At 63.6% G+C, this 57,313-nt stretch carries 55 protein-coding genes and 1 tRNA gene (2 of these 56 running past the window's edge); 29 read left to right on the top strand and 27 right to left on the bottom strand.

What is annotated here, in order from left to right; translation table 11 throughout:
* Positions 1-355, bottom strand: partial view of a 30S ribosomal protein S15 gene (locus GO488_RS17700; protein WP_162319175.1) — the 5' portion only. The gene continues 116 nt to the left of window position 1, outside the view; only the first 355 of its 471 coding nucleotides appear in the window; it begins with the start codon at positions 353-355; the stop codon falls past the left edge of the window.
* 224 nt (positions 356-579) lie between these two features.
* Between GO488_RS17700 and GO488_RS17695 the strand changes: the two genes are divergently transcribed.
* From GO488_RS17695 to GO488_RS17680, 4 genes are all read left to right on the top strand, one after another.
* On the top strand, positions 580-1,119 hold the full coding sequence (locus GO488_RS17695; RefSeq protein WP_162319174.1) for a DUF4382 domain-containing protein: 540 nt from the start codon (positions 580-582) through the stop codon (positions 1,117-1,119).
* Between the two features lie 88 nt (positions 1,120-1,207).
* Complete coding sequence (locus GO488_RS17690) at positions 1,208-1,948, top strand: DUF7289 family protein (protein WP_162319173.1); 741 nt, start codon at positions 1,208-1,210, stop codon at positions 1,946-1,948.
* A 35-nt stretch (positions 1,949-1,983) separates the two neighbouring features.
* Positions 1,984-2,955: a DUF7305 domain-containing protein gene (locus GO488_RS17685; RefSeq protein ID WP_162319172.1), complete on the top strand. Its 972-nt coding sequence runs from the start codon at positions 1,984-1,986 to the stop codon at positions 2,953-2,955.
* Between the two features lie 111 nt (positions 2,956-3,066).
* Positions 3,067-4,899 carry a DUF7289 family protein gene (locus tag GO488_RS17680; protein WP_162319171.1) on the top strand — a complete coding sequence of 611 codons (1,833 nt, stop codon included), beginning with the start codon at positions 3,067-3,069 and terminating at the stop codon, positions 4,897-4,899.
* Between the two features lie 29 nt (positions 4,900-4,928).
* Here the strand turns inward: GO488_RS17680 and GO488_RS17675 are convergent, their stop codons facing one another.
* From GO488_RS17675 to GO488_RS17655, 5 genes are read right to left on the bottom strand one after another with little or no spacing between them, the layout of a single operon-like run.
* Positions 4,929-5,681, bottom strand: coding sequence for a DUF7289 family protein (locus GO488_RS17675; RefSeq protein WP_162319170.1), 753 nt, complete (start codon positions 5,679-5,681; stop codon positions 4,929-4,931).
* Positions 5,674-6,117: a DUF7266 family protein gene (locus tag GO488_RS17670; protein ID WP_162319169.1), complete on the bottom strand. Its 444-nt coding sequence runs from the start codon at positions 6,115-6,117 to the stop codon at positions 5,674-5,676. Before GO488_RS17670 ends, GO488_RS17675 begins: the two co-directional genes overlap by 8 nt.
* On the bottom strand, positions 6,110-7,129 hold the full coding sequence (locus GO488_RS17665; protein ID WP_241692969.1) for a DUF7261 family protein: 1,020 nt from the start codon (positions 7,127-7,129) through the stop codon (positions 6,110-6,112). Before GO488_RS17665 ends, GO488_RS17670 begins: the two co-directional genes overlap by 8 nt.
* Positions 7,117-7,704, bottom strand: coding sequence for a DUF7288 family protein (locus tag GO488_RS17660; protein WP_162319168.1), 588 nt, complete (start codon positions 7,702-7,704; stop codon positions 7,117-7,119). The genes GO488_RS17665 and GO488_RS17660 overlap by 13 nt, the downstream gene beginning before the upstream one ends.
* A gap of 1 nt (position 7,705) precedes the next feature.
* Positions 7,706-8,251 (bottom strand): DUF7287 family protein, encoded by a 546-nt coding sequence (locus tag GO488_RS17655; RefSeq protein ID WP_162319167.1) that lies wholly within the window; start codon positions 8,249-8,251, stop codon positions 7,706-7,708.
* A gap of 243 nt (positions 8,252-8,494) precedes the next feature.
* On the opposite strand from GO488_RS17655, the gene GO488_RS17650 reads away from it, so the two are divergent.
* Positions 8,495-8,566: transfer RNA gene (locus GO488_RS17650), tRNA-Ala, on the top strand.
* Between the two features lie 363 nt (positions 8,567-8,929).
* Here the strand turns inward: GO488_RS17650 and GO488_RS17645 are convergent.
* On the bottom strand, positions 8,930-9,253 hold the full coding sequence (locus GO488_RS17645; RefSeq protein ID WP_206674436.1) for a transcriptional regulator: 324 nt from the start codon (positions 9,251-9,253) through the stop codon (positions 8,930-8,932).
* Positions 9,254-9,393: 140 nt separating this feature from the next.
* Positions 9,394-9,918 (bottom strand): hypothetical protein, encoded by a 525-nt coding sequence (locus GO488_RS17640; protein ID WP_194242925.1) that lies wholly within the window; start codon positions 9,916-9,918, stop codon positions 9,394-9,396.
* A 411-nt stretch (positions 9,919-10,329) separates the two neighbouring features.
* Here GO488_RS17640 and GO488_RS17635 point away from each other — a divergent pair, with 411 nt between their 5' ends.
* Together GO488_RS17635 and GO488_RS17630 are read left to right on the top strand one after the other, a co-directional pair.
* On the top strand, positions 10,330-11,178 hold the full coding sequence (locus GO488_RS17635; RefSeq protein ID WP_162319166.1) for a hypothetical protein: 849 nt from the start codon (positions 10,330-10,332) through the stop codon (positions 11,176-11,178).
* Positions 11,175-12,149, top strand: a complete 975-nt coding sequence (locus GO488_RS17630; protein WP_162319165.1) for a hypothetical protein — start codon at positions 11,175-11,177, stop codon at positions 12,147-12,149. The genes GO488_RS17635 and GO488_RS17630 overlap by 4 nt, the downstream gene beginning before the upstream one ends.
* A gap of 508 nt (positions 12,150-12,657) precedes the next feature.
* Here GO488_RS17630 and GO488_RS17625 read toward each other — a convergent pair.
* Together GO488_RS17625 and GO488_RS17620 are read right to left on the bottom strand one after the other, a co-directional pair.
* Positions 12,658-14,508 carry a hypothetical protein gene (locus tag GO488_RS17625; protein WP_206674435.1) on the bottom strand — a complete coding sequence of 617 codons (1,851 nt, stop codon included), beginning with the start codon at positions 14,506-14,508 and terminating at the stop codon, positions 12,658-12,660.
* A 187-nt stretch (positions 14,509-14,695) separates the two neighbouring features.
* Complete coding sequence (locus GO488_RS17620; RefSeq protein WP_162319164.1) at positions 14,696-15,703, bottom strand: tyrosine-type recombinase/integrase; 1,008 nt, start codon at positions 15,701-15,703, stop codon at positions 14,696-14,698.
* Positions 15,704-16,318: 615 nt separating this feature from the next.
* Here GO488_RS17620 and GO488_RS17615 point away from each other — a divergent pair.
* Positions 16,319-20,143: a DUF7289 family protein gene (locus GO488_RS17615; RefSeq protein ID WP_162319163.1), complete on the top strand. Its 3,825-nt coding sequence runs from the start codon at positions 16,319-16,321 to the stop codon at positions 20,141-20,143.
* 1 nt (position 20,144) lies between these two features.
* On the opposite strand, the gene GO488_RS17610 is transcribed toward GO488_RS17615, so the two are convergent.
* The 9 genes from GO488_RS17610 to GO488_RS17570 all read right to left on the bottom strand — a co-directional run bounded on the left by GO488_RS17610 (position 20,145) and on the right by GO488_RS17570 (position 29,893).
* Complete coding sequence (locus GO488_RS17610; protein ID WP_162319162.1) at positions 20,145-20,885, bottom strand: DUF7289 family protein; 741 nt, start codon at positions 20,883-20,885, stop codon at positions 20,145-20,147.
* Positions 20,882-21,337, bottom strand: a complete 456-nt coding sequence (locus GO488_RS17605) for a DUF7266 family protein (protein WP_162319161.1) — start codon at positions 21,335-21,337, stop codon at positions 20,882-20,884. The genes GO488_RS17610 and GO488_RS17605 overlap by 4 nt, the downstream gene beginning before the upstream one ends.
* Entirely contained in the window at positions 21,334-22,233 is a 900-nt protein-coding gene (locus GO488_RS17600) for a DUF7261 family protein (RefSeq protein ID WP_162319160.1), read from the bottom strand. The genes GO488_RS17605 and GO488_RS17600 overlap by 4 nt, the downstream gene beginning before the upstream one ends.
* A complete protein-coding gene (locus GO488_RS17595; RefSeq protein WP_162319159.1) occupies positions 22,227-22,826 on the bottom strand; it encodes a DUF7288 family protein in 600 nt (199 codons plus the stop codon). Before GO488_RS17595 ends, GO488_RS17600 begins: the two co-directional genes overlap by 7 nt.
* Entirely contained in the window at positions 22,823-23,350 is a 528-nt protein-coding gene (locus GO488_RS17590) for a DUF7287 family protein (protein ID WP_162319158.1), read from the bottom strand. Before GO488_RS17590 ends, GO488_RS17595 begins: the two co-directional genes overlap by 4 nt.
* A 145-nt stretch (positions 23,351-23,495) precedes the next feature.
* The gene (locus GO488_RS17585) at positions 23,496-25,535 is read right to left on the bottom strand and encodes a type II secretion system F family protein (protein ID WP_162319157.1); all 2,040 of its coding nucleotides are present in this window, start codon (positions 25,533-25,535) and stop codon (positions 23,496-23,498) included.
* On the bottom strand, positions 25,532-28,066 hold the full coding sequence (locus GO488_RS17580; RefSeq protein WP_162319156.1) for a type II/IV secretion system ATPase subunit: 2,535 nt from the start codon (positions 28,064-28,066) through the stop codon (positions 25,532-25,534). Before GO488_RS17580 ends, GO488_RS17585 begins: the two co-directional genes overlap by 4 nt.
* Before the next feature lie 190 nt (positions 28,067-28,256).
* Positions 28,257-29,402, bottom strand: a complete 1,146-nt coding sequence (locus GO488_RS17575) for a pyridoxal phosphate-dependent aminotransferase (protein WP_162319155.1) — start codon at positions 29,400-29,402, stop codon at positions 28,257-28,259.
* Positions 29,399-29,893, bottom strand: a complete 495-nt coding sequence (locus tag GO488_RS17570; RefSeq protein ID WP_162319154.1) for an Lrp/AsnC family transcriptional regulator — start codon at positions 29,891-29,893, stop codon at positions 29,399-29,401. Before GO488_RS17570 ends, GO488_RS17575 begins: the two co-directional genes overlap by 4 nt.
* Positions 29,894-30,011: 118 nt before the next feature.
* Here GO488_RS17570 and GO488_RS17565 point away from each other — a divergent pair, with 118 nt between their 5' ends.
* From GO488_RS17565 to dhaM, 6 genes are all read left to right on the top strand, one after another.
* Positions 30,012-30,347 carry a hypothetical protein gene (locus tag GO488_RS17565; protein ID WP_162319153.1) on the top strand — a complete coding sequence of 112 codons (336 nt, stop codon included), beginning with the start codon at positions 30,012-30,014 and terminating at the stop codon, positions 30,345-30,347.
* 53 nt (positions 30,348-30,400) lie between these two features.
* The gene (locus tag GO488_RS17560; RefSeq protein ID WP_162319152.1) at positions 30,401-31,705 is read left to right on the top strand and encodes an MFS transporter; all 1,305 of its coding nucleotides are present in this window, start codon (positions 30,401-30,403) and stop codon (positions 31,703-31,705) included.
* 45 nt (positions 31,706-31,750) lie between these two features.
* Positions 31,751-32,341, top strand: coding sequence for a thioredoxin family protein (locus tag GO488_RS17555; RefSeq protein ID WP_162319151.1), 591 nt, complete (start codon positions 31,751-31,753; stop codon positions 32,339-32,341).
* Positions 32,342-32,418: 77 nt separating this feature from the next.
* Positions 32,419-33,417: a dihydroxyacetone kinase subunit DhaK gene (gene dhaK, locus GO488_RS17550; RefSeq protein ID WP_162319150.1), complete on the top strand. Its 999-nt coding sequence runs from the start codon at positions 32,419-32,421 to the stop codon at positions 33,415-33,417.
* A complete protein-coding gene (gene dhaL / locus GO488_RS17545; RefSeq protein ID WP_162319149.1) occupies positions 33,414-34,121 on the top strand; it encodes a dihydroxyacetone kinase subunit DhaL in 708 nt (235 codons plus the stop codon). Before dhaK ends, dhaL begins: the two co-directional genes overlap by 4 nt.
* Entirely contained in the window at positions 34,121-34,501 is a 381-nt protein-coding gene (gene dhaM / locus GO488_RS17540) for a dihydroxyacetone kinase phosphoryl donor subunit DhaM (RefSeq protein ID WP_162319148.1), read from the top strand. The genes dhaL and dhaM overlap by 1 nt, the downstream gene beginning before the upstream one ends.
* A gap of 5 nt (positions 34,502-34,506) precedes the next feature.
* Here dhaM and GO488_RS17535 read toward each other — a convergent pair whose 3' ends face one another.
* From GO488_RS17535 to GO488_RS17525, 3 genes are read right to left on the bottom strand one after another with little or no spacing between them, the layout of a single operon-like run.
* Positions 34,507-34,947 (bottom strand): pyridoxamine 5'-phosphate oxidase family protein, encoded by a 441-nt coding sequence (locus GO488_RS17535; RefSeq protein ID WP_162319147.1) that lies wholly within the window; start codon positions 34,945-34,947, stop codon positions 34,507-34,509.
* Between the two features lie 44 nt (positions 34,948-34,991).
* The gene (gene ptsP / locus GO488_RS17530) at positions 34,992-36,680 is read right to left on the bottom strand and encodes a phosphoenolpyruvate--protein phosphotransferase (protein WP_162319146.1); all 1,689 of its coding nucleotides are present in this window, start codon (positions 36,678-36,680) and stop codon (positions 34,992-34,994) included.
* Positions 36,677-37,015: an HPr family phosphocarrier protein gene (locus tag GO488_RS17525; RefSeq protein WP_162319145.1), complete on the bottom strand. Its 339-nt coding sequence runs from the start codon at positions 37,013-37,015 to the stop codon at positions 36,677-36,679. The genes ptsP and GO488_RS17525 overlap by 4 nt, the downstream gene beginning before the upstream one ends.
* Before the next feature lie 79 nt (positions 37,016-37,094).
* Between GO488_RS17525 and GO488_RS17520 the strand changes: the two genes are divergently transcribed.
* The 5 genes from GO488_RS17520 (at position 37,095) to GO488_RS17500 (ending at position 41,619) form a co-directional block, all read left to right on the top strand.
* On the top strand, positions 37,095-38,045 hold the full coding sequence (locus tag GO488_RS17520; protein ID WP_162319144.1) for a mechanosensitive ion channel family protein: 951 nt from the start codon (positions 37,095-37,097) through the stop codon (positions 38,043-38,045).
* 45 nt (positions 38,046-38,090) lie between these two features.
* The gene (locus tag GO488_RS17515) at positions 38,091-38,759 is read left to right on the top strand and encodes an O-methyltransferase (RefSeq protein ID WP_162319143.1); all 669 of its coding nucleotides are present in this window, start codon (positions 38,091-38,093) and stop codon (positions 38,757-38,759) included.
* 67 nt (positions 38,760-38,826) lie between these two features.
* The gene (locus GO488_RS17510) at positions 38,827-39,210 is read left to right on the top strand and encodes a DUF8048 family protein (RefSeq protein ID WP_162319142.1); all 384 of its coding nucleotides are present in this window, start codon (positions 38,827-38,829) and stop codon (positions 39,208-39,210) included.
* 77 nt (positions 39,211-39,287) lie between these two features.
* A complete protein-coding gene (locus GO488_RS17505; protein ID WP_135304544.1) occupies positions 39,288-39,890 on the top strand; it encodes a chemotaxis protein CheC in 603 nt (200 codons plus the stop codon).
* Positions 39,891-39,966: 76 nt separating this feature from the next.
* Positions 39,967-41,619 (top strand): long-chain fatty acid--CoA ligase, encoded by a 1,653-nt coding sequence (locus GO488_RS17500; protein WP_162319141.1) that lies wholly within the window; start codon positions 39,967-39,969, stop codon positions 41,617-41,619.
* Between the two features lie 54 nt (positions 41,620-41,673).
* Here GO488_RS17500 and GO488_RS17495 read toward each other — a convergent pair whose 3' ends face one another.
* The gene (locus GO488_RS17495) at positions 41,674-42,450 is read right to left on the bottom strand and encodes a DUF6517 family protein (RefSeq protein WP_162319140.1); all 777 of its coding nucleotides are present in this window, start codon (positions 42,448-42,450) and stop codon (positions 41,674-41,676) included.
* A gap of 127 nt (positions 42,451-42,577) precedes the next feature.
* Between GO488_RS17495 and GO488_RS17490 the strand changes: the two genes are divergently transcribed.
* From GO488_RS17490 to GO488_RS17450, 9 genes are all read left to right on the top strand, one after another.
* Positions 42,578-43,732 (top strand): acyl-CoA dehydrogenase family protein, encoded by a 1,155-nt coding sequence (locus GO488_RS17490; protein ID WP_162319139.1) that lies wholly within the window; start codon positions 42,578-42,580, stop codon positions 43,730-43,732.
* Positions 43,733-43,824: 92 nt separating this feature from the next.
* Positions 43,825-44,613 (top strand): N-acyl homoserine lactonase family protein, encoded by a 789-nt coding sequence (locus tag GO488_RS17485; protein ID WP_162319138.1) that lies wholly within the window; start codon positions 43,825-43,827, stop codon positions 44,611-44,613.
* 207 nt (positions 44,614-44,820) lie between these two features.
* Positions 44,821-46,719 (top strand): 2-oxoacid:acceptor oxidoreductase subunit alpha, encoded by a 1,899-nt coding sequence (locus tag GO488_RS17480; protein ID WP_162319137.1) that lies wholly within the window; start codon positions 44,821-44,823, stop codon positions 46,717-46,719.
* Positions 46,720-46,721: 2 nt separating this feature from the next.
* Positions 46,722-47,660: a thiamine pyrophosphate-dependent enzyme gene (locus GO488_RS17475; RefSeq protein WP_162319136.1), complete on the top strand. Its 939-nt coding sequence runs from the start codon at positions 46,722-46,724 to the stop codon at positions 47,658-47,660.
* A gap of 94 nt (positions 47,661-47,754) precedes the next feature.
* Positions 47,755-48,183 carry an HTH-type transcriptional regulator LrpA1 gene (gene lrpA1 / locus GO488_RS17470; protein WP_162319135.1) on the top strand — a complete coding sequence of 143 codons (429 nt, stop codon included), beginning with the start codon at positions 47,755-47,757 and terminating at the stop codon, positions 48,181-48,183.
* 35 nt (positions 48,184-48,218) lie between these two features.
* Entirely contained in the window at positions 48,219-49,754 is a 1,536-nt protein-coding gene (locus GO488_RS17465) for a DHH family phosphoesterase (protein ID WP_162319134.1), read from the top strand.
* Between the two features lie 37 nt (positions 49,755-49,791).
* Complete coding sequence (locus GO488_RS17460) at positions 49,792-50,589, top strand: CBS pair associated ParBc domain-containing protein (protein ID WP_162319133.1); 798 nt, start codon at positions 49,792-49,794, stop codon at positions 50,587-50,589.
* 69 nt (positions 50,590-50,658) lie between these two features.
* Positions 50,659-52,362: a methylmalonyl-CoA mutase family protein gene (locus GO488_RS17455; RefSeq protein ID WP_162319132.1), complete on the top strand. Its 1,704-nt coding sequence runs from the start codon at positions 50,659-50,661 to the stop codon at positions 52,360-52,362.
* A 174-nt stretch (positions 52,363-52,536) separates the two neighbouring features.
* On the top strand, positions 52,537-53,319 hold the full coding sequence (locus GO488_RS17450; RefSeq protein WP_162319131.1) for a hypothetical protein: 783 nt from the start codon (positions 52,537-52,539) through the stop codon (positions 53,317-53,319).
* Between the two features lie 32 nt (positions 53,320-53,351).
* Here GO488_RS17450 and GO488_RS17445 read toward each other — a convergent pair whose 3' ends face one another.
* The 4 genes from GO488_RS17445 to GO488_RS17430 form a co-directional block, all read right to left on the bottom strand.
* Entirely contained in the window at positions 53,352-53,633 is a 282-nt protein-coding gene (locus GO488_RS17445) for a DUF7520 family protein (protein ID WP_162319130.1), read from the bottom strand.
* Positions 53,634-53,833: 200 nt separating this feature from the next.
* A complete protein-coding gene (locus GO488_RS17440) occupies positions 53,834-55,636 on the bottom strand; it encodes a cytochrome c oxidase subunit I (RefSeq protein ID WP_162319129.1) in 1,803 nt (600 codons plus the stop codon).
* 68 nt (positions 55,637-55,704) lie between these two features.
* On the bottom strand, positions 55,705-56,049 hold the full coding sequence (locus tag GO488_RS17435) for a DUF6684 family protein (protein WP_162319128.1): 345 nt from the start codon (positions 56,047-56,049) through the stop codon (positions 55,705-55,707).
* 48 nt (positions 56,050-56,097) lie between these two features.
* Positions 56,098-56,493 (bottom strand): DUF7541 family protein, encoded by a 396-nt coding sequence (locus GO488_RS17430; protein WP_162319127.1) that lies wholly within the window; start codon positions 56,491-56,493, stop codon positions 56,098-56,100.
* 146 nt (positions 56,494-56,639) lie between these two features.
* Between GO488_RS17430 and GO488_RS17425 the strand changes: the two genes are divergently transcribed.
* Positions 56,640-57,313 carry the 5' end (the start) of a DUF7527 domain-containing protein gene (locus GO488_RS17425; RefSeq protein WP_162319126.1) on the top strand. Its footprint extends 1,693 nt past the window's final position, so only the first 674 of its 2,367 coding nucleotides appear in the window; it begins with the start codon at positions 56,640-56,642; its stop codon lies off the right edge, out of view.

Below are 57,313 nucleotides of genomic sequence, written 5' to 3'. Positions count from 1 at the left end.
GCGCGCGCTTGTTCTGGTGGTCGCCGGGGTTCTCGTCCATGTGGTCGCGCAGGCGGACCGCGCGTTCCATCAGGTTACGGAGGTCCTCGGGGAAGTCGGACTTCGCGTCGTTGTCCTCCAGAATCTCGGTGACCTTCCTGCCGGTGGCGAGTTTGACGTCCGGGACGGGTGTGCCCTGGACGCCTTCGTCGCGCAGTTTCAGGCCGATCTCGCTGGGCGAGTGGCCCTGCTCGGCGAGTTCGACGACGCGCTCTTCGACGGCGTCGGCGTCGACGTCGCTCCACTCCGGGGGTTCGTCTGTCGCGGGCTTGTCCGAACCGGACGAGCCGCGACGGCGGGTATGCATTCGTGCCATAGTTGTGAGATTGGAACCGCACGAACCGCTCGTCGCTGCCGGTAGCGAGGCGTATTGGCACCGTTAGATGCCGAACACGGCCGCAATCCCGAGCCGTGGAATCCCACGGCGTGTCAGATTTGCGGTCGCGCTGTTCCCGTCTCTCCGTCGTCGGCGGCGCGACTAAACCGTTTCCATCTCGCCGAGGCGGTAGAACTTTGGGCCGGGATAGCACAGGACGGGTCATGGATCGACGCGCGTTCCTCCGTAGTGCCGCCGCGGCCGGTGTCGCTGTCGCCGGGTGTGGCAGCGACGCGCCGACGGGAACGCTCGCTACCTACGTCAGCGACCGGCCGGGGGCGATCAGCGACTTTACCTCCTGTGTCGTCTCGCTGAGCGAACTCCGGGTCCTCCCGGCCGACGAGACGAACGGGACGGAGGAACACGTGGGTTCGGAACTGGTGTTCAAACTCGACGACGCCGTCGTGAATCTCGTCGAACTGGTCGGCTCGACGTCGACGCTCGCACCGGAACAGGAGCTCGCGACCGGCGAGTACGCCTATCTGAAACTCGGCGTCTCGTCGGTCGAAGCGACTCTCAGCGGCGGCGAGACGGCGATGGTTTCGACCCCTGGTGACGCCGCACTGAAGTTCGATCGCCCCTTCGAAATACGGGCCGGCGAACGGACGCGATTCACTGCGAATTTCGCTCCGGTTCCGGGAAGCGGTCGCGGTCGGTATCTCCTTCGACCGGTGGCGTCGGAGACCACTGTGAGCTACGAGTAGCGTCGCTCGCGGTTCGAGCGCGAGCGGGTTTCGGCGCTCGATACAGTGCGGCGTCTCTTATACCCGAGCGAACCAAGCGATACCCGCCATGTCGATCGGGCGAGCGGCGACGGGAAGCCGGGGACAGAGTCCGGTCGTCGGTTTCGCACTGCTGTTGGCGGTCGTCGCCGTCACGGTGATCGTGGTGGCCGCCATCGGCGGGAGTGCGCTCTCTACGACGCAGTCGCAGTTGGAGACCGAGCGGTCCGCGAGGGCGATGACGCAGTTGGATTCGCAGGCCGAACTCGTCGCACTCGGCGGGTCCAACGTTCAATCCGTCACCCTCCAGCGGGCGGGGCGGGGAACGTACGAGGTCGATGAGACAGCGGGGTGGATGCGCGTCTCCTACGAGAATACGACGGCGGGGACGCAGACGACGGTGTTCAACGAGACGATGGGGGCGTTCGTCTACGACGGAGCGGAGAGTCGGGTCGCTTATCAGGGGGGCGGCGTCTGGCGGCTCAGCGGTGACGGGCGCGCGGAGATGGTCTCGCCGCCCGAGATCAGCTATCGGAACGCGACGCTGACGGTTCCGCTGGTGACCGTGAGCGGAGCCGATTCGATCGACGGCCGAGCGGTCGTCAGGCACGACGGGACGACCCGACACTATCCGACCGCGACGGCGACGAACCCGCTGGACGACGGAGCGGTGACCGTGACCGTCCAGAGCGAGTACTACCGCGCGTGGGGCGAGTACTTCGAGACGCGCACGAGCGGCGACGTCACGTACGACCACGCGAACGGCCGAGTAACGCTCCTCCTGACCGTTCCGACGGACCGCCCGCGATAACTGCCGGCGTCGTCTCCGGATCGCCGGAATCGACGATGACCGTCGAGAACAACGTCCTCATGGACGGATACGACTCTTCGACCGGCGGGTATGGCGGCCCGCCGCCGTCCGGGGGCGCGGCGAAGTTGCTGGTTGCGGGCGACCTCGATATCGAGAAGGGCGACATCTACGGCGACGTCGAGATCGGCGGAACCGTTCGATTCACCCACCCGAACGGTCGTCTCCACGGCGGGAACATCTCCTACGGTGAGGGGCTCTCACCGGACCCGCCGGGGACCAACTGGGACGCCGGTCCCGACAACTGGCGGGCGGCTAACGCCAGCATCGAGGGACCGGATTCGGTCGGGGGTCTCATCGACGCACGGGGGGAGACGCTCCGAGCAACGGACGCGAACGACAACGCGGCGACGGCCACCGTGAGCGCCGGGCGGATTCAGTACGGCGCGGCAGGTCCGGCGGAGACGGCGGTGCTCTCGGCGGGCGCGTACCGCCTCGACGACCTCGTCGTCGGCGGGGATCAGACGCTGGTGTTGGATACGAGCGAGGGTGACATCGACGTCTACGTCGACGGCGAGCTGGCGATAGACCGCGGTGAGATCGCGGTCGTCGGCGACGGCCGAGTGAACGTCTACCTGCAGGGGGACCTCTCGATCGAGGGACGGAACGGTAACCGGGAGGTCCGTACTGGCGGCGAGAACGCGACGCAGTTCTGGGTGTACGCGAACCCCCACGCGACGGCAGAATTTGGCAGCAAGGTCAGCTACACGGGGGTCATCTACGGGCCGGGACGGGGACCCGATCCGGGAGTCGAACTGGACCTGTCGTCGGCTTCCTCGGGCAGCGGAATCTACGGCGCGTTCGTGGGCGACGTGACGACGATAAACAACTTCGACGTCCACTACGACGAGGCGCTCTCGAACACCGAGACCGTCCAGCGGTCCTCGCGGGCGCCCGCGGTCACGTACGTCCACGCTTCGACGAACGGCGTCACCATCACCGCCGAGTAACGGTGCGTGTGGGTATCGTCCCCGATTCCGAACGGTCTGGCTTCGCTCTGCGTACCAGATTCGATAGTTTCGCCGACGAGTTTATCACGAGTGATAAGCAAATAGTGTGTCATGCACAGAGGGTCGGGGACGACTGGAGCGCGGCGAGGGCAGACGGGACCGCTCGGACTCGTTCTCGTTTTCGCGCTGGTGATCGCCTCGACGACGGCGCTGGTGGCGTTCGGAGCGACGGCCATCACGGACACGCAGGACCGCCTCGACAGCGAACGCATGGAGAAGACGATGACGCAGCTGGACTCGCAGGCGGCGCTCGTCGCGCTGGGGGACTCGGAGGTCCAGCAAGTCGATATCAGCGTGCCCGGCAGGCAGGGGTATCTCGTCGATAGCGACGCCGGCCAATTGACGCTCTCCTACGAGAATACGACGACGGGGGCACAGCGGACAGTGTTCTCGACGGAGATGGGCGCGGTCGTCTACGAGCTCTCGGACGGGTCGACGGTCGCGTATCAGGGCGGCGGCGTCTGGCGCTCTGACGACGGCCGCAACTCGGTGATGATCTCGCCGCCGGAGTTCCACTACCGCGAGGCCACGCTGACGCTCCCGCTCGTGACCGTCGACGGCGACGAGCGCGTCGACGGGCGAGCGGTTATCACGCACAATAACTCGACGCGGTACTACCCGAACGAGCGCATCGACAGCGCGTTCACCAACCCGATGGAGAACGGCAAGGTGCAGGTCACGGTGACGAGTACGTACTACCGCGCGTGGGGACAGTACTTCGAGACGCGGACCGACGGGACCGTCCAGTACGACCACGCGAACGACCGGGTCACGCTGACACTCGTAACGCCGCTCCAGAACACCCGGATCACCTCCGCGACGGCGAGCCTGTCCGCCAGCGGCTCGTTCCAGATCAACGGCGGGACGAACACGCAGTGTAGCCCGAGCGTCTACACGAACAGCTACAACTCCAGCGGGACTACCGACGGCTACTGCGCGCAGACGCCGGGCCACGCCGGCGACATCGTCTACGGCGGCGACGTGGACATCAGCAACGGGGCCGGCGGCGACGACATCCGCGGCGACGTCGTCTCGGGCGGCACCGTCTACGTCGGCAACGGCGGCGGGAAGCCGTACGTCTACGGCAACATCAGCTACACCGACAACTGCGAGCGGAGCCTCGCGCACTGCCGGGACCGCATCACGTACGGCGGTGGCAGCCTGAAACAGATCAGCGGTATCGAAGAGGCACCGGCGGTCAACGGCGTCATCCGGACGCGCGTCGAGGAAGTCGCGGCCGACAACGACAACGGAACGACGGGCAACGTCACCGCGGGCGAAGTCGACTTCGGTAACGCGGGGGCGACCGACACGGCCGAACTCGACGCGGGCGTCTACTATCTCGACGAGCTCACCGTCCCCAGCGACAACGAAGTCGTCCTCGACACCACTGGCGGCGATGTCGTCCTCGTCGTCGAGGAGAATGTCTACCTCCACGACCAGGCGAAAATCACCGTCGTCGGCGACGGCAAGGCCAGCGTCTACGTGGGCGGGGCCGGCACAGACGGCAGCGGTCGGCACTTCTACATGGGGTCGAACAGCGCCGTCACGAACGCGGGCGACGACGCGCCGCAGTTCCGCATGTACGGGAAGGACAACTTCACTGCACAGCTCGGAAGCGGGTCCGGCGGGAACCTCGCGAAGTACGTCGGCGTCATCTACGCCCCGCCGGGGAACGCCGGCACCGGGAGCGTCACGCTCGACGGCGGCGAGATCTTCGGCGGCGTCCTCACGGGGACGACCACCATCGACGGCGGGAACGGCGGGAGCATCCACTACGACGAGGCGCTGCGAACCGAACGCGTCCTAGAGCGGAGCGACTCCGTCGTGAAGGTCACGTACATCCACGCGTCGGTCAACGAGGTCAACGTCACGAGCGCCTGACCGAAGGGTTTCTCTCTCCTGCGGTCCGTTCACTGGTCGATCTCGACCGAGATGTCGTGATAGACGACGTAGACGCGGTCTATCGATCCGGGGGCGTACTCGCACTGGATACCACTTCCCACGGAGCTACACGTGAATCCTCGGTCCACGAGGTACTCCTCCCAGAGCGACTGTCGCGGCGAGTTCGCTATCGTCATCCGCACGCCGTCGACCGCGTTGCTCGTGTCCGCGTAGACGACGTCCGTCCGTTCCTCCTTCGTGCGGACGAGGACCGTCGAGCCGCCGAGGCTCTGCGTGCTCGGTCGGTTGAGACCGACAACTGGGAGCAGGACCCGCTCGTTCGAGACGACGAACGGGGGTTTCCGCACGCGAACGCCGCCGCCGCGGGTCGTCCTGAACACCCCGCCGGCTTCGTAGGCGAGCGTCTGGTCGTCGACGCCGCCGTACTCGATCGGGCGGACCGTCCAGCTACCGACGGGAGTGAATCCACCGCCTTCGTCGACGCTGACGGTGACGGTCACGTTGTCGGCGACCACCAACTGCCCCTCGCCGAGGCTGACCTCGGTCGCTCGGCTCGGCGCGCCGTGGCGGTGGATGTCGGCGACGTTGTCCGCGAGGACGTCGAAGGCGCGCTCCGCGTTGTCCATCTGCTCGGCGTCGCGCGTGTCCTGCAAGGCACCGACGCCGGTCACCGAGACCAGCGCGATGGAGGCGACGACGATGCCGAAGATGAGCGTGTAGCTGAGCACCTCGCTCACGGCTCGGTCACTCCGCTCAGTCATCCCGCACCTCCAGTTCGCCGGACCCGTCGTCGTACCGAATCTCGACGACGCCGCCGTCCGAGGTGGACGCCGAGAGGGGCGTCTCCGTCTCTACGTCGACGGTCACCTCGATCTCCGGATTCGTCGACTGCAAGACCACGGCCGGACCGCCGGGATCCAGTTCGATCCGGTAGGTGCTCCCCGCCACTCGCTCCGGGAACGGCTGCTCGACGCTCGCGGTCACCGAGCCGCTGCCGGCCACGACCAAGCGGTCGGTTCGGTGGAGGTCCGAGACCACCTGCTGGCCGATGACCGTGAGTTCGTTTCGGATGACCTGCTCGCGCCGGTCGTCGACGTAATCCCCGCCCGCGATGAGGAGCCCCGAGACGAGGATGGCCGCGATCGCCATCGTGAGCGTGTAGCTGAGCGCCGTCGAGACGGCGCGCGTATCAGACATCCGGCTCACCCGGTGCGACCCTTATATCCGTCTCGTAGCGCATGTCCGCCGTGCTGTACTCGTATCGCACCGTCACGTCGTAGAGCGCGTCGGTCTCGTAGGGCTGACCGCCGCCGAGAACGCCGTCGACGAGCGGGAGGTCCAGTCCCCCGTCGTCGTGGACGACCATCGAGAAGTTCCCCTCTATCTGGCTCGCGTTCCGGAAGTAGACGTCGTACTCGTCGCTCGTGCCGACGCCGGTGCCCGACCCGAAGTGAAAGTTCTCGCCGCTCGGCGCGGTCCCGAGCGCGTCGCAGGGCTCGCCGTCGATAGTCCCCCGAGTGACGTCGATGCGGTAGGTCGGACTGTCGCTGTCGACGGTGACCTCACAGGCCTCCTGTGTCGTCGTGCCGCTCTCGTTACGCAGCGTCCGGACGTGGACGGTGTCGCCGCCCGCCGCGGTCGTCCAGATCTGCATCCGCCAGCTGTTCTCGTTGCCGGTCGCTCCGGACTCGTTGACCTTCACCTCGAAGGGCGTCCCGCTCCCGTCGTCGATACTCGTCGCGTCGATGCGGAACGCGCGGGTGCCGTTGCCGCCGGCGACTCGCTTTACGCCGCCGACGACTTTGTAGTTCGTCGCATTGCTGTCGTCTGTGAACGAACTGGAGTCGTTCTGAGCGATGCGCACTCCTTCCGTCGAGCCCTGTACGGCGACGTTCACCAACCGCCCGCGCCGCACTTCCTGGTGCTCCGTCTGCCCGCTCGTATTCTTCACGGCGTCCTCGACGGCCCCATCGAGGTCACCGCTGTAGTTCTGCCGGTTGGCGATTCTGACGGCGTCGCCGACGTTCGTCTCGACCATCCCGCGCATCTCCAGGGCGTCGTCGCTCCCGGCCGTCTCGCCGCGACTCGCCAGGTTCTCGGAGAAGATGGCGGAGTTGACGATGAGCGCCAGCGCGACGAAGACGACCGCGAGAGCCAGCGCCGTGACGAGGAGCAGCTGTCCGCGCTCCCGCCCTCTCAGATCCGCCACGCGACCACCTCCACTCTGACCGTGTTGTGCAGGTTGTCACCGGTGTCCGGGATCGGATACGTGACGTTCTCCGTTCGCAGCCTCGTCGCGGTGGGTACCCCGTCCTCGTCGTAGAGCGGGTCCGAGTCCACGAGCGTTATCGTCCGCGTCGCGGTCACGGCGTTGTCGCTCGGCACGCCGTTGTAGACGTACCTGCGCGTGATCGACTCGCCGTCGAGGTTCTGAAACCGCAGGTAGACGTTGTAGGCGATGCCCTCGTCGTTGAACGACCGCTCCAGCATCCCCCCGAACGTGTTGTTCGGCGGCGCGCTCGTGTAGTACCCCAGGTCCTCGTTCGCCCCGTGGAACTCTCTCGTGCTGTTGTTCCAGTAGAGCACCGCCGGCTTCAGCGAGTCGGTCCGTGCCGCCGTGGCGAGCACGCCCTGCCCGACCGCCTGCTGTTGGTTCTCGATGTGCTGACTGGACGTGCTGGCCGACAGCGGCGTCACGGCGGTCATCTGCAACGCGAAGATGAGGCTCGTCAGCAACAGCAGCGCCGCGACGGTCGCCTCCAGCGTGTGTGCCTGTCCCCGCATCTCACCACACCCCCACGGAGACGGTCACGTCTCGCCCGTCAAGGGCGACGACGCGCGACGCCGTCACCGACGCGTCGTTGGCTTTCGGCGGCGCGTCGCCTCGCGTGAGAACGACGTCGCCGCCGTCACACGCGGACGTTCCCGCTTCGACGAGCCCCGTATCCGGCTCGTCGCGGTCCCAGCAGAGCACGTCGTCCCCCGACCCCGCCGCCGAGACGTTCCCGCGGACCGTGACGTTCAGACTCTGCCGGTTCTCGTCTAATCCCAGCTGTGATTCGACCGATCCCGAGCCGTAGCTGCACTGTCCCGGACTCGCTCCGTCGAAGAACGCCACGGTGCAGTACTCCTCCAGTACGAACGGCTCGTCGGGGTCGGCCAGAACGCTCTTCGCGAGCTGGTCGGCCACCCTGTTCGAGACGACGGTCTCCTCCTGTGTCCCCTCGGTAAACGGCGCTAAGATGCCGGGGATAAACAGAAAGACGAACAACAACACGGCGAGAAAGAGGCTCATCCCGATGGCGAAATCGAGCGTGGTCTGCCCCCGCATCAGTCTCGCCGCTCCGGTCTGCAGTTACGCTGCCGTCGGCCGCGTGGCCCCTCTCTCGCACTACGCTTGCCGTACATGGATCCCTTGCCGCCACCAAGTCGGTGGTACCTGACAACTTGTCGTACTGGATGCTCTTATCCGTTGCGGCGCTCTCGGTCGAGAGTGCGCTACGCCACCGGTCCGCACGTCTCCGCCGCTTCGATGGGTTTAAGAAACGGCATCGGATACTGAAGCATGCAAGGCGGGCTCGTAGATCAGCGGTAGATCACTCCCTTGGCATGGGAGAGGCCCCGGGTTCAAATCCCGGCGAGTCCATCTGAGTTCTCTCCGTCAACATTCGACGGAGGGCACGGCTCCTTTATAAAGTCCATACACCGTTCAGCGTGTATTTTACCGCTTCTACCCGTTAGAAACGTCCCTTGTTAGGTCCCACCGTCACCTCACCATCCCCTTGCCGTATCCGGATTTCGTACACTCGACTTTTCGAAGTGGTGTATTTGTGTATATGTGCGCCGTGCTGAAAGGGAGAGTAACAACGCATCGAGGTGGAGAGTACTAACCGGCTCGATGCATCTTTACCCCGGTTAGAACATTCATCGGTGCGCGCGAGCGAGTATTAGGTAACTCCGTATGCGAATTTTTCAGCTAAGAGTCAGATATTGCGTTTCGTCTGATAGGCTATATCCAGTCATCTGGAAGCCCGTCTTGGTTCTGATGTATTAGCTCGACTAATGGCGCTATTTCGTCAAAATTCGGTCCTTTTTCAACAATATGGTTCTCTTTGTTCCACTGAATATATTCTCTATCTACTAACATCGGGAGATGACTGTGGTAAAGTTGAATCTGTAACCTGCTTAGTTCTCTCTCTCCCGTATGAATATCCTCAGGAACTGTAATATGTTCCTCAGAATCACAGCCAAGTAGAGCTACCAGTAGGCGACGGCGATCTCGATTTTGAAGACACTTCAGCATTGTATCCCAACTGGTTTGGAACTCTGTCACACACCGCATAAGAAAGAACAGTCAGATAGAGATATGGCTTGCATTTTAACGGCGGTAAATAACTCATTGAGGTGTGCGGGTGCGTGTTGAGTGACCAGATGTGCAATTTCTCTGGGCATTATACAAATCACCTATCTGTATTATAAAGTAATCACTTCTCCTTGTGGTGTAGGTGTTGATAGGTCTGTCTGTGAGTCAACAGCCCACATCGTTGATTTTCCTTTCCAGTTGATTTTTAGTTGTGGCGTTTGATCTGATTTTATCATACCAACAACCCAGCCAGAGACAGTATCATTAGCGGCGATATTGGGTCGGTAATTACCTGACGGATATGTTTCTAACTTATGTCCAACTATGCCGAGTTCGTATCCATTGTATTCCGACAATCTGTTAAGCTCGGGTAGGTGTCCACCCTCTCCGCTCCCGAAGACTCGAATATCATTAATCCCGCCTCTATAGATAACACCATCTTCCTTTTCTAATGTCTCATAGTTTACCGGATTCACATACGGACCATCATGCTCTGCAACGTCTGTATTATGAGCTGAAATCTTGAATAAGGCAAAAATACCGTTTGATGGTGACTTCTTTGTATTGTCGTCAATCGTGACCGTGTTTGAAGTCATGGCATCTGTTACTGTAACTTCAATATCTCCGTAGGTCACGGTCTCTCCAAGTGACTGAGTCCCTGCTTCTGATAGTAATTGCGTAGAGCAACCCGCGAGTAGTATCGGAGCCGAAAGGGAAAGGAATGCTCGTCTATGCATAATGTATACTATTATATGTGTTATAAAATAAGTACCGGATAAGAACAGATTGTAGTATTATAGTGATTAAGTTGATAAACGGCTTCGATCAGACTCCTTCTAATCCAACGCATTGAACGGGGGGAGAACTTAGTGGCCCCTAATATACCCATCAGGATACAACATTGTTGGTACGGGCGGGCGCACTAACGACAGCGATACGCGGAAATCCAGTTTGAGGGATAAATTAACCTACCACCAGAAATGTAAATATTGATGTCCTGTTTTATTTCCCACATCTATTTATCCACTCATTTACTTACAAATCGCATGGCAATTAACAAGCCACCATATGACGCTACAGTAGAAAATATTAGAATGCTATGCGAAGAATGTCGGGACGTATCTAAATCCGGTGATGAGGAGCTTGAAGAGATAGTAGATGATTTAGAGGGTTCCACATTCAATCGTAATCTCGAAGCAGCAGTTTTGCTTGGGTTCTTTGAAGAAGATGAGAATGGGAAATACACTCCTACGAAACGCGGAAAGATGATTGGGTATGGTCCTGATGAGGGACAAGAGACAGACATCTTCCGAGAGATAATCCGAGAGAATGAATTCTATAATGAACTTCTGGAGATCGTAGGTAATGAATTAGATGAGAGTGGTGAGAAGCGCTATCTAACACGTGATAAGGTAATGAGACAAATTGGAATTAATTTTGACTTTGGTGTGGGTGACCGAACAATAGAATCTGCTTCTGGAGTTTTCTTGAAAGTCTTAGATGCTGCTGGACTCGGGACATACAAACGAGGGCAAGGAAGTTATCCAACGAGACTGGAAATTAATGATGAGTACACTGGGTTTGTAGAAAGCATCTCCGCTGATGGGAAATCGGGCGATCCCGATAATAGTGAAGAAGAGAAAGACGACAGTGCAAAACAAACAGAACTGAGTCAGATAGACGAAGATATAGATGGGGCTATGAACGGGGAATCAAAGAATGGGAATTCCGAGCAGTCAGAACCAAGCGAATCCGTTGAAGAGGTTGTTGAAAAAGAGATAGTTGATACACCAGCCGGTGAATCTATTGAAGTTCAGGTGAATATTGAGGTCTCTTCAACAGACTGGGAGAGTGAAGAAGTTATCAAATTCATTGAAGCGATTCAGTCTGAGTGAGGGATAAAATGTTCCCATCGTATCAGGTTCCACCAGAGGACATAGTCGAAGTAGTATTTGCCATCTCTGAATTAGGAGAGGACGCTTCTAAAGAACAGATTTCAGAATTTACTGGGGAATCAACAAGGAAAGTCAGAGAGTCGATCAAGGTACTTCGAGAGCTGAATATCATTGCCAGCGAACAAAACGTTGGTCTTGCAATCCGATATGATAGTCTTATTCAACAACTTTCACCCGACGAGAGAGGTGCTATCATTGAAGAGGCATTAGTTTCGCATCAACCGTTTGTAGATTATGCGTCATACATAGACCAAGGATACACTTCAAAACAGGCCGCACAAAAAGTCCACTCGGCGTATGATGTAGCTAAGAGCCGAGAGTATTTGCAAAAGTACTTCGAACGGCTGGGGGAGTTCTCAGATGTTCTCTCAGAAGACGGAAACTTGGCTGTCGAAATACGCGAGATCCCCGCAAATTCAACAGTCTCAATCGAACAATTACGAGATGCTCTGGATTCAAAACTCGAAATTCGAGTGTACCTTGACGAAATTCTTGGAGATGAAATAATGAATTTTGTTGATAAAGATACCAAAAAAGACCTAACAGATGCATATCTTAAACATGCCAGTGACCCGAGAGCATCAATTAGTGCTGTTGGAAGAGCTTTTGAAGATTTTCTGAGGAATGTTGGGGATACCTTTGGAAGTGATAGTCGTGATTATTCGACTGGGTCCGGAATAATTCCAGTTGGCAACCATTTAGAAGGTGATAATTTAATTAAAAAGATACACAAACGTCGCATTTTTGCCTTTGCCGAATTGCGGAATAAAGGCGGTGCGCATGGGGATGATGCAGAACAATTAGAGAGATGGAAAACATCTCCAGAGGTCAGTCTTAGTCAAGCAATCGAAGCTACCCTCCTTATTAGAAGCATTTACAGATATGCCTCTGAGGGTGAGTTAGTCCTTTGACAGAGGAAACATCGACTACTTTGTAGGTGGAAAGATGCATTGAGGGCGTTGGAGCAGAATGTGAAAAAACAGGTGTATGGAGAGTTTGATCTGAGCGTTTCGGAAGTCTCCCTATACTACCCATTAGCCAGACTTCCGAAACCTACCCGCCAAACTCAACGTGACCGAACTCTCCAATATCTTCGAGACAGATGTTCGAGTAGTGTTTCGCTGAGCCTTGACCCCACTTGCTCTCGAACTCATTGTAACCTGCATTCACAAGATCGTCGAGATAGTCTCTTACCCGACGTTTCGAGACAGAGACTTGGTTGTATAGTTCAGTTGTAGATCATTCTTCGAGTTCTCATGCATCGAGGCGGTTGAATACTCGTCTCACTGTCCAAAGGAGTTACACGGCTAAACCGATCTGCGTGTTCGGGAGTCTCCTACGGATACAATCCCACCCTCGATGTATTGTTACACGGTTTCAGAACCCTCGATGTAACACACCATAGCCATCCTTCCGAAGCTACTCGGTGAACTCGACGTAGCCGTACTCTGGGGCCTCCTCGACACATACATTCGAGAAGTGGAAAGCATTCCCACGACCACCCTGCCAACTTTCGAGATAGCCCTGTTCGACGAGATTCTTGAGATGCTCTCGGGTATACCGCGCATGGATGGAAACTCTGTCAGCTACGTCCCCAGTCTTCCAGTCTCGAATGTCCCGCTTGTCAAGTTCACGTATAGCCTCAATTACCTGCTTCATACCGTCTTTTTGCGTCATCCACGAGTCAACGGAGACGATTCGCTTCTCTGGCTCCACCCAGTCCGGTAGAGCTGACGTGTGGACGTACACAGTCGCACCCTTCTCGCCCTCTACCTCCTTTCGTCCGAAACGCATCACTGCCTGAAGGACTTCGTTCCGAATCAGTGCCTCCATGACACGGTTACCGAAGTATCCGTAGTCGGTATCTTTCCCCGAAGTCCCCTCGTGTCGCTCAACGGAGTAACCGGCGAGTGCGCCCCACTTCTTCACAACATCGTCCCCAGGATGTGGATTCCCCAAGACGATACCGAGCCGTGTAGTCCCGAAACTGTTGCTGCCCTTGAGGTTCCCGTAGTTTTCCGTCCTCGATGCCAAGGAGTTCAGTCCGCGACCTTCGTACTGTTTTAGCCCCTCCTTCGAGGTGATTACTCCCGGAGTAGAGTCGTGGAGATCGTTCAATTTCTCCACAACGGGAATATCGACCGTCGGAGAAACCCCATCTCCGCCCTGATAGGCGTTCCAGTTCTCGGTAGTCTGCACGATTTCCAACCCGAGAACATCCTCAAGATATACCTGCCTGTCACCATCATCAAGGAGCGGAAACCGTTCTATTTCCGTCCCCATCACGAGTTCCCACAGTTCGAGTACTGGCGTCCCATCGAGAGCCACGACACTCTCTGCTTCCCCAAGGTTCGGCGGAAGGAGGAATGACCATTCGTGTTCGGTATTACGGGCCGCAACTTTCCCGTTCCCCAAATCAGCGTGTCGCCAACGGTTATCCAGCCTCTCTTTCTCCAGATTTGCGAGCGTCATTAGCGGCCCCAGAGCGTGTGCAGACGAATTCTTGGACTTGAGTACGTGATTGGAATCGTAGTGCGACCAAACCTCTTGCTTCCACAGCTCAACTTCTTCCTGAAACTCGGACTGGCGTTCAAGCAGCTCCTCGTAGTCACGGAAGGGAAGCAGGTCCTCCTCTTCAACGTATGCGGTTACTGCTGGTGGAACCTTCCCCGTGTACTCTTGTACGAAAGCGTCTCCGGGAAACTCATCGATAGCGACGTAGCGTTCCTCCGTCCAGTCAGTCTGGTGGGCGTGGAGATAGTGTCCGAGAAGAACATCGTATGACTCGGGGTCGATGTTAATCCCCTCGATGTATGGACATTCTCCATGTTCCAGACAGGGCAGCTGTTCCCCGAGAAGCTTACTGGCCTTCTGATGGATTGTTTCGCCTTTGATTCCTTGTCGGTATATCGAGAGTAGCTTCTCCGTAAGTTCATCTGCCGGGTTTCCCTTCTCGTCAAGTGATACGCTCTCACAGTCGCGGTGGAAGGAAGCAAGCCGTGCAACCGAAAGGTCGAGGTCGTCTTCCGCACACCAGTTCTTATACTCGTCCATGAGTTCGTGCCGTGGAGCGAAGACGGTGATCTGGTTGCCTGTTTCAGCCGCCCATTTGAGGACACCGTAACTCTTACCTGAAGCCGGTAGCGCCTCGATGAGTGCCGTTTGTGGGTGTTTGAATGCCTTCCGTATCACGTCGCCAAGACGAAATCGGATTTGTTCGAGAGTGAGGTTTTGCGATAGTCCTGCTGCTGTAGATGTGTCTGTGGACATGAGAATGAGTTCCGCACCACTATTGCGGGGGTGGTCGCGGCAAAAAGCCTCTACTGTACATAATGGGATGCAAGTGCATATAACTACCGGAAATCGACAGACAGCAGTCTATAAATCCAAAAATGGAAGGTTTATCTCCCGGGCTGAACCCAGGGGTTAGACGTTCAAATCCGGTTCAAGAAACGAGCTAACAGTCAGGCATCGTTTGTCGTATCTTCTCGGATTTTTCCGTCTTCGAGCGCTTGTCGTAGTACTGCTTGATGGTGTCGTACCCGCTATTGACAAGGTCGGACACGTCCTCGATGGACACGTCGTTATCGAGTAGGTACATAATCCGGCCCTTCCGAATCGAGTGAGGACTCACGCTCGATGGACACTTACTGGCAGTATTGTAGGTCGTGGCTTCACACTCGTCGGGATCGCGGTCGTGGGGACATTCTTGCCCATAGTGGCAAGGGCGCGTAAGCGTGTAGACGTTTCGCTGAATCGTTGTCTTCTGCGCACGGACTGACCGACCCATTAACAGAGGTTTTCGTCCGTGTTTGTCCGTCTCACCGGGATGGTTCATTTCGAGGTAGTCTTTCACCACCTCCACGTCTTCTTTCGATAGCGGGACGTTCCTCTCACCGTGGGCTTTGTTCTTCAGCGGAGTTCCGGTATCCGGACGATGACGTATCTTCAGCATCGGTGGATCTTCCACGAGGTCGTCCACATCGAGGGCGTGAATACTCCCCTGACGTGCCGCTGTTCGCCACAGAAGCAGGAACGTGACGTGTCGGAGTGACGCGTACTCGTACTTTTCGAGGTAGTCGAGAATCACGTCAGTTGTCTCCGCCTCGATGAATTCGTCTCGCGAGTCGTTACCGTCTTTTTGAGGCACGAGGCTTTCCACTTTCATCGGTAGTCCGTGAGGTACGGCTTCGATAGCCTGACAGTAGCGCATGAACTTCTTGAGTGTCCACATCTGGTTTCGAAGCGTGGTGAGGCTCACCTGCTTGCCACGCCACGTCTTGAACTCCTTGAGTCGTCGTCCGGTGAGGTCGTTGAGATTCTCTATCTGGTTTTCGTGGCAGAAGTCCACGAACGGACGGAGAGCGTATTTGTAGTTCTGTACGGTGTTCTTTGCCTGTCCTTCTTTCTGGTCTTCGAGGAAGTCTGTGACGGCTTCCTGTGGTGCGTATGGTTCGAGGCTCATTGTTGGGTGTCAACGGAGTCGTACACCCAGATAGATCCATTCAGGTTGGCATACACCCCACGCGGAGGGAGCGTAGCGACCGTGAGCGTAGGCCCCGGGTTCAAATCCCGGCGAGTCCACTTCCTTCGCTCACTGAGTTCGCTCAGTCGTGCACTCGCCGAACATCGCAAACCCTTCGGGTTTGCTCAATCCCGGCGAGTCCGTCTGCGTTCTCTACGACAAGACGACGAGAAACGGGTGTGGCTATCGGACGACGAACTGACGCGACTCACCGAGCAGGTCGAGACGCCTCACCAGCCGTTGGCCTTCTGCCTGCCGATCGGAATCGGACTTCGGCGCTCGGAAATCAGCGAAGTGTGTTCGTAAAACCACTCTAACGGGCCGAGAGACGGATTCTCCGTTTCGTTCGTCCGACTTTCACTGATGGACCTGTCTCGGATATCACCGGCTTGGAATCCGTTTGCCCAGAAGATTGTGTCAATCTCGTCGGACAGGTCTTCTGCGGGGAATTATCACCCGCCACATATCGGGCGGTAAGACGCGGTTACTTCCGGTATTGTCTGGATTTGATTTTCACCGGAGGGTTTTTGTCAGTCGATAGCGTGGTTGCATAGAATGATTGGAGGAGGCCGGTCAGTCGGGGGAGAGCGTGGCGTCTCCAACGTCTTGGCTGTCGTATTGCTGATCGGTATCACGACGGTGGGGGTCGTCGTCGTTCTCGTCGCCGGGTGGGCGACGATCAGCGACGTGAACCAGGACGCAAACACCGAGATCGCAGAGGAGTCGCTGCTCAAGATCGACAGCGTGTTCCAGCAGTCGAGCGGCGGCAACGCGTCGTTCGATATCCCCGACGAGGTCGACGGGAAGGTATCGGTCTCACACGACCCGACGTACAACCTCACGCTGAACGAAAACGCGACCTGTTCTAGCGGCGCACGCGATCTCAGTAGCATCCGGTACGAGGAGAGCGGGAAGAACGTCGGCTACGAGGGCGGGGGCGTCTGGCGGTTGACCGAGGCGGGCACGACGATGTCCTCGCCGCCGGACGTGACCTACGAGAACGGGTCGCTGTCGGTCGCGTTCGTCGACATCAACGGGCAGATCACTTCTTCGGGCGAGATTCGGGCACAGCGCAACGTCACCGCCCAGCAGATCCAACAGCGGAACATGAGCCGTGCGCTCTACACCAACGGGACGTACGCCGCACCGCCGCCGGGAACCGGTCCGATCGGGTTCGTCTGTAAGCCCTCGAACGTTCAGAACGCGACGCTGAAGATAGAGGACAGTCTCTACGCGCGCGGCTGGGCGAATTGGGCGCGGAACAACTACGACGATCGGCGCGTCTCGGTCAATCCCACCGGGACTGTCAATCCCGGTGACACCGTCGAGATCACCTTCCAACTCGGGGACGTCTCGGACCCCCACTACGCCGTCTCGAACGTCGGTATCATGCGGAGTCCGGGGAGTCAGCCACAAGTAACGGCGACGGTCACGAATACCGGGGGGTTACGGGCGACGAGGCCAGTACGTTTCAGTTACGATAACGCGACGTACGATTCGCAGTCGGTGACGCTCGACGGTGGGGAGAGTACGACGGTAACTCAGCCGCTCCCGAACAGCCGAATCGTCGACGACGGGAACCCGCACAATCTGACCGTGATAGCCGACGAGACGGCACATCAGAAGGTCGCGTTCGACAGTCAGGACGGATATCCAAATGCCCGAATCTCGTCCGTGTCCGTTCCGAGCGGTGTGAATCTGGGAGCCGAGCCGTCGAGCGCGACGGTGACGCTCGAGAACAGCGGTCCGGGCGACGCCGGTGACATGACCGCGATAGAGACGCTCACGATGACCGTCGACGGGACGCCGCGAGCGACGTGGAACGTCTCGGTGCCGCCGGAGGGGACGAAAACCGTGCACGTCGGTGAGGAACTGCCGACGAGCGACACCGGAACATACCGACTGGAGTTCAGCGGCGACCTCGCATCGAACACGGAGGCGGTAGACCCATTCACCGTCGGCGAGGCGGGATACTTCAGCATCCAATCGGTGTCGCCGCCGACGAACGCCGACGAGGGCGACGCGGTCGCCGTCGACGCGGACGTGAAAAACACCGGCGGGCAGACCATCGAAGACGACGTGATTGTTCGCATCGAAAACGGGTCGACTGGAGCGCTCGTCGCGGAATCGACGACGACGATGGACTTAAACGGCGACCTCGCGGGCCCCCCTGAGAGCCAGATAGCGACGGTGAGCCACACCTTCGGCGCACACACGAACGGTCTCTACACCTACACCGTCGAGACGCCGAACGAGACCCAAACCGGGAACTTCTACGTCGGCCCGTCACCGGCGGCCAACTTCGTCATCACGGGGTCGACCATCTCGAAGAACCCGGTCGCGATGGGCAATCAGACCACCTTCGACGTTCGCGTGAACAACACCGGTTCGAGTTCGGGAACCCAGACCGTCCGTATCGCGAACGCCTCGACGGGGGCAACTATCGCTTCGAAGACGCTGACGCTCGCGCCGAACGAAAATCGGACCGCGGCGTGGACGGTTACAGCCAACCACGAGGAGTTCGATTACGGCAACAACAAACTCCGGATTTCGACCGCGAACACCTCGTTGTATCAGAATTTAGAGGTCCACGACGGGTGGGAGCCGATCGATAGCGATGACGGGAAAATAACCGTCGAAGAAGGCGTCAGAGCGGAGATAGAGATGAACGGGGCAGAGCTAGAAGGGTACTATAACGGCTACACTTTCGGCGCACCCGTGGAGATGCATTTGCGGATTGAGAACGAGACAGGTGAATACAGCCGACTACTGTGGGAGGACTACGAGGACGGAGACGTCAACCATCCCGAGGCAGAACGCCGGATGAGGAACGAAGACTATCCTGACATCTATACGGAACGGCTGACGTTAGCCCCCGATTCGAACCTCTCTCTATTTGCTCGCTCGTACTACTGTGACAGGTACGTGGACAGTGACGTCATCCACGAAGACGTAGACGTCTACGACAACGGGCGCTTGTACGACATCCCAGCGTGGAAATGTGACGACCGAGGCCCCGAACGCATCGCCATCGACGGCGATTCCAACTCGGAGAACGTCGTCATTCTCGGGGACGGCGACGAGTTACCCGCCTACCAGCAGGCGGGAGTCGCACAGTTGGGTATCGACGACATGCTCGGCGGGAAAGTGAGCGACGACGGTAGACTCCAATTGGCCGACGACGAGCGAGTCTTCCTCTACGAGCTCTCGAAGGAAGACGCCAGCCCGGGCAACGCGCATAGGTCGGGTGATCCGGACTACAACGACGCCGTCGCGACGTTCCGCGTCGTCTCGCTTGAGCGGACGGTACAGGAACCCGCGAAGTTCAGAATCACCGACGTCGACGTACCCAGTAAAGTCAATCAGGGCGAGGATACGGACCTTGACGTCACCGTCACCAATTTCGGGGGGAAGTCGGGAAGCACGCCCGTTCGGGCGACGTTCGCGGGTATCGACGAGGGAGTGCGATCCGTAGACGACCTCGGCCCCGGCGAGTCCGAGACGGTCTCATTCGGTCTCGATACCGCGCACTCGACGGGCACGTACGAGTGGACGACCGACGCGACGGCGTCGAGCACGCCCGCGAGTGAGCGCTCCGGCTTCGTCACCATCGGTGACCCGCCGGCCGCGAACTTCCTCGTCAGCGTCAGCGGTCCGGCCACCGCTGACGTCGACGACGCGCCGGAAGCGACGGTGAAGATCTACAACACCGGCGCGGCCAGCGACACGCAGGACGTGACGCTGTTCGTCCGCGACGACGATGCAGCCGGCGGCGGGTTTACCGAAGTCGCGAGCAAGTCCGTCTCCCTCGCCAGCGGGAACTCGAAGACGCGGACGTTCGATCTGCCGAGGGCGAAGAGCAACTACACGTACTACGTCGAGACCGAGGACGTCACCGCTTCGAACCGCCGGCTGTTCGTCGGCGAGTCGGCCGTCTCGGTGGTCCGGGACACGAGCATCAACATCGGTACGTCAGATTACGATACGGGAGGGATAATCGAGCGGCGCGGTGGCATCTCTCGGATGAACGTCAAAGTTCAAAACAGCGGCACCGTCGGGGACGAGCGCGACGTGCGGCTGACCATCACGAACAAGAACACGGGCGCGACGGTCGTAAATGAGACGGTCAGCAAGCGGGTCGGTTCGGGGAACTTAGCCGGGGAGGGCCCGGTTCCGGCGTACGTCGGCTTCGATAGCGACCTCGACCCCGGCTACTACATCTACAACGTAACCGTCTACAGCGACACGGAGTCGTCAGGAAATACGGACGACACCGTCACTGGTGAGCTGTTCCTCCAAGAGGTCGACGACGGCGACAGCAACACGGAGGACTCGCCCATTTCGGTGGACTCCTCGACGATAACGGTCGGGAGCGGCTGAGTTAGTTCACGACCGTGATGTCGATCGCCGTCCGGTGAACGACCGCGCGGTCGGTGTCGCAGCTGTAGACGCCATTGCTCCCCGTCCAGTTCGGGAGTCGCTCTTCGAACACTCGCTCCCACGCTTCGGGGTACGCCGTGTTCCGCACGTCGACTTCGACGGAGTCCGCGCTCGCGTCCGACGCGTCGACGGGATAGACGAGCGACCGGTCGGCCACCTCGCTGCGGAGCGTCACGCGGTTCTCCGCGGAGACGTTGACTGATCCGCGGACGGCAGTCAGCGGGAGATGCGCGCTGTTCGCATCACAGCGTATCGGTGGAAGGCGAACGACCACGAAGCCGCCCTCTTCGACGCGGAACAGCGCGCCGTTGCTGTACACTAACTCGGTCCCGGTATCGGTCGATCGGACGAACGCACTCGTAGAGAGCGATTTTCCATCGACCGGGGTCCCAGATCCGTTGTCGACGGTGACGGAGATAGCTGAGGTCGCCCGCTCGAGACCGTGACCCTGGAGTTTGATGGTCGTCGACCGGCGCGGCGCGTCGCTGGCTCGCTGGTCGGCGAGCGTCTCGGCGTAGCCGAGCATCGTCGCCTCCGCGACGTTGGTCTCGGTCCCCTCCCGAACGTCGTCGAGCGCGCCGACGCCGCCGACAGTCATCAGGCCGATCATCGAGATGATGACGCTGAACACCAGCGTGAACGCGACCAAGTCCGAGACCGCGCGGTTCGTCTTCGCCCTCATCCGTTTCGCACCTCCAAGCACGGCTCCGTGGCGTTGTACGCGACGGCGACCGGACCGCCGTTGACGATGCTCGGACAGATGCCGGGTTCGGTCTCGTTGTCGAAGCGAACCTGCGTCGAGAGGTCGCGGCTCGTCATGTTGACGTAGATAGTCGTCCGCTCCGGTCCGGGATCGACGACGATTCTGTACTGCTCGCCGGCGATGCGCTCGGGATAGTGCGATTGGAAGGAGAGGTTACTAGATAGCCTGTCGGTGTCGAACTGGTCGAGACGGACGAGGTCGCTCGTGATACCCGACCCGACGTCGACCAGCCCCTGGCGAGCGACGGCCTCCCGCTGGTCGGTGACCAGTTGCGCCCCGCCGATGAGCAGTCCGGTCACCAGAATCGTCGAGATGCCGATGGCCAACGCCTGCGTGATCGCCGGTGAGACGGCGCGTGTATCTCGGATCATGGCGTTTCGTTGACGAGGATGGTGCGTTCGTAGTTGGTGTAGGTAACGTCGATCGCGGGGACGGCAGGGTAGGAAGTGTAGTCGCTGGCACTGTAGCTCTCACTGGGGTACGTTCCTGTCGACGCGAAGACGTAGTTTCCGCCGGCCCTGTTGCCGTTCTCGAACCGGACATCGTAGGGGCTATCGAGGACGGCCTCGAACGGCTGGAACGTCGTCGGGGCCCCGGCGATAGTACACTTCCCGGTCGTAACGTTGAGACGGATATCCTGCGTATCGGTCGGGGTGCTACAGACGGTCGAAGTCGTCCCCGAGTGCTCGACCCTCACAGCCCGTTCGACCGGACCGAGCGGGTCTAGAACGCGCAGACGCCACCGGTCACCGCTATCGCCTTCGACGACGACGGTGTACGCGTTCGACGGCCCGCCGTTGACCGTCGTCACAGTCATATCGAACGTCGAAACGGTGCCCGCGTCTTCGACGACCGGCCAGTCGTTAGCACTCCCCGGCCCGCTGGGGTCGGGTCGCTGAAAGTCGCCGGAGCCGGTGGTTCGATACCCCCTCGAACTGCTCTTGTTCAGCGTCACGCCGACGTACGCGCCCGTTCGAGCGCCGCTCACGCGGGTCTGGTAGGTCGAGTAATTCGCGAGGCTCCGGTTGAGCGCGTCGGCGAACTCGTCGGTGTCGTTGGTCGCGCGGGTTCGCGCCACGATCGTCTGTAGGTCGCGCTCGACGGCGGCTTCGCGGTCGGCGACCCGCTCGATACGGTCGGCGTTGTCCGGCGTCGCCACGTTCTGGGTCACGATGAGGCTGTTGGTCAGCGCTATCGTGACCAGGAACACGACGGCGACGGTGATGCCGCCGAAGAGCAGCAACTGTCCGCGGTCGTCGGCTACCATACGGTCAGTCGCACCTCCACGACGTTGTACAGCTCCGACTGCTCGTCGACGTCCTGCAGGTAGTACGTCGAGATGTCACTCTCGAGCGAGGGACCGGTTTCGGTACAGCCGTCCGGCCCGGGTCCGTTGATGCGAATCGCCATACTATCGGTGAGTGTGACCGTCGTCGTCGCCACCGTCGCGCTGGCCGGAGGACGATTGAGGTTCTCTTCGGAGCGCTCGGAGACGATCTGCGTCTCCCGTTCGTCGCTCGTAACGTTCCAGTAGCTGAAATGGAGGTTGTACTGGTCGCCCTGCGCGTCGAAGGTCTGGTTGAGCATCCGCTCGAACCGGGCGGGTTTCGTCTCCTGCTTCCCGTTGAGCCGCGTCTTCCCGGCGCTGTAACAGAGCGTCGCGTTCCGCAGCGCGCCGGTCTCGCCGGCGACGGTCAACAGGTCGTTCGCGCGCTGGCTCAGCTGTCGCGTCTCCTGACGCGTCCCGTCTTCCCACGCGCGCGTATCGATCGCTTGCAGTCCGTACACCGTCGCCGCGACGACGAGGATCGCAGCGAGAACGCCTTCGAGCGTGTAGGCCTGTCCTCGATCGCCGCTCACCACGCGCGAACCACCAGCCAACAGGTCGGGGTACACTGCGGTGTCCCGTCGTCGTCGTTCGCCAGCCGGACGACTCGCGTCGAGGTGGCGTACGGTTGCTCGCGGTAGCTCTCTCCCCACGCGAGCACGATTCCGTTTCCGTCGCGGGCCGGTTCTCGACGCCCGTCTTCGAGCGACGAACTGTTGACGATGCTGACGTTCAGGTCGGGGTTCGTCCGGCGAGTGGAGGAGACGTTCACCCCGGCGGACGCCGTCAGGTCCGATAGTCCGGTATCGGCCGAAAGCGTTCGGTCGAGTCCGCTCGATTGGTTGTACCGGAGGACGTTCGGATCGCCGTCGACGCTGTAGTTCTCGACGAGGTACGAGGCGACGCGGTCGGCTTGCGGTTGCTCTATCGGCGTCGCCGAGTCCTCGTACACCGAGAGTGCGCCACCCTGAATGAAGACGAACGCACCGATGATCGTGACCAGCAGGACGCTCGTGCCGATGGCGAAATCCTGTGCCGTCTGCCCTCTGTCGTCCATTATCTCACCCCTCTATCGTCCGTCTCCGCATTCCCGTGTCGCTCGCTATATCCCACCGCATTCGACTATCGTATAACATCTATCGCACTATTATTAAATATCTACGCTACCCCTCAATTACTGATATCGGCGGCCGTCGCCGCTCTCACCCCACAGCCATCCACACTACGAGCGCGATCGTCGAGAGGATGACGGCGAATTTCACGCCGGCCATCAACTTCACCTCCCGGATGTAGCCCGCGATGAACGACGAGAGCAGCGCCTGTAGCGTCACCGCGTGGAAGAACAGCATCGAGAGCAGTTCCGTGTCGACGTTGCCGCCGAAGCTCCCGCCCGGCGCGCCGGAGCCGCTGGCTCCCGACGCCTGCGTCGACAGGCCGGACATCACGTCGAGGAACTGCGTCTTCAGCAGCGCCATCACGCCCAGCAGCGTGAGGTAGGTCATGATGATGATGACCGTCTGCATCCGGGTGCGGGACTTTCGCTCCCGTTCGATGTCGTCCTGGTTCTCGGAGGCCTGTGCCGCCGTCGAGAGCACATCCTGAATCTGGCTGGAGGCCTCCTGGGCCTCGGCGATGAGCTTCACCGTTCGGGCCAGCCGCGGGACGTGGTACTTGTTGTTGAACTCCCGCAGGGCGTCCTTGAGGCTGGTCCCGTAGTTGACCTTCGCGTGCATCGTCTCGAACTCGTCCGAGAGCTTCCCGGCCGAGGTCTCGGAGACCACCTTGATGGATTCGAGCAGCGTCATCCCCGTGTCGTTCGCCGAGGCGAGCTTTCGGAGGTTCTCCGAGAGGTTGCCGATGATGGCCTTCCGCGACCGCTGGTTCCACTCGTAGAAGATCGCCAGCGGGAGGAAGTTGATGTACATCGGAACGTACACCCAGAAGAACGTCCCCGAGACGGGGTTGGCTCGCATCCCGTCGAGCGAGAGCGGCGCCCACCCGAGGACGACGGCGACGACCAGCGCGAGGATCGAGAGCGGGACGGTCAGCCCGAGGACCAGAATCGGGTGGTCGCGGAAGAAGAGGTCCGGCCGTTTCAGTATCTGGACGAGTTCGTAGGTCCCCTCGCGGCTCTTGATGCGGTCGAAGACGCCGTAGGCTCCGGTGTACTGCTCGACGAGGCCGAGGTTGAACACGCCGACGCCCTCGTCGACGACGACGTCCTCCTCGTCGGCGGTCGGCCGGAGGTAGCCGTCGCCGATGGCGTCCTGCGTGACCGTCGAGACGAGCACCAGGAAGGCCGTTCCCGTCAGCGGGATGAGGCCGTAGACGGTGCCGTAGATGAGTCGCTGCTGGGCGTTGCCCATCATCGACATGATGACGAGGATGATGATGAGCAAGAGCGGGAACAGCGAGAGCGTCATGTACATCTCGCCGAACAGCTCCAGCGTCTCCAGCATCTTCTCCTGTTCCTGTCGAGCGGTCCGCATGTGCTTTTCCTTCTGGTCCTCTAAGAAGGAGGTCATGTCTCCGCCCGAGTTGATGATCGAGAGCATGTCCGTCAGGAACTGCGAGAGCTCGTCCGAGGGCGTCTCGATGGCCTGATTGCGAACCGCGGACCGGTAGTCCGTATCGAAGTACTCCGTCTCTAAGACGATCGACTGGAACTCCTTCGCGGCTTCGCCGTACGTGTCGTCCGCTTTCCCCATCGCGTGGAGGATCTCCAGTTGGTTCAGTCCGCCCACCGAGAGGGCGTACATGAAGGAGATGGCGTCCGAGAGAAGGATGTTGATCTCGCGTTCGCGCGCGCTGGCCCGGAAGTACGGGATCGAGACGAGCGAGCCGAAGCCGATGCCGAAACCGATAGCCCCGAACACCAGCCCGGTGACGAGAATCAGAAAGGGGAGTTTCAGCGCGTCGATGACCGCGAGCAGCGCCTCGTTCTGGATGGCGACGCCGATGAACGTCGGCCCCTCGGTACCCGAAAAGAGCAGCGTGACGAGCAGGTAGCCCAGAAACGTCCCGACGAGCCACAGGGTCACTCCCGCGATGACGCCGACGGCCAGCGCCCGCGCGAGGAACATCTCGACGTTGTCGGCCATCCGGGCCTGTGCGAGTTTCTTCCCGACGCTGTCGACGAAGTCGCCCTCGTCGTCGAACAGTTTCTGGTAGGCCGGATAGAACGCGTCGCCCAGAGCGCCGCCGCTCCCGAGTTGTCGCTGACCCCTCGTATCGAGGCTCATCCGCTATCTGCCTCCTTTCCGGCCTTCGGGACGAACTGGCCGAAGCCGCCGACGCCTTCCGCTTCGTCTTCCTCGTCCGCTCCGTCTTCCTCGTCTGTCGCCAGCGCGTCGCCTTCCATCAGCGCGGCGACGATATCGGGCGTGTCACCCTGTTTGAACTGCTCGAACAGCGGTCCGGCGTTGTCGAGGATGGACTTCGTCTCCTCGACCATCGCCGGCGGGGCGTCCGGCCGCGGGACCATCTCCTCTTTCTCCGGGTCGATGTCGATCTTGACCGACTCCATCTCCCGGAGGTCTTCGAGCGACCGTTCGAGCTGGTCGTTGGCGATGAGCGTGAGGATGGTGTCGGGGTCGTTAACGAACGCCTGGATCGTCGCGGCGACCTGCGTGTAGGTGTTCAGTCCCTGTTCGATGAGATAGGCCAGGACGACCTTCCGCTTGAACAGCTCCTCGTCGAGCTTCTCCTGGGTCCACCCGCGGTCGAACTTGATCTCTTCGAGGGTGTTGGAGTTGCCCATCTGGATGTACTCGTCCGTCTCGGCGCGCCACTCGTAGACGTCCCGGACGTTGATCTCGTCGTTCTCGGCGGAGTACTCGTTGATCTCGGTCAGGGACTTGTTCCGACGGACCTTGCTGCCGTCCACGCGAGTCTGGGTCTGGATGCTCACCAGGTCGAGCGCGGTGAAGAGCGTCTTCGAGACGTTGATGGGTTCGGTCGTAAAGCGCTTGATGACCTCGCCGACGGAGTCGGCGTGGAACGTGGTGTAGGTCGTGTGCCCCGTCGACATGACCTGAAAGAGCGTCCGCCCCTCTTCACCGCGAATCTCACCCATGACGATGTAGTCCGGCCGCTGGCGGAGCGCGGCCTCCAGCAGGTCGAACTCGTCGACGTCGCCCTTGTCGTCCTCACCGAAGGAGGGGCGAGTGACGCTCGCCACCCAGTTGCGCTGGGGCAGTTCCACCTCGCGAGTGTCCTCGATGGAGACGATCTTGGAGTTCGAGGGGATGAACAGCGAGACGGCGTTCAGCGAGGTTGTCTTCCCGGACGCGGTGCCGCCGGCGAAGATGAGGCTCTTGTTGTTCTCGATGCAGAGCCAGAGGAACGCCATCTCGTCGAGCGAGAACGTGTTCCAGTTGATGAGGTCGATGGGGGTAAAGGGGACGTCCTTGAACTGACGGATGGTGTAGTTGGTCCCGTGGTCGGACACCTCTCGCCCGAGCGTTAACTGCGCGCGCGACCCGTCCGGGAGTGTCGCGTCGACCTGCGGCTGCCGTTTGGAGATCCCCTTTCCGGAGCGCTGGGCGAGCTTGACGACGAAGTCGTCCAGCTCGCTCTCGCGGTGTTCGACGTTAGTGATGATCTGCTCGTAGTCGGTGTGGTAGACGAACACGCGGGAGTTGTAGCCGTCACAGGAGATGTCCTCGACGTTGATGTCGTGTTTCACCGGATCGATGCGGGCGTAGCCGACGAAGTCCCGCTTGAGCATGTACAGCAACTTCTCGACCTGGTACTCGTTCAGCGTCGAGGGGTCGTCCTCGATGATGGCCGGCTCGGGGCGGGCCGCGATCCCGTTCAGCTGTCCCACCGATTCCGTCTCGGTCTCCTCGCCGATGTCGAAGAGGTCCTTCACTTCGTCCAACAGTCCGCCGCTGGTCCCCCCGCTCCCGGCGACTGACCCGTCGTAGAGGTCGTACCGGGAGAGCAACTGCTCGGCCTCGCGCTGGATGACCGACGCCCGGTCGGCGTTCGACCCCTTGACGATGACGTCGTCCTCGGAGTACTTGATCGCGGTCTTGAGCTTCCCCGAGAGGAAGCTCTTGAGGTCGTCCTCGATCGCGTTGAGATACGGCTCGACGACGTAGTACTTCCGCTCGTTCTCCTTCCGGGAGTGAAAGACGACGACACAGGCGTACGGTTTGTTGACCCAGTAGCGTTCGGTCTCCCGGAAATGAGACTTCTTGCTCTCCGGGACGGCTTTCTCTAAGTCGTAGCGGTTGACGACTGTGGTGTGGCCCTCCCGCGTCGAGAAGAACTCGTCTTCGTCCACGTCGGGGTCGACGTCGACGGTGTTCTCGTCGACGAACTCGTCGAGTTCCGCCGCCAGATCCTCGCCCAGCGAGAGCCTGTTCTCGACGTGGTCCGGGTCGAATCCGAGGTGGTCTTCGGGTTCGAACGGGACGACCTCCCCCTCCTCGTCGCGCGGTTGGTCGCCGTCCTCCTCGTAGTAGAACTCCTGTTTGAAATGTTCCCACGTGTAGACGCCCTTCGCGACCGGCGTGGTCGTCGGGTCGAGGTACTCCTCGAACGGCCGGTTCAGTGTCAGCGCCGCGCTCGCGGCCGTCTCCAGTCTGTCTTCGAGATCGCGGGGCTCGAAGCCGAGGTACTCGCTCCGGTCGAAGCGCCCCCCGCTGTGGAACTCCCGTCTGAGGTCGTCCCACGTGTACTCGCCGACCGCCGCCGGCCGATCGCCGCCGTCTCCCCCGCTGGCGACTCGCTCCGAATCTCCCCCCGTTTTGTCATCGATTGCCATTGTGTTTTATCTCCTGATTCGCGTGAAAAACCGTTCCGGCGTCAGCCCCCGCCACAGTCCACCCGATAGTGCGTCACGGTCCAACACAGTTTGAGCGTGATACAACAGGCCCCATACTGAAACTTTCGGCGCGGCTATTAGGATTGATAACTCACTATCAGAAGCGAGACTTCGCCACCGAGCGCGGCGGTTACTGGACGAAGTCGGCGATCCGCGTCATCGCTTCTTTCAGGTCCTCCAGCCCGGTCGCGTAGGAGATGCGGAGGTGACCGGCACCGCCCTCGCCGAAGGCCGTCCCCGGGACGACGGCGACGCTCTTCGACTGGAGCAGCGCTTCAGCGAACTCGCCGGCGTCGTCCCACGGGCACTCGGGGAACGCGTAGAACGCGCCGGCGGCGGGGAAGCAGTCCAGTCCCATCTCCTCGAACTGCGAGAGGACGTACTTCCGGCGGCGGTCGTACTGGGTGGCCATGTCGGTCACCTCCTCGCGGCAGTCGTCGAGCGCCTCGATGGCCGCGTGTTGCGCGGTGGTCGGGGCGGACAGCATCGTGTACTGGTGGACCCGGTTCATCGCCGTGACGGCCTCGGGCGGCCCCATCGCGTAACCCAGCCGGAACCCGGTCATCGCGAAGGCCTTCGAGAAGCCGTTGAACACGATGGTCCGCTCGCGCATCCCCGGCAGCGTGGCGATGGAGGTGTGGTCGTGTTCGTAGGTCAGATCGGCGTAGATCTCGTCGGCGAACACGACGAGGTCGTTCTCGCGACAGAAGGCCGCCACCTCGACCAGTTCGTCGCCGGTCATCGTCGCGCCCGTCGGGTTGTTCGGGTAGCAGTAGACCAGGGCGTCGGCCTCGGCGGCCCCGGACTCCTCTAAGACCTCGCGAGTGAGCTTGAACTCGTCTTCGACGCGAGTCGGCACGTCGATGACGTCCACGCCGGCGAACGTCGCGCCGGGGACGTAGGAGACGTAACACGGCTGGACGACGGCGAGGCTGTCGCCGGGGTCGAGGAGGGCTCGAAACGCCAAATCTAGCGCCTCGCTCGCGCCGGCGGTCACCAGAATCTCGTCTTCGGCGTCGTACGAGAGGTCGTGAACGTCCGACTCGTAGCGGGCGATGCGCTCGCGCAGTTCTCGCTTACCCCGATTAGCCGTGTAGGAGGTCTGGCCGCGTTCGAGCGACGTGATGGCGGCCTCGCGGGCGGCCCACGGCGCGGAGAAGTCGGGCTCGCCGACGCCCAGCGAGATGATATCGTCCATCTCCTCGGCCAGCTCGAAGAACCGCCGGATGCCCGACGGCGGCACCGCGTCGACTCGGTCGGCGGGTTCGAACGTCATGGGGAGACGGAGAGGCGGTCGTCGTCGTCGTGGTCGTCGAACGTCATCCCCTGTTCCTTGTAGGACTCCATGATGTAGTGGGTGACCGTCTGGGTTATCTCGGGGATGGGCGCGATCTTGTCGCTGATGAAGTGAGAGACCTCCCGCATGGAGTCGCCCTCGACTTCGAGGTCGAAGTCGTAGTCGCCGCTGACGAGACGGAGCGACGTGACCTCGGGGAAGCGGGCGATGCGGTCGGCGATGTCGCCGTAGTTGGTCTCGCGGTCCAGCGCGACGTTGAGTTCGACCGTCGCCCGCACTCGCTCTTCCTCCGTCTCGACGGCCCCCCAGTCGACGACGGCCTGATAGCCACAGATGACCCCTGCTTCCTCGAACTCCTCGATAATGGATTCGACTTCGCTCTCGGAGAAGTCCGTGAGATGGGCTAAGTCCTCCGTGGTGTAGCGGGCGTTCTCCCGTAACAGGTCGAGAATCTCTCGGCGACTGCTCATACTGTGGTGGCGGACGGTGGCGGACAAAAGCCTTGCTCAATGGTGAGACGGTATGGCGTACCGCCGCCGAGTGAAACCGGCGCGAGCTTTATTGCGGTGGACTGCCTCGGCCCGGCTAATGTTCGAAGAGGCCGCCCGAGACGAGGAACCCACCTCCGGGTGGGGCACCGTCGCGACCCACGACGAGGCACCCGCCGTCATCGACACGCTGCTCCGACTCGACCCCGAGGAACGGTACACCAAGACGGAACTGAGCGAGGCGGCCGGCGTCGCGCTGAAGACGCTGTATCTCGACGGAACGCTCGACCACCTCGCCGCCTCGGGCCTACTGGAGAAAGAGGAGACTGAGGGCGAGGAGACGCTGTTCGCCGTCGCGGCCGACAGCGACGTCTACCGCGCCGCGGCGGCGTTCGACGACGCCGTCGGGGATCGATTGGCGGACGAGAGTGAGTAAAGCGACGCCGAAACCGCGACGCTCTTTGCGCTAGCCCGTGACACGACGGTACGGTGGTCTCTGACGCGCAGTCCCGACTCGTCGTCGGTCTGGTCGGCGGTTCGCACCTCGTGAACCACGCGTACTTCATGCTGCTGCCGCCGATCTTCGGGCCGTTGCAGTCGGATCTGGGGCTGACCGACGCGCAGCTGGGCGTCGCGCTCGGCACCGTCGGGGTCGTCGTGACGGCGCTGCAGTTGCCGTTCGGGTCGCTCTCGGACTCGCGGAGTCGCACGTCGGTACTGGCCATCTCGCTGACCTTCGGCGCGGTCGGCGCGATTCTCACGGCGACGGCCCAGAGCTACGCGTGGCTGCTGGCCGCGAGCGTCGTCACCGGTGTCGGCATCGCGGGTCACCACCCAGCGCACTACCCGCTCATCGGCGCGGCGACGACGGCGGACACCCGCGGGCGGGCCTACAGCGTCCACGGCTTCACGGGGGCGATCGGTCTCGCCGCGCCGCCGGCCGTCGTGGCGACGGCCAGCACGCTCGGGCTGGACTGGCGCGTCGCCATCGGCGCGATCGCCGTCGTGGGAGCCGTCTACGGCGCGGGCTGTCTGCTGGCGTTCGACCGCCTCGTGAACGAGGCGATCACGCATCCGTCGAGTTCGGGCGGCGAAGCGGTGGTCGCCGGCGCTGTCGACGACGCCAGCGCCGGCGCGACCGACGGGGTCGATACCGCCGCCGCGTCGCTGACGACGCGGATCCGACGCGAACTCGGAACGGTGGTCTCCTCACCCCCGATCCTCGCGCTCACCGTCCTCTGGTTCGTCTCGTCGATGGCCGGGTGGGGCATCAAGCAGTACACGGCGGCGCTGCTCTCCTCGGGCTACCGGCTACCCGACGCCACCGCGAACTTCGCCGTCTCGGCAATGCTCGTCACCGGCGCGGTGCTCATCTTCGCGGGCGGCTGGCTCACCGACCGCTACTCGCCGGGACCGGTGCTCGTCGGCGGCTACGCCGCGCTGGTCCTCGTCGCCGGGGCGCTCGCGCTCGGCACGCTCCCGCTGGTCGGCGCGCTGGCGCTGGTCCTCGTCCTCTCGGCCACCGTCGACGGCAGCAGACCCGCCCGCGCGGCGCTGGCCGACGCCTTCTCGACCGACGACTCGGCGGGGAAGAACTTCGGGTTCCTCACCATCGGGATCTCCGGCGGAGCCGCCGTCGCGCCGCCGGTGCTGGCCGTCGTCGTCTCGCGGGCCGGCGTCGCGGCGGCGTTCTGGGCCGTCGCGGGTATCGGAGCCCTCGCCGTTGCGCTGACGCTCGTCGTGCTGACCGTCGGCGGCCGTCGAACGCTCGGGACCGCACAGCCCGGCGATTGACCCGTCCGTGCGCTTTTACTATCCCGCGACGTACCGCCGACCGCTATGGTCTCGATGGACTCGGAGTCCGACGTTCTGCAACGCGGGGACGCCGCGCCGCCGTTCGAACTGCCGGGCGCGGACGGCGAGACGTACCCGCTGTCCGACTTCGCCGACTACGACGCCCTGCTCGTCGTGTTCACCTGCAACCACTGCCCGTACGCGCAGGCCAAGATCGACGAACTGAATCGCCTCGCCGCGGAGTACGACGACCTCGCCGTCGTGGGAATCAACGCCAACGACGAGGGCGAGTACCCCGACGACTCCTTCGAGCGGATGGCGGAACTGGTCGAATCCGGCGAGATCGCCTACGACGCCTACCTCCGGGACGAGGACCAGACCGTCGCGGCGGCCTACGGCGCGCGCTGCACGCCGGACCCGTTCCTGTTCGACGACGATAGCGGGACGTTCCGGCTGGCCTATCACGGCCGGCTCGACGACGCGCCGAACCCCGACGAGGAACCGAGCGAACGGGAGATGGCCGGCCACGTCGAGACGCTGCTGTCCGGCGGAGAGATCAACGCCGCCGAGAAACCCTCGCGAGGCTGTTCCATCAAGTGGAAGGACGGGAACGAACCGGCCTACTGGGACGCGTAGACCGGGATTATTCCGCCCGCCTCGACGCTCCGCTCGCTCAGATTTATCAGGGAGAGAGTCGTCTGTCAACACGACACATGAAGAAGCTCATCAACGACCCGGACGACGTGGTCGACGAGATGCTCGACGGGATGGTCGCGGCTCATCCCGACCGAGTCCGGCGGCTCCCGGACACGAAGGTACTGGTCCGCGCCGACGCGCCGGTCGACGGGAAGGTCGGCGTCGTCAGCGGCGGCGGGAGCGGCCACGAACCGACGCACGCGGGTTACCTCGGCGACGGGATGCTCGACGGCGCGGCGGCGGGCGAAGTGTTCACCTCGCCGACGGCCGACGAACTGGAGGAGTTGGTCGACGCGGCCGACAGCGGCGAAGGCGTGCTGATGGTCGTCAAGAACTACGAGGGCGACGTGATGAACTTCGAGACGGCCGGCGAGATGGTCGAGATGGAGGGCGGTGACGTGGCCCAAGTCGTCGTCGACGACGACGTGGCCGTCGAGGACTCGCTGTACACCTCGGGCCGACGGGGGGTCTGTGGCACCATCCTCGTCCACAAGGCGGCGGGCGCGAAAGCCGCCGAGGGCGCGGATCTGGAGGAGGTCCAGCGGGTCGCCCAGAAAGTGGTCGACAACGTCGGGACGATGGGGATGGCGCTCACGTCGTGTGTCACGCCGGAGAAGGGCGAACCCACCTTCGACCTGGGCGAGGACGAGATCGAGTTGGGTATCGGCATCCACGGCGAGCCGGGGGTGGAGCGGACCGAGATGATGGACGCCGACGCCATCACCGAGGAGCTGACCGAGTCGGTGCTGGAAGACCTGGCCCTCGATTCGGGACAGGAGGTCGTCACCATCGTCAACGGGATGGGCGGCACGCCGCAGATGGAACTGTTCGTCGTCAACCGCAGGCTGCAGGAACTGCTCGACGACCGCGACTTGGAGACGTGGGACGCGTGGGTCGGGGACTACATGACGTCGCTGGACATGGCGGGCTGTTCGGTCACCGTCTGCGCCGTCGACGACGAACTGAAGGAGCTACTCGGCGCGCCGGCCGACACCCCGGCGCTGACCGTCAGATGAGCGACGAGGGCCGGGCGGTCGTCGCGGCCGTGAAAGCGGTCGCCGAGCGCCTCGAAGCCGAGCGGAGCCACCTCACCGAGCTCGACTCGGCCATCGGCGACGCCGACCACGGGGGGAACATGGCCCGCGGCTGGAGCGCCGCCGCCGAGGAGGTCGCGGAACTCGACGACCCGGACCCGGCGACGGTGGTCAAGACGACCGGCAAGACGCTCATGTCGGAGGTCGGCGGCGCGTCGGGGCCGCTGTACGGCGGGTCGCTCGTCTTCGCCAGCGCCGAACTCGAAGACGGCGTCACCGCCGAGAGCGCGGTGGCGTTCGCCGAGACCTACTTGGAGAAGGTGCAGGACCGCGGCGACGCGACGGTGGGCGATAAGACGATGGTCGACGCGCTGGTGCCGGCGGTCCACACATTCAAGAAGTCCGTCGAGACGGACGACCTCTCGCCGGTCGAGGCGCTGGCGAAGGCCGTCGCGGCGGCCGAGCGCGGCGTCGACTTCACCGTCCCCATCCGCGCCTCGAAGGGTCGGGCGTCGTATCTGGGCTGGCGCTCCGTCGGCCATCAGGACCCCGGCGCGACGAGCACGCTCTACATCATGGAGGAACTGCTGTCGGTTGCACAGGAAGAGTTGGAGGTCGCCGAGGAACCGACCGTCGACGCCGCGTCGCCGACGGTGCCCGACGGCGAGGAGGCCACGGAGGACTGATGGTCGGCCTCGTCGTCGTCTCGCACAGTCGGAAAGCCGCCGAGGGCATCGCCGAAGTCGCGACGGAGATGGGCGGAGACACCCGCATCGAGCCCGTCGGCGGCGACGGGCAGGGCGGCATCGGCACCGTCCCGGACGACATCGTGGACGCGCTCGACGCGGCCGAGGAGGGCGACGGCGTCGTCGTCCTCGTGGACCTCGGGAGCGCCGTGATGAACGCCGACGTCGCCATCGAGATGAGCGACGCGGACGCGGTCGTCGCGGACGCGCCGGTGCTGGAGGGCGCGGTCAACGCCGCCGTCGCCGCGACGAGTCCGAAAGCGACGCTCGATTCGGTCCGCGAGCAGGCCGAGGCCGCCCGCGACGTCGACAAGCTCTGAGTCGGCTATCGGCCTTCGTGACCCTCGACGATACCGCTGAGGTGGCTGATCTGGAGGCGGACGATGTTGAACTCCAAGTCTTCGACGGGTCTGTCGTGGACCTCGTAGTACGGGATGTCGAGCGCCTTCGTGGCCTCCTCGACGGCCGAGTCGACGTTGTCCTCGGTCAGCACGTCGAGCGTCCCCTCGGCGACGACGCTACGCCAGCCCTCGTCGGTCTGCCCGTAGACGACGAACGTGGCGTGGTCGGTCGCGTCGAGGAACTTCCGTTTCTGACTGCCGGGGGCGTACCCCATCCGGAAGTAGATGCCCGAGTCGTCGTCGCGGTAGACGAACGACAGCGGCACGCCGTAGCTGTCGTCGTCCCGGGCGAGACACAACACGCCGGTTCGCTGGCTCCTGAGGAAGTCGGCTATCTCGATGGCGTCCATGTCGGTTCGAGCCATACGCGGACGTAGGGGAGCGAGATAAATATAGGATTAGTAAGGTTTCACTCCCTCGCCAGCGCGGACTGCACGGCCGCCCGCGTCTCGCAGGCCAACGCCTCGCCCGCGAGTTCGCGCGCCGCCTCGCTGTCGATGTCTCCCACCCGCTGTTTGACCGCCGGGACGGTCACCGCGCTCATCGAGAGTTCGTCCAGTCCCAGTCCGACCAGCAGCGGCGTCAGGTCGGGGTCGCCGGCCATCTCGCCGCACATTCCGACCCACGCGCCGCCGTCGTGGCCGGCCCGCACCGTCCGGTCGATCGCTCGGAGGACCGCGGGATGGAGCGGGTCGTGGAGGTCGGCGACGCCGTCGTTCTCGCGGTCGGCGGCCATCACGTACTGCGTGAGGTCGTTCGTCCCGATCGAGAGGAAGTCCAGTCTGGCTGCGAGCGCCTCGGCCATCTCGGTGGCGGCGGGCGTCTCGACCATCGCGCCGAGGTCGGGCACCGCGTGGGCGACGCCCTCGCGTTCGAGGTCGGCGGCGACGCCTTCGACCCGCTCCAGCACGTCCTCGACCTCCTCGACGCGGGCGACCATCGGCACCATCACGGCGAGGTCCCCGCCGCCGTCGGTCGCCGCCGCGCGGAGCAGCGCCCGCAACTGCGTCTCGAAGAGGTCGGCGTGAGCCGACAGCGAGAGGCGGACGCCGCGGCGACCGAGGAACGGGTTCGGTTCGCTCGGCAGGTCGAGGTAGGGTACCTGTTTGTCGCCGCCCACGTCGAGCGTCCGAACGACGACGCGCTCCCCGGGAAAGGCGTTGAGCGCCGCCGTGATCGCCTCGAACTGCTCGTCCTCGCCGGGCGGCCCTTCCCGGTCGAGGAAGAGGAACTCGGTGCGGAAGAGGCCGATGCCGTCCGCGCCGCGGGCGACCGCGGGGTCGAGTTCGGCTGGTCGGCCGACGTTCGCGGCGACCTCGATCTCGCGGCCGTCGGCCGTCGAGACGCGCTCGGTCTCGACCGGCGCGTCGAGTTCCGAGACGGACTCGCGGCGCTTCTCGTCCGGGTCGAGAACGACTTCGCCCGCCTCGCCGTCCACGAGGACCGTCGCGCCCTCGGTGACGTCCAACAGCGCGTCGCCGACGCCGACGACGGCGGGAATCGCCAGCGAGCGGGCGATGATGGCCGCGTGCGAGGTGCGGCCGCCGGTGACGGTGGCGATGCCCGCGACCGCCTCGGGGTCCAGTTCGGCGGTGTCGCTGGGCGTCAGCCGCTCGGCCAGTAGGACCGTCCCGTCGGGGAGCGAGCCCAGATCGGCCGTCTCGACGCCGAGCAGTTCGCGCAGGAGGCGGTCGCGCACGTCGCGCAGGTCGTCGGCGCGCTCGGCCATCCGGCCCTCCATCCCCTCGAACTGCGAGACGGCGTCGCCGTAGGCGTCCGAGACGGCGTGTTCGGCGGTCGTCCCGTCGTCGATGGCGTCCTCGATCTGCCCGACCAGCTGCGGGTCGTCGAGGAACTGCTCGTGGGCGTCGAAGACGGCGGCCTCGTCCTCGCCGACGCGCTCCGCGGCTCGGTCGCGCGCCGTCTGGATGGCCTCGCGGGCCGCGTCGCGGGCGTCCTCGAACCGCTCTCGCTGGTCGGCGGTATCGACCGTCTCGGGGTCCGGTCGGTCGGGGAGTTCGAGCGCGTCGGGTCGGAACCAGCGGGCGGTACCGACCCCGGAAAGCGGCGTGCTCCCGATGCCGGTGAGCGTCGTCACGGGTCGCCCTCCGTGTCTCCCGTCTCGGCCTCGGCGTCCTCCGCGCCCGCCGCCGAGCCGTCCTCGTCCTCGACCGGCGTCGTCAACACCGCTTCGAGGGCGTCGAGCGCCGCTTCCGCGTCGCTGCCCTCCGCGACGAGCACCACCTCGTCACCCTGCTGCGCGTTCAGCCCGGTGACCGCGAGCATGCTGTCGGCGGACACCAACTCATCGTCGTCCGCGCCCGCGTGTCCGATCCGCACCGTCGCGTCGTACGCGTTGGCGGTCTGGACGAGCTTCGAGGCGGGGCGAGCGTGAAGTCCCGCTTCCGGGACGATTTCGACAGTTCGATCCATGCCAATACGTCGGGCGCGAGGACTATCACCGTGTTGGAGACTCACAATGGTTTAGTGGTCCCCTCGCATCGGCCACGGTGTGAGTCGTCCAGTCGGATATCTGTCGCTCGTGGCTGCGTTCGTCTGTGCCGGTGGGGTCGCGCTCGTCCGGCGGGTGGGAATCGACGGGTCCGTGCAGGGAGTCACCGTGTCGTTCCTCCTCGTGAAGGCCCTCTCGCTGCTCGTCGCCGCCTTCGCCGCCTACGGCTGTTACCGCATCGCCCTCGGCGTCTACGACCAGCGGACGGCGGACAAGCGCCGCCGCCACGACGCGAAGAACCTCTTTCGTCTCGGCTTCGGCGCCGCCGGGACCGTCGCCGCCCTCGGCGTCCTCACCGAACAGTGGGTCGGCCTCCTGTTCTCGCTCGGCGTCGTCGGCTTCGCGGTCACGTTCGCGCTCCAACAGCCGCTGTTCTCGCTCATCGGGTGGCTCTACATCATGGTCAAGCGGCCGTATCAGGTGGGCGACCGCGTCGCCATCGAGGACTCGAAGGGCGACGTCGTGGAAGTCTCCTTCCTCGTGACGACGCTGTGGGAGATAAACGGCGACCTCGTCTCCTCGAACCAGCCCTCCGGCCGCAGCATCACGCTCCCCAACAGCGTCGTCCTCTCCTCGCACGTCAAGAACTACACCCGCGAGGAGTTCCCCTACGTCTGGAACGAACTGACGGTGCAGGTCGCCTACGAGACGGATTTCGAGTTCGCCACGGAGACGATGCGGACCGTCGCCGACGACTACCTCGGCGACGAGATGGCCGCCCGCATCGAGCGCTACCGCGAGCGCCTCGCGGAGACGCCGGTGGAACTGGAAGTGCAGGACCGGCCGACGGTCAACGTCGTCCAGGAGGAGTCGTGGGTCGCCTTTCGTCTGCGCTATCTCGTCCACCCGCGACGGGGACAGCGGGTGCGGAACGAACTGTACCGGCGCGTCCTCGCCGCGTTCAACGAACACCCCGACAGGGTGAAGTTCCCCGTCAGTCGGAACCGGTGACCGACGCGGGTGCCTTTTTGTCCGTACCCCTCGACCGCTCGAAATATGAGCGAAGACCCGCTGCCCGACGTCACCGAACAGTTCGCCCGGACGCTCTCGCCCGACCCCGACGAGGTCATCGACGAGATGGACGCGAAGGCCGACCGGGAGGGGTTCCCGACGGTCGGTCCCGCCGTCGGCGGGTGGCTCCGCCTGTTCGCCCGCCTGACCGACGCCGAACGCGTCTTCGAGTTCGGCTCCGGCTTCGGCTACTCGGCGTACTGGATGGCCCCGGCGCTCCCCGAGGACGGCGAGATCGTGCTGACAGAGATCGACGCCGACGAACTCGACGAGGCCCGCGAGTTCCTCTCGCGGGGCGGCTACGCCGACCGGGCGGCGTTCGAACACGGCGACGCCATCGAGATCGTCGACGACTACGACGGTCCCTTCGACGTGGTACTCGTCGACAACGAGAAGGACCGCTACGCCGAGGCGTTCGAGGCGGTCCGCGAGAAGGTGCCCGTCGGCGGCGTCGTCGCCGCGGACAACGCGATCGAGGCCGGCCCGCTGGATTTCGACGACGTGCGGGCGCTGCTCGACGGCGAGGACGTGGCGGCGAACGAGATGAGCCGCGGCGTCGCGACGTATCTCGAGCGAGTTCGGGACGACCCGGACTTCGAGACGGGACTCCTCCCGCTCGGTGAGGGCGTCGCCGTCAGCGTCCGCGTCGCCTGAGCGGTCGGTTCGCGTCGCCGAGGGCCGTCAGAACGAAAGGGGACGGCGACGAAGGCGGAAGCGAACGATGACTTCCGAGGATACGACGGCGAACGAAGTTGCCATCGACGAGGCGAGGATCGACCACGCGGCCGAGACGGTCGGCGTCGACCGAGAGGCGCTGGCGGACGCGCTCGTGGTCTTCCACCCCGAGTTGCTCGGGCGACACTCCGGGTTCGAGAGCGAGCCCTACGTCACCGTCGACGGCGTGCGGGCCTACCGAGTCCCGGAATCCGCCGCCGACGAACTGCTCGCGGACTTCGACTTCGACGAGGGCGTCGCGTCGGCGGTCAAGCTCGCACACACCGAACAGGCCGAACTGCTCTTCGCCGACGCCGTCCAAGGAGACGACGACTTCGACGGCGGCGAGTGCGGACTCGTCGTCGGTATCGACACCGCAGAACAGTTCTAGACCCGATTCTCGCCCGCGAAAATGGGGGTGCATAGCTTATGTGGGAGGGCCGGCAAGTCGGGGCCGACTGACTACGCATGAGTCTGATGATAGATATCCGGAAACTCGGCCTGTTCAACCAGATGGCCAAGGAGGGGGGAAACACCGTGGCCGACCACCTGAGCCAGATGACGGGGATGGAGACGGAGATGGAGATCACGAAGATCAACTTCATCGACATCCCGGACATCAAGACCCACATCGGCGACGAGAAGCAGATCGGCATCAGCATCGAGATGGTCGAGAAGCCCCACGGCTACATCCTCTTCCTGTTCAACGCCCGGAGCGCGAAGGACCTCGCCCAGGGCATGATCGGCGACATGGGCGAGACGAACCCCGACGGCGAGGGCTTCACCGACATGGAGCGCTCGGCGATCCAGGAGATCGGCAACATCATGACCAGCGGGTTCATCGACGGGTGGGCGAACGTGCTGGACACGACCATCGACATCTCGACGCCGAACTTCACCTTCGGACCCGGAAGCGGGATGGTGGACAAACTGGTCGGCGACCGCGGCAACGAGATGGCGCTGATGTTCGACTCGCGGGTCCACGCGTTGGATTCCGACATCAACGTGAAGGTCTACACGTTCCCGGAGCTCGAGGAACTCGTCAGTCTCATGCAACAGATCGAGGTCTGACCTACGACGGCACAACTCCTCATCCTTCACTATTAATTTACATAGCCTCTTGTAGGGTGAGCACTAGGCACACGGTATGCCGGGAGGTTCACCCCAGACGCTTCGACCGTTCCTGTGGCGCGCGGCCCAACTGTACCCGGAGACGGAGGTCGTCTCCCGTACCCACGACGGAATTACGCGGTACGACTACGGGACGTACGCCGACCGAGTGGCCCAACTCGCCAACGCGCTGGACGCAGCGGGGTACGGCGACGGCGAACGGCTCGGAACCTTCTGCTGGAACCACCACCGTCACTTCGAGACGTACTTCGGGATACCGGGAATGGGAGCGCAGCTCCACACCATCAACCCCCTGCTCCCCGACAAACACGTCCAGTACATCGTCGAGAACGCGGAAGACGAGACAATCTTCGTCGATCAGTCGTTCCTCCCGAAACTGGAGGGCTCGGTGGCGGACGACCCCGACCCGTTCGATTCCGTCGAGCGGTTCGTCGTCATGGGCGAGTCGGTTCCCGAGACGGACCTCGACGCCGTCGCCTACGACTCGTTCGTCGACGGTCACTCGACGACGTACGACTGGCCCGAACTGGACGAGGAGCGGCCCGCGGGGCTCTGTTACACCTCGGGGACGACGGGACGGCCGAAGGGCGTCGAGTACACCCAGCAGATGCTCTGGTCGCACACGATGGCGCTCCAGACGCCGCAGGGCCTCCCGCTGGCCGAGGACGACGTGGTGATGCCCGTCGTCCCCATGTTCCACGTCAACGCGTGGGGCCTGCCGTTCTCCGCGACGGCCGGCGGTGCCAAACAGGTCTATCCCGGCCCGCAACCGGAGCCGGCTGACCTCGCGCACCTCATCGAGTCGGAGGGCGTCACCATCACCGCGGGCGTCCCGACGGTGTGGCTGGGGCTGATGGACTACGTCAAGGAGAACGATGTCGACCTCTCGCAGTTAGAGCGCCTCGTCGTCGGCGGGAGCGCCGCCCCCGAGGCGATGATTCGCTTCTTCGACGACCACGGCGTCGAACTCGTCCACGCGTGGGGGATGACCGAGACGGCACCCGTCGGGGCCGTCTCGCACCTCAAACACGGCCTCGACGACGCCGATTACGAGACGCAACTGGAGAAGCGCTCGAAACAGGGACTCATCGTCCCCGGACTGGAGTTCGAGGTCGTCGACGACGAGGGCGAGGCGGTCCCCCACGACGGCGAGGCCTACGGCGAACTCCTCATCCGCGGGCCGTGGGTGACGACGGAGTACTTCGCCCGGCCCGAAGCGACCGAACGGGAGTTCGAGAACGGCTACCTGAAGACCGGCGACGTGGTCTCGGTGGACGAGGACGGCTACATCAAGATCGTCGACCGCTCGAAGGACGTCATCAAGAGCGGCGGCGAGTGGATCTCCTCGCAGGAACTGGAGAACGAACTGATGGCCCATGAGGGCGTCTCGGAGGCGGCGGTCATCGGCGTCCCCCACGAGCGCTGGCAGGAACGACCGCTCGCGCTCGTCGTGCCCGCCGAGGACGCCGACACCGACTCGCTGGCCGAGGAACTGCGCGACCACGTCCTCGACTCGTACCCGAAGTGGTGGGTGCCCGATAGCGTCGTCACCATCGAGGAGGTGCCCAAGACGGCGACCGGCAAGTTCGATAAACAGGCGCTCCGCGAGGAGTACGGCGACGAGTCGCTGGTCGAAGGTCGCGCCCCCGAGGACGCGGCACCGGAGTAGCCGTCTCCTAGGACGCCCCCCTGAGTAGCCGCGGGGTACTCCGATGGTCGCGAGTTACCGCACGCCCGCGACGAGCGAGCGCGTCTCCGTTCGGTAGGCCTCGGGTTGCAGGCCGAGGTCGATGTCGACCGAGACGTTGATGCCCGCGCTCAGGTCGCTCTCGATGGTCTGCTTGAAGTTCTCCGCGGGGTGGGCCCCGCCGGAGATGAGGACGTAGTCCCCGTGGTGCCACACCGCCAGGAAGGCGTCGATGGCGATGTCCGCGGCCGGCACCTCGACGCTCTGGCCCTCGCTCACGTCGAAAGTGATGCCCTCGAAAGGAAAGATCGCCGAGAGGTTGACCGCCTCGGCCGTCTCGCCGGTGTCGACGTCGATGTTCCCGGTGCCGACCTCCTCGACGTTCGTCAGCCCTTGGTTCTCCATCTGCCGTTCGAACTGCTGTCGGGCGTTGGTCTGCACCTGGTCGACGATCTCGGCCTGCCCGGCGCCCGCCGGGAGGTTGTCGAGGTTCGGGCTGAAGTCGACTCGGGAGGCGAAGAATATCGACAGCGCGGTGTCGACCTCCCCGAGCGTCCGTTCCCTGACGCTCTTCCTGAGAGCGACGTCCTGAAATCGGAGCGTGTGCTGGACCGCTTCGAGCGTCACCGGCCCGTAGCTCTCGTCCAGGACCGTGCCGCTGTCGTCTCCGGTCTCTTCCCAGCCGGTGGCGTCGAGGCGTTCTTCGGGCACGATGGGTCGCGGCGTCTCCGCGGCCGCTAGGAAGGACGAACAGCCGCTCAGCGCGGCCGCACCGACGCCCAGTCCCGCTGCGAGGTAGTCACGGCGATTCATACGCTTCAGTTGGCGGTATCTCGGAAAAACGTACTGTCCTAATTATCAAAGTTTTCGGGAAAACAACTCCGCCGGTGTTCTCGCGAGTTTCACGAGGTATATGTTGTCACGATTCATCATTGCCTTCATGGAGTTACTGTCCGAGTATCCCGTGCCCGAACGTGCCCACGAGGTCAAGCAGGAGGCCCGTGAGTTCGCACAGGAGCACATCGCGCCCAACGCCGCCGAGTACTACGCCTCCGGGGAGTATCCCTGGGAGATCCTCGAAGCGGGGATGAGCGCGGACCTCGTCGCACAGGACCTCGGTGAAGAGTTGGGAGGTCGCGGACTCGATTTACACCAAGTACTCGCCGTCGCGGAGGAGTTCTATCGAGCGGACGCCGGCATCGCGCTCACGCTCCAACTGGCGAGCTTCGGCGCGGAGATCGTCGAGGAACACGGGAACGAGGACCAACACGAGGAGTTCCTCCGACCGGTCGCCCAGAACGAGCAGATCACGGGACTGGCGGTCTCGGAACCCCAGACCGGGAGCGACCTCGCCGGCATGTCCACCAGCGCCGAGAAGGAGGGCGACGAGTGGGTGCTCAACGGGGAGAAGTACTGGGTCGGTAACGCCGTCGAGGCCGACTGGCTCACCGTCTACGCCAAGACCGGCGACGACCCGGACAACCGCTACGGCAACTTCTCGATGTTCATCGTCCCGACCGACGCCGAGGGCTACGACGCCGAGCACATTCCCGAGAAGATGGGCTTTCGGGCCTCGAAGCAGGGACACATCGTCTTCGACGACTGCCGCATCCCCGAGGAGAACCTCGTCGGTACCGAGGGCGCGGGCTTCTACATGCTCGCGGAGTTCTTCAACCACGGACGCGTCGTCGTCGCGGGCCACGGCCTCGGGATGGCCGCCGCGGCCATCGAGGAGGCGTGGGAGTTCGTCCACGACCGCGAGGCGTTCGGCCGGACCGTCGACGAGTTCCAGGCGGTCCAGCACAAGCTCGCCGACATGCAACTGGCCTTCCAGTCCGCGCGGTCGCTGACGTGGGACGCCGCCGACCGTGTCGCCAATCAAGAGAACGCGGGCTACTGGGCCGCCCTCGCGAAGACGAAGGCGACCGAGGCCGCGACCGACTGCGCCGAGAAGGGGATGCAGCTCCACGGCGGCCGGTCGGTGCTGACCGAGAACCGCATCGCCCGCGTCTACCGCGACGTTCGCATCCCGGTCATCTACGAGGGGGCGAACGACATCCAGCGCAACCTCATCTACCGACAGGCCCCCCAGTAGGCAAACGGACGTCGGTCCGTCCCGACGGCTCCAGTTAGGCGTGTGAACTGTCCGCACGCCGCGTTTTTCTCGTCAGGCGACCTACACCGCGCATGGACGACCTCACTGTCACGTTCGTCGACCGCGGGCGCGTGAAGGCCGACCGGAACTTCGTCGTCGACGGCCACAGCGTCGCGACGGCGTCGAACCGGGAGCCGACCCACGACTACGAGACGTACGTCGTCTGGAACCTCGTGATCGAGACGCCGGAGATGACGATTCTCTGGGACACCGGCTCCCACCCGGAAGCGGCCGACGGCTACTGGCCCGAGCCGCTGTACGAGGCGTTCGCCCACGTCGACGCGGCCGACCACCCCCTCGAAGCGGACCTCGACGACGCCGGCTGCGGGCTCGACGATATCGACGCCGTGGTGATGAGCCACCTCCACCTCGACCACGCCGGCGGCCTCCGCGCCTTCGAAGGCACGGACGTTCCGATATACGTCCACCGCGAGGAACTCCCCTTCGCGTACTTCAGCTCGAACACGGACGAGGGCTCCATCGCGTACCTCCAGCGCGATTTCGACCGCGACCTGAACTGGCGGGTCGTCCACGGCGACAGCTACCATCTCACCGACGGCGTCGAACTGCTCCACCTGCCCGGGCACACGCCCGGACTGCTCGGCGCGCTCGTCGAGCGACCGGACGCCCCGCTGTTGGTGGTCGGCGACGAGGCCTACGTCGAAGCCAACTACGCGGGGCGGCCGATGGCGACCGGACTCCTCTGGAACAACGGCGCGTGGAAGGAGAGTCTGGAGCGCTGTCGCGACCTCCAGCGGGAGACCGACGCCGAGATCCTACTCGGTCACGACCTCGCCGTCTTCGAACGACTGGCGGACTGATCGCCCGAGTCGGTCCCGACTCTTCGAGGAGATACCGCTCGACGGCTGATATGCGGTGAGTAATCACACCACACTCTTAAAAATCGTTAAATCAGGAGCCCTCGCGCTATTGATAACAATTAATGGACCCTAATATAGTGGAAAATCTTTAGTCGTGGCCCCCCAATCTCCCGGTACGGCACCACAGCTGGGGCCGAGGATTTCACCATGACAGACAACGAACTAATCTGGCGGATCGCTGGCGGTTCCGGTGACGGGATCGACTCGACCAGCCAGAACTTCGCGAAGGCCCTGATGCGTTCGGGACTTCACGTTTTCACACATCGTCACTACCCGTCGCGCATTCGGGGCGGCCACACGTACGTAGAGGTACGCGCGAAGGACGACCCAGTCCAGTCGCGCGGCGACGGCTACAACTTCCTGCTGGCGCTGGGCGACTCCTTCGCCCGGAATCCGCAGGACGAGGCCTACTACGGCAAAGAGGAACTGAAACCCCTCTACGAGAACTTCGACGAGCTCCGCGAGGGCGGGGTTCTCCTGTACGACGAGGGGCTGCTCGACGAATCGGACGTCGAGGAGATAGAGCTCGAGGAACACGCCGAGGAGAACGGCTGGCACCTCGTCCCGATGGACCTGCGCGGCATCGCCAAGGAACACGGGCGCGAGATCATGCGGAACACCGCGGGTATCGGTGCGACCGCCGCCATCCTCGGTATCGACACCACGGAGTTCGAGAACCTCATCGAGCAGAACATGAGCGGGGATATGCAGGAGGCCAACCTCAGCGTCTTGGAGGACGCCTACGAGGCGGCTTCGGACCTCGACATCGACCACGACATCGAGGTTCCTGACGGCTCCCACGACGAGGAGCAGGTCATCCTCTCGGGGTCGAACGCCATCTCCTACGGCGCGCTCGACGAGGGCTGTCGGTTCATCTCCGGGTACCCGATGACCCCGTGGACCGACGTCTTCACCATCATGTCCCAACACCTGCCGGAGTTCGGCGGGATCTCCGAACAGGTCGAGGACGAGATCGCCGCGGCGGCGCTGGCGCTCGGTGCCTCGCACATGGGCGTCAAGTCCATGTCCGGGTCGTCCGGCGGCGGCTTCGCGCTGATGTCGGAGCCGCTCGGTCTCGCCGAGATGACCGAGACGCCGCTCGTGCTGGTCGAAGCGATGCGCGCCGGTCCCTCGACCGGGATGCCGACCAAGCCCGAGCAGGCCGACCTAGAGCACGTCCTGTACACCTCACAGGGCGACTCCGCGCGCGTCGTCTTCGCGCCCGCGAACATCCGCGAGTGCTACACGCAGACGCGCTCGGCGTTCCGCATCGCCTACGAGTACCAGATCCCGACCATCGTCGTCTACGACCAGAAGATCCAGGGCGAGCTCCGGAACGTGCCCGCCAGTCACTTCGACGAGGAGGCCAACGCCGACCCCGGGTCGGTGCTGACCGAAGACGAGATCCAGGAGGCGGCACACCACGCCTCGGGCAAGTTCCAGCGGTTCCTCCACGAACCCGCGGACGGCTCGAACGTCAGTCCGCGCTCGGTCCCCGGCCAGAAGGACGGCCGCTATCTGGCGACCGGGAACGAGCACAACCCCTCGGGTCACATCAGCGAGGACCCCGAGAACCGCATCGCCCAGATGGAGCGTCGGATTAACAAGCTCGACGACATCCGGTCGGACTTAGACGAGAACACGAGCCACCAGACCTACTACGGTCCGGAGGACGCAGACCACGGCATCCTCGTCTGGGGCAGCCAGCAGGACACCGTCTTCGAGTCGGTCGACCGACTCAACGAGAACGGACACTCCGTGAAGGCGTTAGGCGTATCCGACATGATGCCCTACCCCGTCGACGAAGTCAGCGAGTGGCTCGACTCCGTCGACGAGGCGCTGGTGGTCGAGATGAACGCCTCGGCGCAGTTCCGCGGGCTCACGCAGAAGGAGATCGGCAAGTACGGCGACAAGCTCTCGAGCTTGCTCAAGTACAACGGCAACCCCTTCGAACCCGCGGAGATCGTCGACGGCTTCGAGACCAGCATCAACGGCGAGGACCTCGCCGCGAGCAACATGAAGTACCTCCCCGCAGCGGGTGACTAACTATGAGTGCATTCAGCGCAATCGGCGACGACCGCGAGATCGATAGAGACGAGTTCACACCGGGAATCGAACCGCAGGCGACCTGGTGTCCGGGCTGTGGCGACTTCGGCGTCCTCAAGGCGCTGAAACAGGCCATGCCGGAGGTCGGGCGCAACCCCGACGAGGTCGCGCTGTTCACCGGTATCGGCTGTTCGGGCAAACTGAACAGCTACTTCAACAGCTACGGCTTCCACACCATCCACGGCCGGTCGCTGCCCGTCGCCCGGGCCGCGAAACTGGCCAACCCCGACGTGGAAGTCATCGCCGCCGGCGGCGACGGCGACGGCTACGGCATCGGTGGGAACCACTTCATCCACACCGCTCGTGAGAACCACGACATGACCTACATCGTGTTCAACAACGAGATCTTCGGCCTGACGAAGGGACAGACGTCCCCGACGTCGCCGAAGGGCCACAAGTCCAAGACCCAGCCTCACGGCTCGGCGAAGACGCCCGTCCGGCCGCTGTCGCAGTCGCTCAACGCCGGCGCGACCTACATCGCCCGGACCGCCGCCGTCAACCCGAACCAGGCCAAGGAGATCATCGCCGAGGCCATCGAACACGACGGCTTCGCGCACATCGACTTCCTGACGCAGTGTCCGACCTGGAACAAGGACGCGAAGCAGTACGTCCCCTACACGGACATCCAGCAGTCCGAGGACTACGACTTCGACGTCTCGAACCGGCAGGAGGCCTCCGAGATGATGTTCGAGACGGAGAACAAGCTCCACGAGGGCGAAGTGCTGACCGGTCGCTACTACGTCGAGGACGGCCGCCCCTCCTACGGCCAGGAGAAGCGCCAGATCGGCGAGATGCCCGAGGAACCGCTCGCAGAGCGGTACTTCGACGAGGACGCCGAGTGGGAGCGGACCTACGACAACCTGCTCGAACACCACAAGTAAGGGTCGTTTCGGTCAGGACGACCCCACCTTCGACGGCCAGAACGCCGGTTTCTGGTTCGGAAGATATTTTTTCTTGCATCGTAAATATTGCTCCATGAGTGCCGAGTCTACGGAGCGTCGGATCCTGTCGGTCCTCGAAGAGGACGCACAGGCATCATACGCGGAGATCGCCGACCGGGCCAACGTCTCGAAGCCGACGGTCAGAAAGTACATCAAGAAACTCGAAGACGAGGGCGTCATCGTCGGGTACTCCGCGGATATCGACCCGAAGAAACTCGCCGGACAGTCGATCGCGATGGTCGGCATGGACGTCGCCAGCGAACGCTACGTGGAGGCGACGCGCAAGCTCAAGGACGTCCCCGCCGTCGAGGCGCTGTACACGTCCAGTGGCGACCACATGCTGATGGCGGAGGTCCGAGCGGACGACGGCGACTCGCTGGCCGCCGTCATAGAGGAGGAGCTACTCACGCTGGACGGCGTTACCGCCGCGCATCCGTCGTTCCTGCAGGAGCGATTAAAGTAACGGGTTTTTAGGGACTCCGACGCCCACAGAGAGCTATGCCGTCTCGGTTGGTACTGGGAGCCGGGCCCACCGCACTCGCCCTCGTCGACGCTCTCAGTGACGACAACGGGTCGATTCACGTCGTGACCGCCGACGAGCACCGCGCCGAGACGCTGCGAACCGAGGGGACCGCCGTCACCGTCGGCGAGATCTCGGACCCCGCCGTCCTCGACGGGCTCAGCGTCGTCCCGGAGACAGTCATCGTCGCGACCGAGGACGCCGCCGACAACGCCGCGGCGACGACTGTCGTCGGCGATCTCTTTCCCGAGTCCTTCTGCCTGTGTTACACCGGCTACGACGTCTCGGAGTCCCAGCGTGCCGAGATCGAGGAAAACGCTGACCGGGTCGTCGACCCGGCGAGCGTCATCACCGAACGGCTCGGTCGGACGGTCGGGACGGACGGGACCCGCGCTCGACAGCTCCAGCGCGCTCTCCGGGACGTCGAGGGCCACCTCGCCATCGTCACGCACGACAATCCCGACCCCGACGCCATCGCCAGCGCCGTCGCGCTCGGAAACCTCGCCGAGCGGGTCGGCTGTACCGTCTCGGTCTGCTACTACGGCTCGATCTCCCACCAGGAGAACCGCGCGTTCGTCAACCTCCTGGAGTACGAGCTCGTGAACTTGGACCCGGAGGACGCCGAGGCCCTCGACCCCTACGACGGGTTCGCGCTCGTCGACCACTCCCGCCCCGGTGTCAACGACCAGCTGCCGGAGGAGTTAGACGTCGACGTCGTCATCGACCACCACCCGCCGCGGTTCCCGGTCGAAGCCCGGTACGTCGACCTGCGGAGCGCGGCCGGCGCGACGAGCACCCTGCTGGTCGATTACTTCCAGCGCTTCGAGATCGAGATCCCGGAACCCATCGCCACCGGCCTGCTCTTCGGCATCCGGGTCGACACCAAGGACTTCCGGCGGGAGGTCTCGGCCGAGGACTTCGAGGCCGCCGCACACCTGGTCTCCCGGGCCGACATGGACGCGCTCCAGCGCATCGAAGACCCGAGCGTCAGCGCCGAGACGCTCTCGATAATCGGTCGCGCCATCGACAACCGCGAACAGGAGGGGTCGGTGCTGTTGAGTTGCGTCGGCCAACTCTCCGACCGGGACGCGCTGGCACAGGCCGCGGACCGGTTGCTCGACCTCGAAGACGTGCAGGCGACGATGGTGTACGGCGTCCTCGACGGCACCATCTACGCCTCCGCTCGGGCGCGCGGGGCCGACATCGACCTCGGCGAGGCGATGCGCGACGCGTTCGGACAGATCGGGTCGGCGGGCGGCCACGCCGACATGGCCGGTGCACAGATCACCCTCGGCGTCCTCGATTCCGTCGAGGACCGCGAGGAGTCGCTCGAGGACATTGTCCGCTCGGTCGTCAACGACCGGTTCCTCGACGCCGTGCAGTCGCGGTCACACCGCCTGCTCGGGAGCGTCTACCCCGCCGCGGAGTTCGGCCCCGAGACGTACGCGGAGGTCACGAGCGATATCGAACCGACTCTCGTGGATGACGCCGACACCGAGACCGAAGAGGAGTAGCCGAGGCTTTTTCTCGCTCGGTGGAGTACTCGGAGCGATGGGAGACCCGAGTCGTCCGACGGTCGGGGAGTACATGACCCGCGACGTGGCGACTGTCGAACTCGACGACACCGTCGCCGAGGTGGCCAAGCGAATCGCCGAGAGCGACGACTTCAGCGGCTTCCCTGTGACGGACGGCCGGCGGGTCGAGGGGTTCGTCAGCGCGCGCGACCTCCTGCTCGCGGCCGACCACGAGCCGATGTTCCGGGTGATGAGCGACGACATCCTCGTCGCCCACCCGGACATGGCCGTCCAGGACGCCGCCCGCGTCATCCTCCGGTCGGGCATCCAGAAACTGCCGGTGGTCGACGACGCGGGCCACCTCGTCGGCATCATCTCGAACGCCGACGTGATCCGGTCGCACATCGAGCGGGCCACGCCGGACAAGGTCGACAAGCTCGGCCGGACCTTGGAGAATATCCACGACATCACGTCCCACGAGGACCACCGGCAGGTGACGCTTTCGGACCTGACGCCGACGCAGACGACGGTGTACGCGGACGAGCTGGAGGGGCGGGTCTACGAACTCGAACGCGGACTGGCCGAGCCGCTCGTCGTCATCGACAACGACGGGGACCTCCTGTTGGCCGACGGGCACCACCGCGTGAAGGCGGCGGCCCGCCTGGGCATCGAGGAGATGGACGCCTACGTCATCGTCCTCGACGAACCGGTCGAACTGGGGATGGCCGAGACGGCCGCCGACTCGGACCTCGAACGCATCGACGACATCGAGGTGGTCGACTACGGGAGACATCCGCTCGTCGAGACGACACAGCGGTTACAGGACGAGGAGTGAATCCCGGTCGGTGCGTGGGCGTTCCCGGTCGCCCGAAAACTCTTGCTAACTGGTGACAAATTGCGTGGTATGTTCGACGAGGAGGACCTCCAGTCGATCCGGGAGTCGAAGGCCGAGTGGGAAGCCGAGACGCTCGATCCCGCCCTCTCGACCCACGGCGAACGGCGCGACCGCTTCGCCACCGTCTCTAACCTCGAAGTCGACCGCCTGTACACGCCGCTCGACGTGAGCGGGATCGACTACGAAGGCGACGTCGGATTCCCGGGCGAGGAGCCGTACACGCGCGGCGTCTACCCGACGATGTACCGCGGCCGTCAGTGGACGATGCGTCAGTTCGCCGGGTTCGGCACCGCCGCCGAGACCAACGAGCGGTTCCACTACCTCATCGACGAGGGACAGACCGGCCTCTCGACGGCCTTCGACATGCCGACCCTGATGGGCATCGACTCCGACGACGCGATGGCCGACGGCGAGGTGGGCAAGGAGGGCGTCGCCGTCGACACGCTCGCCGACATGGAGCAACTGTTCGACGGCATCGACGTGGGCGAGGTCTCCACCTCCTTCACCATCAACCCGAGCGCGCCGGTCGTCTACGCGATGTACCTCGCGCTGGCCGACCGGCAGGGCGTCCCTCGCGAGGAGATCCGAGGGACCCTCCAGAACGACATGTTCAAGGAGTTCATCGCACAGAAGGAGTGGGTCGTCCCGCCGGAGCCCTCGCTGAAACTCGTCACGGACGTCATCGAGTTCGCCTGTCGGGAGACGCCGAAGTTCAAGCCCGTCTCCGTCTCGGGCTATCACATCCGCGAGGCCGGGTCCACCGCCGTCGAGGAACTCGCCTTCACCCTCGCCGACGGCTTCGCATACGTCGAGGACTGTCTCGAGCGCGGCCTCGACGTCGACGAGTTCGCGCCCCAGCTCTCCTTCTTCTTCAACTCGCACAACTCCATCTTCGAGGAGGTCGCGAAGTTCCGCGCGGCCCGGCGCATCTACGCCCGCGCGATGGACGAGTGGTACGGGGCCGAAGCGGACGCGAGCAAGCAACTGAAGTTCCACACCCAGACCGCCGGCCAGTCGCTGACCGCCCAGCAACCGATCAACAACGTCGTCCGCGTGACGATCCAGGCGCTCGCGGGCGTGCTGGGCGGCACGCAGAGCCTCCACACGAACAGTTTCGACGAGGCGCTGGCACTGCCGAGCGAGGAGGCCGTCCGGGTCGCGCTCCGCACCCAGCAGATCATCGGCGAGGAGTCGGGCGCGGCCGACATCGTCGACCCGCTGGGCGGCAGTTTCGCCGTCGAGGCGCTGACCGACGAGATGGAGGAGAAGGCGATGGCTCACATCGACCACGTCCGCGAGGAACTGGGCGACGGCTCGGTGAGAGACGGCGTCCTGACCGGCATCGAACAGGGGTACTTCCAGCGGGAGATACAGGACTCGGCCTACGAGTATCAGGAGCGCGTCGAGCGCGACGAGGAGGTCGTCGTCGGCGTCAACGCCTACGCGGTCGAAGAGGAGACCGAACCCGAAGTGCTGAAAGTCGACGAAGCGGTCCAGGAGCGCCAGCGCGAGCGGTTGGCCGAGGTGAAGGGCGACCGGGACGAGGGCGAGGTCGAGGCCGCGCTCGACGACCTCCGCGAGCGCGTCGAGGCCGACGAGAACGTGATGCCCGCCGTCGTCGACGCCGTCAAGGCGTACGCGACGATGGGCGAGATCATGGCGGTGTTCGAAGCCAAGTACGGGAGCTACCGCGAGACCGCGGGCGTGGCCTGAGACTGTCTCACTCGGCCGGTAGCTCCCGCGCGACGGTTTAAATAGCAAAACGAGTCATCTCGCCTCGTGAGAGAACTACGCAGAACGACGCCGTCGCTGCGGCGGCAGGTCGGCATCTTCTCCGAGTGCGTCCGGTCGATAAGGTCTCGTCCGTCGTCCCTAGTGTACCCCGCGTTGGTTTCGACTACCGTCGTCGCTTCCGTCGTCTCGATGGTCGGCGTCTTCGCGCTCTTGCTGACCGGCGTCGGTCCGAATCTCCCCTCGCATCCGCTGGTGATCTTCGCGCTGGCGGGCTGTGGCCTGTTCCTGAACTTCGCCGTCCTGCCGGTCGTCACGACCTTCTTGAACGTGGCGTACTGTCACGAACTGGACGCGGTGTTCCGCGGTCGCCGTCCGCGGCCGGGGTCAGGGCTGGTCGCTGCTACTCACCGACTGCCGGAGATAGCGCTCGGCGCGCTCGCCGTTTCGGGCGCGTTCTTCGCCGGCTACTACAGCGACACCGAGAGCCTGCGAACCGGTTCGGGTCTCCTCGGCGTCTTCCTCGCGCCGGCGATCGCGACAGAGGACGGCGGCGTTCGTGACCTCGCGAGCCGTATCGAGTCTGTCGTCACCGGCCGGTGGGGGAGCGGACTGGTCGTGGTCTACAGCGCCAAGACGCTCAGCCACGCGTTGGGCGTTCTCGGAATCGGAAGCGCGGTCGGTCTCGTCGTCGCTCACGTCCTCGGCGCCCTGCCGTTCGACCCGGCGTTCGAATTCCTGCCGGTCGGGTCCGGTCTCCCACAGGTACTCGTTCTCGCAGTCGCCGTATTTCTGGGTGGGTTGTTCGCGAGCAGTTTTCTGACCGCCCTCGTCGCGGGACCAGTCTCGACGGCGCTGTACCACGACGCGACGGGCGACTGTCGCCTCGAATCGGTGGCACTCGACGTCGAAGATCTGGTGACGATCGACCGCACCTGACCCGTCGGCGGTGTCGAGGCTGATACCGACGGCTACTGCGGGTCGCGCTCGCCGCCCGCGCCCTCGGTTCGCCGCGAGATGTAGACGACCAGCGCCAGCAGTACTCCGAGGCCGGTCCCGACCGTTCCGACGCCGTACAGCGCCACGCCGAACGGCGTCGGCGGGAGTTGGATGACCCCGAACAGTTGCGGGTCGAGGTCAGCGGGGCGGATGGTGCCCAGCACGAACCCCATCACGCCCGCCAGCGCGACGATGATGACGTACAACTGGGCGACGACCTTCTCGCCGGGCGTCCCCGCGGGCTGTTCGGTCATATCGGTCCGTAGGCGAGCGAGACGATTAGCCTTTTTCACTTCGGTCCCGTAGTCTCGCTATGTCACAGAAAGAACTGCTGTTCGTCGTTCTCTCCGGTATCGCGTTGATGATGTTCGTGACGGCGATCGTCCTCGTCTCGGGCGCGGCGTAGTCTCGCCGTCGAAGATCGCGCGCGAAAAAGCGTCGAGCGTCGCCGTCGTCAGTTGTCGCCGTCAGTCTCCTCTTCCGGCTGCCCGCCGTCGGTCAGCATCGACTGCTCTTCTTCGTCTTCACCGCCGTCCGTGACCGCGGTCTGGAGCTTTCGGTCGAACCACTGGAACTCGCGGTCCAGCATGTCGTCGCGTTCGAGGTTCCACGGGTCGCCGTCCTCGACCTTCGGCGCTTCGAGCCAGGACTGGACGATGTTCCAGACGAAGAACAGCTGGCCGATGAAGAGGATGACCGCGCCGACGGAGGCCAGGATGTGGAACGTCTCGACTTGCGCCAGCGGCGCGATCGCGCCGTTGAACTCGTAGGTCGCGTACCGGCGCGGCATTCCGAGGTAGCCGAGCGCCAGCATCGCGAAGAACGTGACGTTGGTCCCGATCATCGAGAGCCAGAAGTGCGCTTTCCCGAGGGTGCGCTGGTACATCCGGCCCGTGAAGATGGGGAACCAGTAGTAGATGCCGGCGAAGGCCGCGAAGCCGATGGCGCCCATCACGATGTAGTGGAAGTGACCGACGACGTAGTAGGTGTCGTGAAGCACCATGTCGACGGGGATCGCGGCGAGGAAGACGCCGGTGACGCCGCCGATGATGAAGTTAGAGACGAACCCGATGCAGAACAGCATCGGCGTGTTCAAGCGGAGGCGACCGTTCCACATGGTCGTGATCCAGTTGAACGTCTTGACGGCGCTCGGTATGGCGATCGCCAGCGAGACCGCCATGAACGAGGCTCGCAGGCGCGGGTCCATGCCCGTCGAGAACATGTGATGGGCCCAGACGCCGAACGAGAGGACGCCGATGGCGAGCGTCGAGTAGACGACGAACTTGAAGCCGAACAGTTTCCGGCCCGAGAACTTCGGCAGGATGAGGCTCACCAGTCCCATCGGCGGGAGGACGAGGATGTACACCTCGGGGTGGCCGAAGAACCAGAACAGGTGTTGCCACAGCAGCGGTCCGCCGCCCTCCACGGCGAAGAACGCCGTCCCGAGGTTCCGATCGAGCAGCAGCATGACGATGGCGCTCCCGAGCAGCGGGAACGCGAAGAGGATGAGCGCCGACTGGGTCAGCATTGTCCACGAGAAGATGTCGAGGTTGGCCCAGGTCACCTCGGTGTCACGCTCGGTGAAGATGGTGGCGATGAAGTTGATCGCACCGATGGTGGCGGCGACACCGGAGAGGTGCAGCCCGAGCAACATCAGGTCCACGCCGGGGTTCGCCTGCTGGACGGACAGCGGCGTGTACATCGTCCAGGCGGTCTGGGCGGGTTCGATCATGTTCTCGGTGACCGGCGCGAGGAAGAACCCGGCCCAGATGAGCAGCGCCGCCGGCGGGAGCAACCAGAACGCGATGGCGTTGATGCGCGGGAACGCCATGTCGTCGGCCCCGATCAGCAGCGGGATGAAGTAGTTCGCGAACGCCGCGATGATCGGCGTCCCGAACAGGAACAGCATCGTGATGCCGTGGCTGGTCAGGATGGAGTTGTACGCGCTCGTCCCGAGCAGCGCACCGCTCGGCGTGACCAGCTGGAGGCGGATCGCCATCGCCATGACGCCGCCGACCGCGAAGGCGATGATGCCGTACGTCCCGTACAGCAGTCCGATGTCCTTGTGGTCGACCGTGGTTAGCCAGCGAATGATGCCTGTGGGCTTCTCCCGATGCACGACGGTTTCGCCCGTCGCGGTCCCGCCGCCCGCCAGCGGCGTGTAGGACCGCCAGTTCTCGATGCGCGTGAGTAGCGCGGCGACGGCGACGAGGAGGAAGGCCATCAACCCCGTCAACACTAGATCTCCTGCTGCCATGGTGGCACCTCAGAACTGGGCGATAATGAAAGGGGCGGTTCCGCCGCGGTTCGCTCGGCTGCCTTCGATTAGCTGTCGTCGTGCTCGCCGTCTTCGAGGGCGCGTTCGTCCTCGACGCCGGTGTCGTCGAGACCAGTCACTTCGCCCTTCGGTTCGTTAGTCGCGCTGGCTTGCTGGGCGTCGCCCTCGTGCTCCTCGGCGTTCTCGATGGCCCGACCGGCGTAGTAGGTCAGGACCGCCAGCAGGAAGAACGTCGAGAGCATCAGCGTGAACTGGAGCCCGGTGAAGACCGGGTCGGTGCCGAACGCGGGCACGACTGCGAATACCCCCATGAAGAAGAGGAGAATGCCCAGCGGGATGACGTTGACAGTGAGGTCAAGCAGGGTGTCCTTTTCGAACCCGAGCAGTGCCATGTATGTCACGGAGTTAGCGCAGGCCGGTAAATAGACTGTTGGTTTCGCTCAGACCTTGGTCCGTTCGAGGAGCGACCCGACGCCGCCCATCGCCATCATTATGACACCGGCAACGACGACGGCCACGAGTCGGGTAAACAGCGGTCCCTCGCCGATGTTCGCCACCGTGAACGCCGACATCGGTAGCTGGAAGACGCCGATCGCGAGCGCGAGGACGGCCAGAATCCCGCCGACGGCGAGCAGCGTCGGCCACGGCCGCTCGGCGTAGTCCGACTCGGTGAGGATGCCGGCGATGCTCCCGCCGAACAGGATGAGGCCGAACACCGCGACCGGGAACAGGCCGATGAAGACGCCGATCTCCGAGAGTGTCAGTCCGAGGGCGACGAACACCGGCCACGGACTGGCCGTTCGATACTGGTCGCTCAACCCCGGTTGCTCTTCCATACCCGGCGTTGGCAGTCGGGCGGCATATGCCCATCGGAGTCCCGCGACCGCTGACACGAGCGTGAACCGGCGTCGCGGACCGGCCGACTCGCCGCGCGTCTGACGGGGCACAAACTATTTGTCTGCCATGCGGTTTGATGAAGGTAATGAGCACGCGCACGGTAGAACTGGTTTCAGAGTGGGAGTCGGTGCCCTTCGAGGGCGGCTACGAGGGGCTTCGGGCTCTCGCCGCCGATGAGTTCTCCGGTGCCGTCGTCAGCGGGCCGACGCGGCTGTTCATGGTGGGCGGCACCGTCGTCGGCGTCTTGGAGGGTGATATCGAGGACTTCGAGGACGGAGAGGGTACCGCTCGGCGGGCGCCCCACGAGGCGCTCCCGTTGCTCGCGGTGATGCAAGAACGCGCCGACGAGGTCCGGGCGAAGTACTACACGCAGGACACGCCGCTCTCCGAGGTGAACGAGACGCTCTCGGACGGCAACTTCACCGGGTTCGTCGAGCTCTCCGAGAACGTCCTCTCGGGCGATTACTACCAGGTCTACCACGGCGGCCGGTCGATGAGCGTCGCCTGGGTCGGTAGCGCCGAACGCCTCGTCACCGACGACGACGCGTTCGAGCAGGCCGACGACGAAGTCGGCATCTACGAGGTCAAACCGGTCGGGATCTCGCCCGTCGAGGTCCCGGAACCCGCCGAGCCGGACACCGGTGGAGCGATGGCCGGGACTGTCGGGACCGCCGAAGCGGACGACGCCGACGCGAACGAGGCCGAGACGGACCCGGCGGCGAGCGAAGGCGAGTCGGCCGACGAGACCGCGGAACCGAT

The organism is Haloarcula limicola, from assembly GCF_010119205.1.
Lineage (GTDB): Archaea > Halobacteriota > Halobacteria > Halobacteriales > Haloarculaceae > Haloarcula > Haloarcula limicola.
Note: the sequence above shows the minus strand (reverse complement) of the source record. Positions and strands in the feature narration are given on the sequence as shown.

Coding starts and splice junctions, on each gene's coding strand:
- GO488_RS17655 (WP_162319167.1), bottom strand. CDS start 8,251: ATGCGGGGGCAGACCACGCTCGATTTCGCCATCGGGATGAGCCTCTTT.
- GO488_RS17585 (WP_162319157.1), bottom strand. CDS start 25,535: ATGAGCCTCGATACGAGGGGTCAGCGACAACTCGGGAGCGGCGGCGCT.
- GO488_RS17455 (WP_162319132.1), top strand. CDS start 50,659: ATGTTCGACGAGGAGGACCTCCAGTCGATCCGGGAGTCGAAGGCCGAG.
- GO488_RS17475 (WP_162319136.1), top strand. CDS start 46,722: ATGAGTGCATTCAGCGCAATCGGCGACGACCGCGAGATCGATAGAGAC.
- GO488_RS17525 (WP_162319145.1), bottom strand. CDS start 37,015: ATGGATCGAACTGTCGAAATCGTCCCGGAAGCGGGACTTCACGCTCGC.
- GO488_RS17580 (WP_162319156.1), bottom strand. CDS start 28,066: ATGGCAATCGATGACAAAACGGGGGGAGATTCGGAGCGAGTCGCCAGC.
- GO488_RS17625 (WP_206674435.1), bottom strand. CDS start 14,508: ATGTCCACAGACACATCTACAGCAGCAGGACTATCGCAAAACCTCACT.
- dhaK (WP_162319150.1), top strand. CDS start 32,419: ATGAAGAAGCTCATCAACGACCCGGACGACGTGGTCGACGAGATGCTC.
- GO488_RS17620 (WP_162319164.1), bottom strand. CDS start 15,703: ATGAGCCTCGAACCATACGCACCACAGGAAGCCGTCACAGACTTCCTC.
- GO488_RS17555 (WP_162319151.1), top strand. CDS start 31,751: ATGGTCTCGATGGACTCGGAGTCCGACGTTCTGCAACGCGGGGACGCC.
- GO488_RS17490 (WP_162319139.1), top strand. CDS start 42,578: ATGGAGTTACTGTCCGAGTATCCCGTGCCCGAACGTGCCCACGAGGTC.
- lrpA1 (WP_162319135.1), top strand. CDS start 47,755: ATGAGTGCCGAGTCTACGGAGCGTCGGATCCTGTCGGTCCTCGAAGAG.
- GO488_RS17690 (WP_162319173.1), top strand. CDS start 1,208: ATGTCGATCGGGCGAGCGGCGACGGGAAGCCGGGGACAGAGTCCGGTC.
- GO488_RS17485 (WP_162319138.1), top strand. CDS start 43,825: ATGGACGACCTCACTGTCACGTTCGTCGACCGCGGGCGCGTGAAGGCC.
- GO488_RS17680 (WP_162319171.1), top strand. CDS start 3,067: ATGCACAGAGGGTCGGGGACGACTGGAGCGCGGCGAGGGCAGACGGGA.
- GO488_RS17685 (WP_162319172.1), top strand. CDS start 1,984: ATGACCGTCGAGAACAACGTCCTCATGGACGGATACGACTCTTCGACC.
- GO488_RS17575 (WP_162319155.1), bottom strand. CDS start 29,402: ATGACGTTCGAACCCGCCGACCGAGTCGACGCGGTGCCGCCGTCGGGC.
- GO488_RS17635 (WP_162319166.1), top strand. CDS start 10,330: ATGGCAATTAACAAGCCACCATATGACGCTACAGTAGAAAATATTAGA.
- GO488_RS17500 (WP_162319141.1), top strand. CDS start 39,967: ATGCCGGGAGGTTCACCCCAGACGCTTCGACCGTTCCTGTGGCGCGCG.
- GO488_RS17435 (WP_162319128.1), bottom strand. CDS start 56,049: ATGGCACTGCTCGGGTTCGAAAAGGACACCCTGCTTGACCTCACTGTC.
- GO488_RS17440 (WP_162319129.1), bottom strand. CDS start 55,636: ATGGCAGCAGGAGATCTAGTGTTGACGGGGTTGATGGCCTTCCTCCTC.
- dhaL (WP_162319149.1), top strand. CDS start 33,414: ATGAGCGACGAGGGCCGGGCGGTCGTCGCGGCCGTGAAAGCGGTCGCC.
- GO488_RS17515 (WP_162319143.1), top strand. CDS start 38,091: ATGAGCGAAGACCCGCTGCCCGACGTCACCGAACAGTTCGCCCGGACG.
- GO488_RS17495 (WP_162319140.1), bottom strand. CDS start 42,450: ATGAATCGCCGTGACTACCTCGCAGCGGGACTGGGCGTCGGTGCGGCC.
- GO488_RS17505 (WP_135304544.1), top strand. CDS start 39,288: ATGAGTCTGATGATAGATATCCGGAAACTCGGCCTGTTCAACCAGATG.
- GO488_RS17460 (WP_162319133.1), top strand. CDS start 49,792: ATGGGAGACCCGAGTCGTCCGACGGTCGGGGAGTACATGACCCGCGAC.
- GO488_RS17610 (WP_162319162.1), bottom strand. CDS start 20,885: ATGAGGGCGAAGACGAACCGCGCGGTCTCGGACTTGGTCGCGTTCACG.
- GO488_RS17570 (WP_162319154.1), bottom strand. CDS start 29,893: ATGAGCAGTCGCCGAGAGATTCTCGACCTGTTACGGGAGAACGCCCGC.
- GO488_RS17590 (WP_162319158.1), bottom strand. CDS start 23,350: ATGGACGACAGAGGGCAGACGGCACAGGATTTCGCCATCGGCACGAGC.
- GO488_RS17445 (WP_162319130.1), bottom strand. CDS start 53,633: ATGACCGAACAGCCCGCGGGGACGCCCGGCGAGAAGGTCGTCGCCCAG.
- GO488_RS17660 (WP_162319168.1), bottom strand. CDS start 7,704: ATGCGGGGACAGGCACACACGCTGGAGGCGACCGTCGCGGCGCTGCTG.
- GO488_RS17605 (WP_162319161.1), bottom strand. CDS start 21,337: ATGATCCGAGATACACGCGCCGTCTCACCGGCGATCACGCAGGCGTTG.
- GO488_RS17670 (WP_162319169.1), bottom strand. CDS start 6,117: ATGTCTGATACGCGCGCCGTCTCGACGGCGCTCAGCTACACGCTCACG.
- GO488_RS17480 (WP_162319137.1), top strand. CDS start 44,821: ATGACAGACAACGAACTAATCTGGCGGATCGCTGGCGGTTCCGGTGAC.
- GO488_RS17510 (WP_162319142.1), top strand. CDS start 38,827: ATGACTTCCGAGGATACGACGGCGAACGAAGTTGCCATCGACGAGGCG.
- GO488_RS17695 (WP_162319174.1), top strand. CDS start 580: ATGGATCGACGCGCGTTCCTCCGTAGTGCCGCCGCGGCCGGTGTCGCT.
- GO488_RS17600 (WP_162319160.1), bottom strand. CDS start 22,233: ATGGTAGCCGACGACCGCGGACAGTTGCTGCTCTTCGGCGGCATCACC.
- GO488_RS17535 (WP_162319147.1), bottom strand. CDS start 34,947: ATGGCTCGAACCGACATGGACGCCATCGAGATAGCCGACTTCCTCAGG.
- GO488_RS17565 (WP_162319153.1), top strand. CDS start 30,012: ATGTTCGAAGAGGCCGCCCGAGACGAGGAACCCACCTCCGGGTGGGGC.
- GO488_RS17675 (WP_162319170.1), bottom strand. CDS start 5,681: ATGACTGAGCGGAGTGACCGAGCCGTGAGCGAGGTGCTCAGCTACACG.
- GO488_RS17615 (WP_162319163.1), top strand. CDS start 16,319: ATGATTGGAGGAGGCCGGTCAGTCGGGGGAGAGCGTGGCGTCTCCAAC.
- GO488_RS17465 (WP_162319134.1), top strand. CDS start 48,219: ATGCCGTCTCGGTTGGTACTGGGAGCCGGGCCCACCGCACTCGCCCTC.
- dhaM (WP_162319148.1), top strand. CDS start 34,121: ATGGTCGGCCTCGTCGTCGTCTCGCACAGTCGGAAAGCCGCCGAGGGC.
- GO488_RS17430 (WP_162319127.1), bottom strand. CDS start 56,493: ATGGAAGAGCAACCGGGGTTGAGCGACCAGTATCGAACGGCCAGTCCG.